Source organism: Specibacter cremeus (genome assembly GCF_003946885.1).
Lineage (GTDB): Bacteria > Actinomycetota > Actinomycetes > Actinomycetales > Micrococcaceae > Specibacter > Specibacter cremeus.
In genome coordinates this window covers 1-57,074 of record NZ_RWKQ01000005.1, presented here as the reverse complement: position 1 = coordinate 57,074, position 57,074 = coordinate 1, and the positions used below count along the sequence as shown (strand labels likewise).

The window sequence follows — 57,074 nt, the reverse complement described above, 5'->3', positions numbered from 1 at the left end:
TGGCGGCCCGGTCCGCGCACCTTTCGCGGATGTTGACGGTGGGCGCCCAGCACGCATTCTGGCCCGATTACCACCCGGCGCACCGGGGCGGCTACTGGTGGCGCTGGCACGCGTTCATGCCCGTCGCGGCCGTGCTGCGCGGGCACTTCCCGGGACGCCGGCTCGGCTGGCTCGAGGACCTGCCCCGCGGCGTGGCCCTGGACTGGGCCCGCAGCCGTCGCGACTTCACCCGTGCGGGCGGCCCGGCCGACCGGGCCGCCATGCGGGCGCACCTGGCCGCGTTCACGGCGCCGGTGCTGGCCATCGCCGCCACCGACGACCCCTACGCCACGAGGACCGCCATGGCCCGGGCGCTGGCCTATTGCCCCAACAGCGCGTCGGAGATCGTCCAGCTCGATCCCGCCGCCTACGGGCTGGCGGAAATAGGCCACTTCAGCCTGTTCCACAGCCGGTTCGAGGGCACGTTCTGGCCGGACACGCTGGCCTGGCTGGTTGACGGCCGCAACCCCTGGGACCGGTGATTTCTACGAGCTCAATCACCGCTGGTCGAGTCTGTCGAGACCGGCTCCAGCCGGATGACGACCGACTTGGACGTCGGCGTGCCGCTGGCGTCCGCGGTGGAATCGAGCGGGACCAGGACGTTCGTCTCCAGATAGTAAGCGGCGACACAGCCGACCGGGGTGGATCGAAGCCCTGGATCAGCTGGTCAGCCATGAGTGTGTCCTTCGGCCATTTGGTAGGGCTGGTGTTGTATCGGGGAAGATGCCGAGTCGAGTCGGATCCCCGACCGCTCTGCCCGCTCCCACAGGCGGTATGTAGCGTCGGCTCCGGCCGAAACGATGTCTTTTTCGTTGATGCCAAGGGGCTTCCCGCCTCGAACGAGCAGGCGTCCGTCGACCATGACAGTTGAGACATCGGATGCCGTGGCATACCAAATCACGTTCTTGATCGGATCCCGAATGGGCTGGAGTGCGGCCCGACCCAGGTCAACCGCTACCAGGTCGGCCTTGGCCCCGACCTGGATTCGGCCTAAATCGTCTCGCCCAAGGGCAGACGCCCCGGACTCGGTGCCGGCCCGCAACAACTGTGCCGCCGGCGCGATATGTGAGAGTTCCATGCGCAGTTTGGATACCAGGCCAGCGGATCGCAGTTCCTCGATGTAGTCGAAGCCGTAGCCGTCCGTGCCAATTCCGGTGCGGATGCCGTGGTCGGAAAACCTTTGGAATGGCGCTGTCAGGCCGCCGCGAGCGAAGGTCATTGGGCAACTGGCAACAGACGTGCCAGTATCCCGCAGGATGTCCAGATCCTGATCGCTCGTGTACACGCAATGGGAAGCGACGACGTCCGGTCCGACAATTCCGGTGGATTGGAGATACTCGATGGGGGTCATGCCATAGCGGGTCTCGATCGCGCTGACCTCGGCTCGGCTTTGGGCGGCGTGGATGGTGATCAGTACCCCCATTTCGTCCGCCGTCGCGCGTACCCTCCTTAGCAGTTCGGCGCTGCACGTGTCGGTTCCATGTGGTCCGAGCACGACCCGGATCCTGCCCTGCGGACCCTCATCGTATTCGTTGAAGATCGACTTGAAGTTGGCGATTGAATCGGAACCGTCGGCGCTTCCATATGTGGGTTGGCCGATTCTGTTGACGCCGGTGGGCGGGGAGGAGAGCACGTATGGCGCACCATAGGCGCGAACGCCAAACTCCCGTGCCACATCGAGGAAGATGCGGTGCCCGGGTCGCCACATGTCGAGCATCGTCGTGGTGCCGCTCTTGAGCATGTCGAGCAACGCAAGCCGGAAGATGGCCCGAATGTCCTGCTCCGGCATATCTGTGGCGGACAGGTCACCGAGGGGCATCAACAGGTTGTAGATCAAACTTCCGGATGTTCCTGTGCGGTCGTAATCGTCGACGATCCCCTTGAGCGTTGGACCGTTCAGCGCGTGATTGTGCAGGTTGACGAATCCGGGGATCAAGACGCCGTCGTCGATCTGAATGAATTCATCCGCACGTGTCACCTCTTCGTGCGTGATTGCGGCTATCTTGTCACCGTCGACGACGACTGTCGCGCCATCAAGAACGGTGAGTTTCGGGGAATCTGAAGTTACGGTCCAGCGTGCTTTGATTGCGGTTCGGTGTGGCTGCATACGTCGCTTTCCTCTTGGCTCGTAGTGCTCTGGATCTGACGGGTGACCACCGTCACATGGATTGCGTGGCTGTCAATGTGAGTAGCATAGCCCCACAAGACATATACGTCTTAACTTGTCTTGGTACACTTCTCGAAATCCGCCCGCTGCCTCGCCTCATTGGTGGAGCACCAGCCGGCACGCTTGGTTCGGTCACTTTCGCAAAGGAGCGCAACGACAATGAACGACAATTTGGACCCGGCAGCCTGGATTGGCCGCCGGGAGGTGGCCGACGATGTCGTTTCACCAATTGCCCGCGACCGGTTCGCGGCGACCATCGGTGGCTCCTCAGCGATATTCGCGGAAACGATGCGGAATCCGCTGGCCTGTTGGCTTTTTTTCCTTCCATGCGCAGCCCAGTCTGATCTTGGCAACGACGGGCATCCGCGCAAAGGGGGGTTCCTCCCCCCACTCAAATTGCCGCGTCGAATGTGGGCTGGCAGCTCGCTTCGGTTTCACGCACCGCTGGAGAACGGACGGAAGATCTCGAGGACATCGACAATCGCCAATGTCCAGAACAAGGAGGGGAGGTCGGGCCGGCTGGCGTTTGTCACCATAGACCATGAAATCCGCGCCAGAACCGGGCTCCTCGTTTCGGAGCAGCAGACCATTGTCTACCGGGACCATCCCAGGACCGAGCCATCCGCGGTCGCTGCCGTCCCACCCACCATCCGCCCCGACCGCCACGACTGGACAGTTCGCATTGTTCCCGATAGTGCATTGTTGATGCGCTATTCAGCCCTGACATTCAACGCCCACAAGATCCACTACGACCGTGGGTATGCGACGGCCGTGGAGGGCTACCCGGGGCTGGTGGTCCATGGTCCGCTGCTTGCAACACTCCTCATGAATCTCTACCTGGTCGAAAACCCGAGTGCGGACGTTGTCGCATTCGACTTCAAGGCGGTGGCGCCTATTTTTGACACGGCACCCTTCGGCCTCTACGGGGCCCGAACGAACGACGGGGCGAAACTCTGGGCTACCGACGCCGCGGGTTCCGTGTGCTTGCGGGCAACCGTGTGGGCGCGATGACGCCGTCGGCGGATGTTCGTGCCCGGTCGCTGCACTCCTGGCTTTTTGTTCCCGCGGACAACGCGCGCCTCCTCTCGAAGAGTGCGACCCGCGGCGCCGATGTCATCATCTGCGACCTCGAAGACGCTGTGCCCGGGCCGGGCAAGCCGGCTGCGCGCCGGGTGTTGTCGGAGTATCTATCCACGCTGCCGGAATCGGGGATCGATATCTGTGTGCGTGTGAACAACTCGCCGGAACTGGGGGATGACCTCGCCGTTGCGGTGCATCCGGCCGTCAGCTTCATCATGCTGCCGAAAGCGGAGTCGCCAGAGACTCTGGTTGAACTCGGCCAGCTGTTGACCGTACTTGAGAGAGAACAAGGGCTCGCCACCGGCGACATCGGCGTCATTGCCCTGGTGGAGACCCCATTGGGCATCCTCAACTTATCAGGGATAGCCCAAGCTCCCAGAGTCCACGGTCTGGCCCTTGGCAGTGAGGACTATTGCCGTGCCATGGGCGTTAGTGCCAGTGGCGATCTCCTCCGGGCGCCCGCGTCGATAATGGCCATCTGCGCGGCCGCGTACCAGGTCATGGCGCTTGGGGTTGCCACGACCGTGCGCAATTTCAACGATCCTGATGGCTTCGAAGCCGCCGCTGCACATGCCAGGGGTGTCGGGATGACGGGTGCACTGTGCATCCATCCGCGGCAGGTGGCGGCAGTCAATGCGGCCTACCGGACAAGCGCGGAGGAGGTCGCCTGGGCTCAGTCCGTTCTGACGCGTTGGCGCGCCGGCGGGGGATGCGGGGTAGTGGCCATGGATGGGGAAATGATCGATAAGCCTGTTGCGGACCGCGCGGCGACCATAATGAGCCGCGCCGGAGGCCGGCACCGGATGGCCGGAGTTGAGCGGGACGATCCCGCCGAAAAACCCATTGACAACGTGATCAAAGTCATGAATCATTCCTTAAGAGGTTATATAACGTCCTAAGTCAATCGCAACGGAGCGAAGTGATGGTTGCTGAAGATTCGATCGGTTGTCGCGAGGCGCAGTATGTCCCGCGTTACTTCGTCGGTCGGTGGCACTTCAGTCCTTGCTGTCGCTCATGGGGCTCCCCGACCAGTCAAGAATTTCCCGCCACGTCGGCAGCCCGGCTCTGACGCGGCTTGACCGGGACCAGTTTTCTGCCCGGTCAGATGCCCTTCCCGCAAACCTGTCGGCTTCACCGGCCCTCATGACAGCCAACCCATGGAGGTTTTTCCTTGTCTCAACTAACCCTTTTGCGCAACGCCGAGGTGTTTGCCCCCGAACGGCTCGGGGCAACAGATGTGCTCCTGGCCGGGCAGACGATTGCGGCCATTGGCGACCTGTCGGCTGCGGCCGCACTCGCCGACGTCACAACCGTTGACGTTTCGGGTCGAACTTTGGTGCCTGGGCTGATCGACGGCCACCTCCACCAAATAGGCGGCTGTGGCTTGCAAGGCTACTCGTCTCGGGCCCCGGAGCTGTGGGCCGGCGAATTGGCCCTCGCCGGAATCACCACATCGGTCGCCACGCCGGGCATCGAGACCTTCACCAAGAATATGGACGCCGTCCTGGCGAAGGCCTATGCCCTTGAACAGGACGGATTGTCCACCTACGCATTCCTGGGAGGCTTCCGGAAACCGTTTCTGACGCTCACAGGGTCCATCCGCCGTGACCTGTACTTGATCGAGAAGCTCATCGGCATCAAGGTGGCCTTGGGCGACGCGGTGGCCAGCCGGTTCTCCAATGAGGAACTGATCGACTTGGCGGCCGAACTTGAATGGTCGTCGCGTGCGACCGGAAAAGCATGCATCATGCACGCCCACCTGGGCAGTCTGCCGGATCCGGCCGCCCAGCTGCTCCACACAATCAAGCACGCAATGGCAGCGCCCGAGCGATTCCAAGCAACTCACGGCAACAACACTGAGGAAACGCTCGCTGCAGCGGTTCAACTGACCAAAGCCGGTTGCGTCGTCGATCTCAACCCGCTGCTGGACCCGCTGCGCGGACAGGTCGGATCGATCGGCACACGGCACGCGGTGCCCAGACTGCTCGCTGCCGGGGTCGAGCTTTCGATGCTGACCATGAGCACGGACGGCAACGCGAACACTCCGGTCCTGCAGCGGGATGGATCCCGGGGCCCTTACATCAAGAATTTGGGCACTCTCTGGGAGGGAACCGTCGAATTGGTGCGCGAGGCTGACTTGAAGCTTGAGGATGCCCTGTCTCTGGTCACCACGAACCCGGCACGGGTGTTGCGGCTCGAAGAGCGCAAGGGCCGCATCGCCGTGGGACTCGACGCGGACCTCCTGGTCCTGGATGACGACCTGCAAATCCAGGACGTCTACTCCAAGGGCCGGTTGTTGGTCCACGGACGCCAGCCACTGGTCGCCTCAATGTACGAACACCACGACGACGAATATTAGGCCCGGCCATGTCGAAAATTTCCCAAGTGGAAGCACTCCCGACGCAGGAACTGACAATCGTGCCCCGGCGAAACCTCGGCAGAATCATCGCCGGCGTTCTGGTGACGGCATTCCTGGTCTGGGTGGCTGTCTCCTTTGCCAACGCACAGATCGATTGGGGTACGGTCCGGCACTACCTCACCGTGCCCGTCCTTATCCGAGGCGCGGGAACCGCCGTCGTATTGACCATTGTGGCGATGCTCCTCGGAGTGGTCCTCGGGATCGTCACAGCGGTCATGCGGTTGTCGACGAACCGGGTCGTCTTCGGTGTCGCCTGGCTGTACCTGTGGATCTTCCGGGGCACTCCGGTTTATGTGCAGCTGCTGGTGTGGTTCAACATCTCACTGATCTTCCCCTATTTTGGGATCCCCGGGGTGTTCGAGGCGCGAACGATCGATTTCCTGACCCCCTTCATCGCCGCCACCATCGCCCTCGGTCTCAATCAGGGCGCCTATGCCTCCGAAATCGTGCGGGCGGGAATCCTCTCCGTCGACGAAGGCCAAATTGAAGCGGCCAAGGCGATCGGTATGTCGCAGATGATGTTGATGAGGCGGATCATCCTGCCGCAAGCAATGCGGGTGATCGTACCGCCCCTGGGCAACGAACTCATCGGCATGTTGAAAACCACCTCGCTTGCGTCGGCTATTGGTGTCACCGAGATTCTCTCGGAGGCCCAACACATCTACTTCGTGAACAGTCGGATCATGGAACTGCTCATCGTCTGTTCCATCTGGTATCTCGCGGTGGTCACAGTGATGACGGCCGGTCAGTTCTATGTGGAACGGCACTTCGCCAAGGGGGCTTCCAGCAAGGTGCTGCCACTCACCCCGATCCAACAGATCAAACAGTTCTTCGGCGCCAAGAGGAGGGCAAGCCTGTGACGACCGAATTCCTCGTACGTGCAGAGAACGTACAAAAGAGCTTTGGGCATCATCAGGTTCTCAAAGGAATCAGCCTTGATGTTTCGCCAGGCGAAGTGGTCTGCCTGCTCGGCGCGTCCGGGTCCGGCAAGAGCACTTTCCTGCGCTGCATCAACCATCTGGAAACCGTGACCGGCGGACGAATCTGGTACCGGGGCCAGGTGATTGGCTACCGGCAGGAGGGCACGAACCTCAAGGAGCTCTCCAACACGGAAGCCGCCTTTCAGCGGCGGTCGATCGGAATGGTTTTCCAGCGTTTCAACCTCTTTCCCCATCTGACCGTCATCGAGAACATTATCGAAGGGCCCATCCAGGTCAAGCGGGAAAAGCCGGCCGAAGCCAGGAATAAGGCGCTCGAATTGCTGGCGCGCGTTGGTCTGACGGGCAAGGGGGATTCCTATCCGCGCCAGTTGTCCGGGGGGCAGCAGCAACGCGTGGCCATAGCCCGGGCCATGGCCATGAAACCGGACCTGATCCTCTTTGATGAACCTACTTCAGCATTGGACCCGGAGCTGGTCGGTGAAGTCCTCGACGTCATGAAGGACCTGGCCAGATCCGGGCTCACCATGATCGTCGTCACGCACGAGATCGGCTTCGCACGGGAGGTCGCCGACCGCGTGGCATTCATCTACGACGGCGAAATCGTCGAGATCGGTCCGCCCGCCCAGGTGCTTATCGCCCCGCAACATGACCGGACCAAAAATTTCCTCATGCGCGTGCTGTGAGCCGATAGCCGCCCACATTCCTGCACGCCAAATCATCCGCAGATAGCCATATAAGTAAGGGAAGCTCATGAAATCGATTCACTTTACTCCGATTGCTGCCGTTGGCACGGCCGCACTGCTTTTGCTTTCTGGATGTGCCATGTCCGGGCCTGCTTCCTCGGGGCCCGCCTCCGGCCAGGTCCCGGCGGCTGGCGCCGCCATTGCCCTGCCGGCTGACCTCAAGTCCAGCGGCACACTGCGGATCGGGGTGGCCCCCGACTTTCCACCGCTGGAGTCCCTGGACCCGAAGACGAACGACGTCGTGGGAATGGACATCGACCTGCAGAAGAAGATTGGCGAGACGCTGGGACTCAAAGTCGAGCTCGTGCAGTCGCCGTTCGACCAGCTCATCAACTCCTTGCAGACCGGACGCGTGGATATCGTGATGTCAGGAATCTCCGACACCGTGGAACGCCAGCAAACGATGGACTTCGTCGACTACTACAACTCGGCCGGCCGGTTGTTCACCCAGGCCGCGAATGCCTCCAAGTACACAACCGAAACGGACATTTGCGGCAAGACGCTTACCGTCAGTGGCAAGACCGACTATTTCGCCCAGGTCCAGGACCTCAGCAAATCGACCTGCGTGAGCGCAGGTAAGCCTGCCATCAACATCTTGCCGACCGACGGCAGCGCGGCCGCACAGCTTCAGGTTGAACAAGGACGCGCAGACCTGGCTGTCATGGGCGCTGAAAACTTGGCCTACAACGAGCAGACAAACCCCGGCAAATTTGCCGCGGTGTTTGCACCCCTGCCAGCGAAGCCGTTCGGTATCGCCATCAAGAAGGGCAATGGAGTCCTCAACCAGGCGTTGCTCGAAGCGCTCAACAAGATGGTCGCCGACGGCAGCTACAAGAGCATCCTGGAGAGTTTCAAACTCGGTGACGGTGCCATGACCCCGGTCATCAATGGCGTGAAGTCGTAGGCGAACACCCTACTCGCTACGCCGGGCCGCAAGGTGGGCGGAGCCAGGGTCAGCCGACGGCCGCGCGTCGCGACCAAATACGAAATTGAATTCTGCTATCGAGCAGGATTGCAATTTAGATGGTCTTAATACGTATTAAGATATATAACCCTCGTAATCGACGCCCGGTCGGTTACTGCACCGCGATGTGCGGTTGCCGGATGAACGGAGTATCAAAATATGAGAATCAAGCGGGTTTTGGCGTCCAAGGGGCTGGGCGGCTACTACTTCGATGACCTCCATGCGATCAAGGCAGGCGCCAAGAAGGACGGCTTCTTCTATCTCGGGGAACCCCAGGTCCCGGGCCAGTACAAGGTGCGCCAGCCGGGTGAGAGCATCTCCATCATTCTGGTGCTGGAGAGCGGGGAAGTCGCCTTCGGTGACGCCGTCGCCATCCAGTATTCGGGCGTCGTCGGCCGGGATCCGGTGTTGAGCGCAGACACATTTGCCCCCCATGTGGAAAAGTACATCGCACCGTGGCTTGTAGGCAGGGAATTGACATCGTTGCGCGAAATGTGCGGCGAGCTCGAGGCACTGCAAGGCCAAGACGGACCGCTTCACACGGGTCTGCGCTATGGCACCAGCCAGGCGATCCTGCAGGCGCTTGCCATGACACAGCGGCGGACTATGGCCGAGGTGGTGGCCGACGAGTACGGGACGACCGTCAGCGAGCAACACATTCCGGTGCTTGCTCAGTCCGGCGACGACCGTCATTCCGGGGCGGACAAGATGATTCTCAAACGGGTTCCCGCCATCACCCAAGGCCTGTTCAACCACGTGGACAAGATCGGAGAGTCTGGTGAGCGGCTCCTGGAATACGTCGAATGGCTTCGCACCAGGGTTGAAACCTTCGGCGACGCGGGCTACGCGCCGGTGTTCCACCTCGATGTCTACGGCATGCCGGGCGAGATATTCAACAATGATCCGGTGCGCACGGCCGAATACCTCTCCACGTTGGGCTGCGCCGCCAAGCCGTTCCAACTGCGCATCGAGGCCCCCGTTGACGGCGGCAGCCGCGACAGGACGATGGATCTCATGATCGCGGTGCGCAAGACGTTGGCCGAGATCGGCTCCGATGTGCAGATCTGCGCGGACGACTGGTGCAACACGTTGGCGGACATAAAGATTTTCGCCCGCTCCGGGGCCGCCGACATGATTCAGATCAAGGCGCCGGACCTCGGCTCGATCACAAATTCGATCGAAGCCGTGCAGTTCTGCCAAGGCAGCGGAGTGCAGGCCTTCCTGGGCGGCACGTGCAACGGAACGGACCAATCTAGCCGGGTCACTGTCCACGCCGCCATGGGTGCGAGGGCTGATCTCATCTACAACAAGCCGGGCATGGGTGTCGATGAGGGACTGATGATCGTCACCAATGAAATGTCGCGAATCTTGGCGCTGACAGGGTCCGGCAGCTAGGCGGCTGCCGAATTGTCCCAGCCGGGCTGCGTGCGGCCGGCGTCGTTCGCAGCCCGGAACCACACAGATTATTGAGGAGAAAATTGTGCTTGACGTAGTCATTACAGGGGCCAGGGTCGTAACACCGGCAGGCGTCGGCGATTTTGACATCGGCATCGAAGGCGAGAAGATCGTCGTCGTCGCCGCCCGTGGCCAGCTGCCGGAGTACAATGCCCGCGTGGTCGACGGCCGCGGCATGATCGCCGTCCCCGGCGGGATCGACCCACATGTGCACACATCCTGGCTGGTGCCGACTGCGGCGCAGGAAGGCATCAATTGTGCCGACGCCGAGCAGGTGAGCCGTGCTGCGGTGTATGGCGGCACAACCACGCTAATCGACTTCGCGATCTGGCGCCCGGGGATCACCTTGGCCAAGGCGTATGAAGAGAAGGCCGCCGACTGGAGCGACAGCTACACCGACTTTGCACTCCATGGGACCTTCAAGGGAGAAATCCCTTTCGAGACCATTGCTGAAATAGGCGACGCCATCCAGGATGGCCACACGAGCTTCAAGGTGTGGATGACCAATGCGACACCCAGCCGTCCGCCGCAGAAAACCGATCTGGGATATATGTGGGGAATCCTGGAGCAGACCCGGGACCACGGGGGCATGCTCGCCGTTCACGCCGAGGATGACGAGATAGTCATGTACTCATACAAGAAGCTCGCCCATGAAGGCCGCTGGGATTTCCCAAACGTACACCTTGCGCACAACACGCTCTCCGAGGCGCTGTCGTTCCGCCGCGTCATCGGGCTTGCCGAACGGGTGGGCGCACCGATCTACCTGATGCATGTCAGTGCCGCTGAAGGCGTTGCCGCCATTGCGGAATCACGCGCCAAGGGATTCCCGATCTATGGCGAAACACTTCAGCACTACCTTTCGTTCAACGCCGAGGCGTACAAAAAGGAAAATGGTCAGATCTACCACACGTACCCCTCGCTCAAGCCGGAAGAGGACAGGCTGGCGCTATGGAAAGGGCTGCAGGACGGGGTGCTCTCGACCGTCGCCACCGACGAAATGTGCACCGATCTGGCCACGAAGGTGCGGGGCAAGACGATTGATGATGTGACGGGCGGTCACGCCGGGGTGGAGGCGCGCATGGGCCTGATGTATTCGGAGATCGTGAACAAGCGCAACGGATCGCTCAATGACTTTGTCGACGCGACAAGTGCCAATGCCGCCAAAATCATGGGTCTCTACCCCCAGAAGGGCGCGATCGCGGTGGGAAGTGACGCCGACATCGTGCTGATGCGTCCCATCGACGAACGCCTGCTCTCCTACAAGGACATGCACGAGACCGACTACTCGGCTTGGGATGGCTACCCCGTGTCATGTTGGCCGCAAATGACGATGCTTCGTGGAAGGGTGCTTGTTGAACACGGAACGTTGGTCGTGACCAGCCCATCCGGACGCCTGCCCAAGCGGTCCATTGCGACGCCGGTGCTCGAGGGTCCGGCATGCTAGACCAGAGGATGCCTACGGAACAGGAACGCGTTGCCTCCTTCGCGGCACGCAGTGCCGGCCCGCTTGCCGGACTGCGAGTCATTGCGGTGGAGCAGTTCGGTGCCGGCCCGTTCGGGACGTTGTATCTGGCCGATCTGGGCGCCGACGTCATCAAGATCGAGGATCCAGGGGCCCGTGGAGACGTTGGCCGGCATGTGCCCCCGCACGCACGGGATGACAACAGCCTGTATTTCGAATCCTTCAATCGGGGCAAGCGAAGCATCGCCCTGGACTTGAAGACGGAAGCCGGGCGGGAGGCCCTCGACGTGCTGATCGGTTCAGCAGACGCGGTGTTCAGCAATCTGCGTGGCGACCTTGCCGAGACCATGGGATTGACCTACGCCCATCTGGGCAGGATCAATCCGGCGATTGTGTGCGTTGCCCTGACCGGCTACGGGCGTGACGGGGACCGGGCAAGCCTGCCCGCCTACGACGCGCTGATCCAGGCGGAGGTCGGCTGGGCGGCCGTGACTGGGGACGCGGACGCCCCTCCGACCAAGAGCGGGTTGTCCCTGGTCGACTACATTGGCGGCCTCACCGGGGCGCTGGGCCTCCTGGCCAAGGTGTTGGAGGCTCGCAGCACCGGGCACGGCGGGGACGTCGACGTCGACCTCTACCGGTCGGCACTCTCAATGTACGCATATCAGGCGACTTGGTTCCTTACCGAGGGAACGGCATCGCCGCGCAAACCCATGTCCGCCCATGCGAGCATCGTGCCGTTTCAGTTTTTTGAGACCTCGGACGGGCACCTCGCCGTCGCCTGTGCCAAGGAGAAGTTCTTCACTGAGCTTGTCGTTGCCATGGGGTTGCCGGAACTGGGCCAGGATGGCCGCTTCATCGACTTCGCGGCTCGCAACAGGAACAGGGAACTAGTCCTTGCCACTCTTGGTGAACGATTCCGCATGAAGACCAACGTCGAGTGGATCGAAACCCTGAACGGTCGAGTTCCAGTCGCCCCCGTGCGCTCGATGGAGGAGGCATTGGACCTGGACGAGCTTGACAGGTTGGGCATGCTGGCCCAATATTCCAGCCCAGTGTTTGGCCCTGTCAGGAGTGTCGGCAGCCCGATCACCGTCGCCGGATTCCAGCCGGAATACCGGGCAGCGCCCGGCTTGGGCGTTGACAGGCACCAGCTCCTTCGCGAAGCAGGCCTTGACGATCAAGCGGTGCATCGGTTGCGTGAGCGCGGAGCATTCGGAGACGACGGGGAGGATGAACGTGGAAATCGCTGAGCTTGGCGACGTGCACGCGCACACGAAATTCCGCGCAGATGTTCCGCCGGCATTGAGCGTTGCGCAGGGCGAAACGTTTGCCTTGGAGGCCTTGAGCATTCTCGGCCCCGGTCGAACAGCCTTGCCGACGAGCTATCAGGACCTGGTCATCCCGGTTACCGGTCCCGTCGCCATCGACGGCGTACTGGCCGGCGACACTGTCCGGATCGACATTGTCGCCATTGACATCGCCGAAGTCGGCGCCATGGTGACGCTGCCGGGCCACGGATTGTTCGGTGCCGAGGTCAAGGTCGACGGGAAGATCCTGCCCATCGAAAATGACCGTGTCGTCTTTGCCCCGGGAGTCGAAATACCTGTGGCCCCGATGCTGGGTAAGATTGGGATGGCCGTTCCTGGGGATGCCCCGGTGAGCAGCACGGTAGGGCATTTTGGGGGAAACATGGATAACAAGCATTTGGGCGCGGGAGCAAGTATCTATCTGCGCGCGCAGGTCGATGGCGGGATGGTCTACGCGGGTGACCTGCACGCGTGCCAGGCCGACGGCGAGTCATCGATGACCGCTGTCGAGGTGGCCGGCCGTGTCACCCTCAGGGCACGGGTGGTGCCGAAGCTACCCGTGGCAGTGCCCGTGGTGGTAACGTCACAGTCGACGATGACGATCGGTGCCGGAGACAGCTTGGAGGGTGCCTTAGTCGAGGCGTCAACGGCCATGTTGACCCTTTTGCGTCAGACCTGGGGCTGGTCAAGGGAAACGGCCGTAATGGCGCTCAGTCTGATCGGAGATGTGGGTGTGTGTCAGCTGGTGAATCCGCGCGTATCGGGCAAGGTGACGGTACCAAGCAAATACATAAGCGACCTGAACAACTGGGTCAAGCCGTGACGGAAGCGGACTCGAACTTGCTCGTGTTTGAAAGCGCCACCCCGTTGTATCGACAGATCGCGGAGCGCCTTTACAGTGAGATTGCCAGTGGACGGCTAGCTCCCGGGGCCGCACTTGGGTCGGAGGCCGACCTGCAGGAACAATTCGGGGTCAGCCGCGTGACGCTGCGCCAAGCAGTGGGACTACTGGTCGAACAGGGCCTCGTGGTGCGCAAACAGGGCAAGGGCACCTTTGTCGAGGCGAGTCCGCTCAAGTTTCCCCTCGACACGCTCGAGGGAACGACGCAGCTTGCGACGACGCTCGGACGCCCCACAACAAGCCAGGTCACCAGAATGCAAGCCATCAAGGGTTCATCGGTGATTCGGCAATTGCTTGATACGAAACCGGACGAGAACCTGATTCAGGTATGCCGCCTGGACTTCGCAGGAGATCAGCCATTGGCGTTCGCCACCATCCATCTGCCGGAGAGGATAGGATCGCGGCTGACCAAGCAAGAGCTGGAGCATGAGGCGCTCTATCCGCTCCTGGAGCGCACCCAGAGTGAGATCGCGACCCAGGCGGACGAAACAATCCAGGCCGCCGGGGCGAGCAAGGAAGTCGCCGAACGGCTCGGAATACCCGTTGGCGCGCCTATTCTCACCGTCGCAAGGACCACACGGAACCAGCACAATGTCCCGATCGAGTACAGCGTCATCGATTTCCGGGCGAACGCACTGCAGTTCTCGATTTCCCTGCGCCGGCGCATGGGGGAATTCAGCGTCCCGTATCGCTTTCAGGAACATCTGCGGTTCGGCGATGCAGAGGAACCGCAGCGCGATGGCGTAGGTCCGGCACATCTGGACCAGGAGTAGCCGTGGCAGCCGTCGAGCCGACCCGGTCCTTGACTTCGGTGGTCAGCGCAGCACCGAGCTGAGCAGCAGGCTCGTCTCGCTGTTCACGATGCCCTCAATGGACCGGATTCTTCCCAGCACGTGATCGAAGTCGGTCAAGTTTTCCGTGCTCAGTTCGGCCACGAGATCCCAGGCGCCATTGGTCGTGTGCAGGGCGCGAATCTGCGGCAGGCCCTTGAGCTGGCGGATCACCTTGTCGGTTGCCCTGCCCTCCACCTCAATGAGCGAGATGGCGCGAATGGCCTGCGGGTCCAGCTCGTCACGGACTCGCACCGAGAAGCCAACAACGGTCCCCGAGGCGACAAGACGCTCCAGCCGGCTGTTCACGGTCGCCCGGGAAACGTCAAGGGTTCGAGCCAGGCTCGCCACGGATTCCCTGCCGTTCTCCCGTAACGCGGACAGGAGGCGTCGGTCAAGATCGTCCAGAGCAGCCATGAGCAAATTGTACAGAGGGATGCGACATTATGCGCAGCTATGAAGCGAAATGTTGGGGTTTCGTCAATTGAACATCTAAATCGCCACTACGTACTGTGAAGGCAACAACACGAAAGGGGGCGCCATGACGCGCTTTGTCGACGTCGGGAACATGATCCGCTGGGCCGCGGACCGCGGGCCGGAGAACATCATCACCGAGATGGTCCGGTACCTTGAAGACGACTTCCGGCGTTGGGAGGAATTTGACAAGACTCCCCGCGTCGCCAGCCACACGCCCTTCGGCGTGATCGAGCTGATGCCCACCAGCGACCACGAAACCTACGGCTTCAAGTACGTGAACGGGCACCCCTCCAACCCGGGGCGCGGCTTCCAGACCGTGACGGCGTTCGGCGTCCTCGCCGATGTCCACAACGGCTATCCCACGTTCATTTCCGAGATGACCATCCTGACGGCCTTGCGGACCGCTGCAACGTCGGCCATGGTGGCCAAGACCCTCGCGCGCCGTGATGCGCGGCGCCTGGCCCTGATCGGCACAGGCAGCCAGTCCGAATTCCAGGCGCTGGCCTTCCGCGGCGTCCTGGGCATCGACAAACTGACCGTCTGGGACACCGACCCGGCCGCCATCGAGAAATTCGTCCGAAACGTGCGGCCGCTCGGTTTCGACGTCACCGTCGCCTCGTCCGCCGCCGACGCGGTACGGGAGGCCGACATCATCACCACCTGCACCGCCGACAAGGCGAAGGCCACCATTCTCACGGCGGACTCGATCGCGCCCGGCGTGCACATCAACGCCATCGGCGGTGACTGTCCCGGAAAGACCGAGTTGGACGCGGAAATCCTGGAACGCGGCGACGTCTTTGTCGAATTCGATCCGCAAACGCGCATCGAAGGGGAAATCCAGCAAATGCCGGCCGACTTCGCCGTGACGGAGTTCTGGCGGGTGCTCTGCGGCAACGCGCCGGGACGAACCTCCGACGACCAAATCACCGTCTTCGACTCGGTCGGCTTCGCCGTGGAAGACTTCTCAGCCCTCCGCTATGCCCGCGACTCCGTCGCCGGCACGGACTTCTTTGAGGAAATCGACCTCGTCGCGAACCCCGACGACCCGAAGGACCTGTTCGGTCTCATCGGCGCGCTGTCCCCGTCTCGGTGATTGAGCCTGTCGAAATCATCCTGGTCTCGACAAGCTCGACCGCCGTCTCGGTGATTGAGCCTGTCGAAATCCGGTCTCGACAGGCTCGACCACCGGGGGTCCCGACGAGCTCGACCACCGGGGTCCCGGTCTCGACAAGCTCGACCACCGGGGGTCTCGACAAGCTCAACCGCCGACCGGCTCCAACCGGACGACGACCGACTTGGACGTCGGCGTGCCGCTGACGTCCGCGGTGGAATCGAGCGGGACCAGGACGTTCGTCTCCGGGTAGTAGGCGGCGGCACAGCCGGCCGGGGTGGAGTAGGCGACCGCGCGGAAGCCCGGCGCACGCCGTTCCACCCCGTCGTGCCACTCGGAGACCAGGTCCACCATCGCATCCTCGGCGATGCCCAGCGATTCAAGGTCGGCCCGGTTGACGAATACGACGCGCCGGCCGCCGCGGATGCCCCGGTAGCGGTCGTCCTTGCCGTAGATGGTCGTGTTGTACTGGTCGTGCGAGCGCAGCGTCTGCAGTAGCAAGCGCCCCTCGGGGATGTGCGGGTATTCCAGCTCGTTGGCCGTGAAGTTCGCCTTGCCGGAATCCGTGGAAAACGAACGCGAATCCCGGGGCCCGTGCGGCAGGATGAACCCGCCCGGGACGTCGATCTTGGCCTCGAAGTCCTCGAAGCCGGGGATGACGCGGGCGATGTGCGCGCGGATGAGCGAGTAGTCGCCCGCCAGCGCCAACCAATCCGCCGCCGGCGCACCCGGGCGCGTGCCGTCGTCGTCCGTGGAAAACAGCAGCGAGGCGAGCCGGCACACGATGGCGACCTCGGAGAGCAGGTTGTCCGAGGCGGGGGCCAGCCGGCCGCGGGAGGCGTGCACGGCGCTCATGGAGTCCTCGACCGTGACGCGCTGGTCGCCGCCGGCCTGCGTGTCCCGCTCGGTGCGCCCCAGCGTGGGCAGGATCAGCGCCTGCCGGCCCGTGTACAGGTGCGACTTGTTCAGCTTCGTGGAGATCTGCACGGTCAACGAAAGCCGGCCCAGCGCCGCCTCCGTCACGGCCGAATCGGGGGTGGCCCGCACGAAGTTGCCGCCCATGCCCACGAACACGCGCGCCTTGCCGTCCCGCATGGCCGAGATGGCGGCGACCGTGTCATAGCCGTGCGCGCGGGGGGACGCGAACGCGAACTCGGCGTCCAGGGCGTCGTGGAAGGACGCCGGCATGCGCTCGAAGATGCCCATGGTCCGGTCGCCCTGCACGTTGGAGTGGCCGCGCACGGGGCACACGCCGGCGCCCGGCTTGCCGATGTTGCCCTGCAGCAGCAGCACGTTCACCACGTCGCGCAGCGTGGACACCGAGTGCTTGTGCTGCGTCAGGCCCATGGCCCAGCACACCACGGTCGCCTTGGACGCGAGCAGCCGCGCGCCGGTGGCGCGGATCTGCTCCAGGGAAAGGCCCGTCGCGGTGACGATCTCATCCCAGGAGACCGCCTCCAGCTGTGCCAGGCAGTCCGCGAGCCCGGCCGTGTGGGCGTCGATGAACGCGGTGTCGAACACCCGGCCCGTGTGCGCCGTGCCCGGGCGGTGGTGTTCCTCGAGCAGGAACTTCCCCAGCCCCTGGAACAGCGCCTGGTCGCCGCCGAGGCGGATCTGCAGGAAGTCGTCGGCCAGGGCGGTGCCGCCGCCGACCAGCCCGCGCACCGTCTGCGGGTTCTCGAAACGCATCAGCCCGGCCTCCGGCAGCGGGTTGACGGCCACGATCACGGCGCCGTTCTTCTTCGCCTTCTCCAGCGCGCTGAGCATGCGCGGGTGGTTGGTGCCCGGATTCTGCCCGGCGACGATGATCAGCTCCGCCTCGTACAGGTCTTCCAGGGACACCGAGCCCTTGCCGATGCCGATGGTCTCGGTCAGCGCCGACCCGGACGACTCGTGGCACATGTTCGAGCAGTCCGGCAGGTTGTTCGTGCCCAGCCCGCGCACCAACAGCTGGTACACGAACGCGGCCTCGTTGGAGGTGCGCCCGGACGTGTAGAAGATCCCCTCATTCGGGTCGTCCAGGGCGAGCAGTTCGTCGGCCAGGATGCCCAGCGCCCGCTCCCACGACACCGGCACGTAGTGGTCGGAGCCCTCCGCCAGGAACATGGGGTCGGTCAGCCGGCCCTGCTGGCCCAGCCAGTAGTCGTCGTGGCCGCGCAGTTCGCTGACGGAGTGTTGGGCGAAGAACGACGGCGGCACGCGCCGTCGCGTCGCCTCCTCGGCCACCGCTTTGGCCCCGTTCTCGCAGAACTCGGCCGCGTGCCGGTCCTTGCCTTCCGGCCAGGCGCAGCCGGGGCAGTCGAAGCCGTCCTTCTGGTTGACCTTGAGCAGGGTCTGCGCGGTACGGAGGGCGCCCATCTGGTCGAGCGAGACCTCCATGGAGTGCAGGATGCCGGGGATGCCGACGGCCTTCCGGGCAATGCCGCCGACCCTGAGTTTGGTCTCGTCAATATCGCTTTCGGGTGCCTTGCCCGCCATCCTGGGACTCCTTCGCCGTTGAAGCTCTAGTCTGATCATAGACGGATATTTTTTGGAGGAATCATGGGACGGCTGATCGAACGCGTGAAGGCCACGAAGGTTTTCGTGGCCGACGGGCGGCAGGTGCGGCGCGAGGAGGCGCTGGCCGTGGAGGAGCCGTTGGAGATCCGGCTCGGGCACGAACCGTTCACGGTCACGATGCGCATGCCCGGGGACGACTTCGACCTGGTGGCCGGGTTCCTCGTGTCGGAGGGCATCATCTCCGTGGCCGAAGAGCTGGTGTCGATGCGTTTCTGCGCCGGCGAGGACGAGTCCGGCCGGCAGACGTTCAACGTGGTCGAGGCGCAGCTGCGCCCGGACGTGGTGTTGCCGGGCGCGGCCGCGCAACGCCATGTGACGACGACGAGCGCGTGCGGGATCTGCGGCACCGCCTCGATCGACGCCGTGCGCAAGCAGTCGAGGTACCCGATCGCCGAATCGTCGGACGGGCCGCTTATCACCGCGACATTGCTGGCGGCGCTGCCCGACGCGCTGCGCGAGCAGCAGAAGGTGTTCGAGAAGACCGGCGGCGTGCACGCGGCCGGGCTGTTCTCCGCCGACGGGGAGCTGCTGTACCTGCGCGAGGACGTGGGCCGGCACAACGCCGTCGACAAGGTGGTGGGGGCCGCGCTGCGGGAGGGGGCACTGCCGCTGGCCGGGACGATCCTGCAGGTGTCCGGGCGGGCATCGTTCGAGCTGGTGCAGAAGGCCGTCATGGCGGGGATCCCGGTGTTGTCGGCCGTGAGCGCACCGTCGTCGCTGGCCGTGGAACTGGCGGCCGCGTCGTCGCTGACGCTGGCCGGGTTCAGCCGCGGCGCCACGCTGAACCTGTACACGCACCCGGGCCGGGTGGCCGTCGACGAGGCGGCGCTGAGCGCGTAGCACGGCGGCGCCGGGGCGTAGGATTGACGTTTGCCCCCACCGACCGTGAAAGAGGACCCCCATGAGCATGGAAGGCGCCGCCTGGAGCTCGCTGTGGAGCAGCATGCGCTCCGACAAGAGCAGCAGCGGCATCGCCAAGGACACGCCGCGGCGGACCCTGGGCTTCGCGAAACCGTACGCCGGCAAGCTGGCCGTGTTCGTGGTGCTGTCCGTGTGCTCGGCCGTGCTGGCCGTCGCCACGCCGGTGTTGGCCGGCCAGGTGGTGAACGCCATCGTCGCCAAGACCGGCGCCCAGGTGGTCATCAACCTGGCCCTGCTGATCGCCGCCGTGGCCGTGCTCGACGCCGGGCTGAGCCTGGTCATCCGGTGGATCTCGGCCAACCTGGGCGAACGCGTCATCCTGGACCTGCGCACGGCCGTGTTCGACCACGTCCAACGCATGCCCATCGCGTTCTTCACCCGGACCCGCACCGGCGCCCTGGTCAGCCGGCTCAACAGTGACGTCATCGGCGCCCAGCAGGCGTTCAGCGGCACGCTCTCCGGCATCGTCTCCAACGTCGTTGCCCTGGTCCTGACGCTCATCGTCATGCTGAACACGTCGTGGCTGGTCACGGTCCTGGCCATCGTGCTGCTGCCCATCTTCCTCATCCCGGCCCGGCGCTTTGGCTCCCGGCTGGCATCCATGCGCCGCGAGTCCGCGAACCTGAACGCGGACATGAGCACGCAGATGACCGAGCGTTTCTCCGCCCCCGGCGCCACCCTGGTGAAGCTGTTCGGCCGGCCCCGCGACGAGTCCCGCGAGTTCGCCGCCCGCGCCAACCGGGTCCGCGACATCGGCGTCCGCACGGCCGTCATGCAATTCGTGTTCTTCACCGCGCTGATGCTCGTCTCCTCGCTGGCGCTCGCGCTCGTCTACGGCTTGGGCGGCTACCTGGCCATCGCCGGCACGCTCAACGCCGGCGACGTCGTCGTGCTTGCCCTGCTGTTGACCCGCCTGTACGCGCCGCTGACCGCGCTGGCCAACGCCCGCGTGGACATCATGAGCGCGCTGGTCAGCTTCGACCGGGTGTTCGAGATCCTCGACCTGAAGCCGCTGATCCAGGAGAAGCCGGAGCCCACCCCGCTGCCGGCCGGGCCGCTGGGCGTCGAGTTCGACGATGTGCGGTTCGCCTACCCGTCGGCGGACAAGGTGTCGCTCGCCTCGCTGGAGGACGTGGCCGTGCTGGACACGCGCGGCGGCGAGCAGGTGCTGCACGGCATCTCGTTCCGGGCCGACCCCGGCCAGACCATTGCGCTGGTGGGATCCTCCGGCGCGGGCAAGTCGACCATCGCCCAGCTGCTGTCGCGGCTGTACGACGTCGACGCCGGGGCGGTGCGGGTGGGCGGGGTGGACGTGCGCGACCTCAGCTTCGACGGACTCCGGGCCGGCATCGGCATGGTCACCCAGGACGGGCACCTGTTCCACGAGTCGATCGGCTCCAACCTGCGCCTGGCCAAGCCGGACGCGACGGATGCGCAGATCTGGGATGTGCTCCAGCGCGCCCGGCTGGAGGAGTTCGCCAGGGCGCTGCCGGACGGGCTGGACACGGTGGTGGGGGAGCGCGGCTACCGGCTCTCCGGCGGCGAGCGGCAGCGGCTCACCATCGCCCGGCTGCTCCTCGTCCAGCCGGCCGTGGTCATCCTGGATGAGGCGACGGCGGCGCTGGACTCCACGAACGAGGCCGCGGTCCAGGCGGCGCTGACCGAGGCGCTCGAGGGGCGCACCGCCATCGTCATCGCGCACCGGCTCTCCACGATCCGCTCCGCCGACGTCATCCTGGTGGTCGAGGGAGGGCGGATCGTGGAACGCGGCACGCACGACGACCTGATAGCCGTCGGCGGGCGCTACGCGGAACTGCACCGGACCCAGTTCGCCCAGGCGGTGGCGGCCGTCACGGAGGCCCGGGACAACTGAGGCGCACGCCGGAGGGATCAGGAGGCGCGCAGGGCGGGAAGTACGTGCTCGGTCAGCAGCGGGGCCAGGTCGTCGTGGGAATGTGCCGCCGCGGGGTCCAGCCAGCGCAGCTCGGCGATCTCCGCCGCAGCGCTCACTGCGGACGGATCCCAGACGCCGGCGGCCGTGAACACGGTCGCCTCGATGTCGGTGTCCACCTCGTTCGCGGCGGCGGCCGTCCACACCCCCAGCAGCTCCAGCTCGTCCACGGACACGGCCAGCCCGGTCTCCTCGAGCAGCTCGCGCGCGGCCGCCGCCACGGCGGATTCGCCCGGTTCCGGCTTCCCGCCGGGGTGCATGAACTTGGAAGTGCCGTTCTTGCGTACGGTGAGCAGTTCCCCGGCCGGGTTGTAGAGGCAGACGGCGGAGACCTTCAGGACGTTTTTCACACCCTCCATGCTACCGGCGGGCCTGGACGAAACCGTCGACGGCGAGCAGCACCAGGGCGCCGGCGATGGGCAGGTAGGTCAGCAGCGCGGACGGCTCCAGGGCCTCCCCGAGGGCGACGGCCACGGCCACCAGCAGCACCGGTTCCACGTAGCCGAGCAGCCCGAACAGCGAGAGCGGCATGAGCCGGCTGGCCAGCAGGTACAGGATCATGGCGAAGGCGCCGAGCACCCCGATCGACCACACCGCCACGTAGCCGCCCGGGCCTGCCGTGCCGTGCACACCGTGCGGCCCGGCCAGGATGAAGTACAACCCCAGCGGCAGCAGCGCGAGAAGCTCGGCGGCGAACGCGCCGAGCGTGTCAAAGCCGATCTTGGCGCGCAGCACGAAGTAGACCGGATAGCCCAGGCACACCACGAGCGTGGGCCACGCCAGCCCGCCGGCGGACAGCGTCTGGTGCAGCACGCCCAAGGCGGCGGCCGCGACGGCGAGCGTGCGCCACAGGCCCAGCTTCTCGCCGAACAGGAACCGTCCCACCAGCACCATGGCCAGCGGCAGCAGGAAGTAGCCGAACGACACGGACAACGCCATGCCGTGCAGCGGGGCCCACATGAACAGCCACAGCTGCACGCCCACCAGGGCGGCAGCGAGCAGGCCCACCGGGACAAGTGCAGGCTTCGTGCGGATGCGGTGCAGGACGCGCGCCAATTCGGCCCGGCCCCACCGGAACCAGGGCAGCACCAGCAGCAGGGTTGGCAGAGTGAGCACCACGCGCCAGCCGAACACCTCCTCCGGCCCCCAGCCGTGCAACAGCCCGGCGATGAGGAAGATGGCCGCGAACAGGGCCGAACAGGTGAGGGAGGCGGCCGCACCGCGGCCCGCGGACCCTGCAGCGACGGCTGCGGGGACCTGAGCGCTCACGTGGTTTCCTTCGGCGCGTGGTCGCGCTGGTGGCGGGTTGTATTGTGCGCGAGGCGGGATTCGAACCCGCGACCTTCCCTTTAGGAGAGGGACGCTCTATCCTGCTGAGCTACTCACGCGTGCACGCGGTGAAACGTGCCGTACCTACTGTACCGGGTCGCCGCCCGTGCGCGGGACCGGACTGGGCTGGACCGGACGGGGCCGCACCGGACGACGACGACGGCGCCCCAAGACCAGCGCCACGACGATTCCCGCGAGCGAGAGCGCCAGCAACACCCAGGACAGCACCACCAGGACGGATGCCAGCGTCACGGCTCCCTCCGTCAATGTGGCCGCCCCGAGCATGGTGTCGATGGCCACGTTCGCCCACAGCTGGACGATGGCGAACAGCATCGGCGGCGCCCACAACGCCCAGCGCAGCGGCTTGCGCGCGACCTGCGTGGCCACGAGTGTCATGGCCGTGAACGCGAAGATCAGCGGGAACAGTGTGCCGGCCGTCTTGTGCACGAACTGCAGCTGGCCCAGGGCGTCGGCGTTCATGGCATGGCGCACCGACTCCACGTACGCCGGATCGAACCCGCCGTACAGTGAATCCGGCATGGCCAGCCCGCCGGACAGCTGCGTCATCTGGTTCAGCGTCAGCAGGTGGAAATAGGCGAACAGGAACGCGGTGGCCACGGACGCGGCGATGAGGATCAGGTTCGCGTTGCCCTGTGCCCGCTGCGGCGTGCGCGCCGTCGCCTGGTTCATGGGCACGGCGGCGGCGCCGTGCTTCCGGGCGCGTTGGGCGGGGGTTTTGGACATGCCGCCATTATCCCATCCACGGTCCGGTGACCAGGGTGGCGGCGCATCATGCGTTCAATCCTCACCAAGTGCGGGTGCGCGCGCCCAACACCCGCACTTGGCGAGGAATCAAGTGTGTACCCGGGAGTGGCACGCGGCACGCACTGTCCATCTAGAGTGGTCGTGTGCCCGCCACCGGAACCGCCCTTGACCCCGCCCTTGATCCCGCCCTCAGCGATGCCGACCTCGCCGCGGCGCTGGTCCGCAACGCCGCCGGGCTCGCCCTGGAGATGCGCGGCCGCGGGCTGAGCGCCGAACGCAAGACGAACGTGGCCGACGTCGTCACGGCCGCCGACCGCGCGGCCGAGGCCTACGTGCTCGGGCAGCTGCGCCGCACCCGCCCCCGGGACGCCATCGTCGGCGAGGAGGGCGCCAACGCGGCGGGCAGCTCCGGCCGGACCTGGGTGGTCGACCCCGTGGACGGCACATTCAACTTCTTCTCCGGATCGTCGTACTGGTGCTCGGCGCTGGCGCTCGTGGACGGCGACCCGGACCTTGATGCGGACGTCATCCTCGGTGCCGTGCACCAGCCGCAGGAGGACAGGCTGTGGCTGGGCGGCCGCGACCTGCCCGCCACGCTCAACGGCGCGCCCGTCGCCGTCGACGACCGCGCGATCGACCAATTGAGCGCCGGCACCTACATCCACCCCGGCTGGCTCGCCCAGGAGCGCGCCGCCGCCCCGTGGCACCGGGCCGCCGTGCTGCCGGCCACCTTGCGCATGCTCGGCTCCGGCTCCTGCGACCTCGGGCGCGTCGCCCAGGGCGAGCTGGGCGCCTGGTTCCAGCACAGCTGCCCGCCCTGGGACTTCCTGCCCGGGAAGGCGATCGTGCGCGCGGCGGGCGGGGACACCGCCGTCGTCCGCGTCAACGAGCTCGACTGGTTCATCGCCGGCCCCGGCGCCGCCGTCCACAGCCTCGCCGCCGCCCTGCGCGGCCGGTAGACGCACGACGACGGCACTCGCCGCGGGCGGGCGCGGACCGGTTGCCGGGGGTCACTAGCGTCCAGTGCCCTCCCCGGGCTCGCTGCGCTCGCCCGGGGCCCCTCGGTCACTAGACTGGTAGGCACCATGGACATGTTGTTTGACCCCTATGCGCGCGCGCCGAAAACCGCCCCCGCTCCCGCCCAACTGGACGCCGGGGCCCTGCTGGCCGGACTGAACCCGGAACAGGAGGCGGCCGTCACCCATGCCGGGTCACCGCTGCTGATCGTCGCCGGCGCCGGGTCGGGCAAGACGCGCGTGCTCACCCACCGGATCGCGTACCTGCTGGCCACCGGGCGGGCGCACCCGGGGCAGATCCTGGCCATCACTTTCACGAACAAGGCCGCGGCGGAGATGCGCGAACGCATCGGCGCGCTGGTGGGCGAGCCGGCGAGGAACATGTGGATCTCCACGTTCCACTCGTCCTGCGTGCGCATCCTGCGGCGTGAGGCCAAAACCATCGGGCTGAACACGAACTTCTCCATCTACGACTCCGCCGATTCGCTGCGGCTCATCACGCTCGTGGCCAAGGGGCTGGACCTGGATCCGAAGAAGACGCCCCCGAAGACGCTCATGCACAAGATCTCGGCGTTGAAGAACGAGCTCATCGACGCCGACGAGTACGCCGGCACGGCCAACCACGCCGACCCCGTCGAGGCGGCCGTCGCCGAGGTGTACAAGGGGTACGACACCCGCCTGCGGCAGGCCAACGCCATGGACTTCGACGACCTGATCGCCCAGACGGTGTTCATGTTCCGCGCGTTCCCGGGCATCGCCGAGTCGTACCGGCGGCGCTTCCGGCACGTGCTCGTCGACGAATACCAGGACACCAACCACGCCCAGTACGCGCTGGTGCGGGAGCTCGTCGGGGGGCCGGTGAGCGAGCCTGTCGGGGGGTCGGTGATCGAGCCCGTCGAGATCCCGACAAGCTCAACCACCGGTGATCGAGCCCATCGAGATCCAGACATCCCGCCGGCCGAGCTGACCGTGGTGGGCGACTCGGACCAGTCGATCTACGCGTTCCGCGGCGCCGACATCCGCAACATCGTGGAGTTCGGGAAGGACTACCCGGACGCGCGCACCATCAAGCTGGAACAGAACTACCGGTCCACCCAGACCATCCTGAACGCCGCCAACGCGGTGATCTCGCGCAACCCGAACCGGCCGTCGAAGCGGCTGTGGACGGCCGAGGGCGACGGCGAGAAGATCATCGGCTACGTGGCCGAATCCGAGCACGAGGAGGCCCGGTTCATCGCCGAGGAGATCGACAGGCTCACCGACGAGACGGACATCCGGCCCGGCGATGTGGCCATCTTCTACCGCACCAACGCGCAGTCGCGCGCCATCGAGGACATCCTGGTCCGGGTGGGGCTGCCGTATCGGGTGGTGGGCGGCACGCGCTTCTACGAGCGCAAGGAGATCAAGGACGCACTCGCCTACCTGCGCGCGCTGGTGAACCCGGACGACGACGTCAACCTGCGCCGGGTGCTCAACGAACCCAAGCGCGGCATCGGGGACCGGGCCGAGGGCGCGGTGGCGGCGCTGGCCGACCGGGACCGGATCTCCTTCTGGGCGGCGCTGCAGCGGGCCGAGGACGCCCCGGCCATGGCCACGCGCTCGCTGAACGCGGTCAACGCGTTCGTGAAGATGATGGGGGACCTGGCCGAGGTGGCGGCGTCCTCCGGCGCGGCGACGTCGCTGGAGGCCGTGCTGGAGCAGACCGGCTACCTGGAGACGCTGCGCAAGAGCTCGGACCCGCAGGACGAGTCCCGGGTGGAGAACCTGGCCGAGCTGGTCGCCGTCGTACGCGAATACGAGCGCGACAACCCTGAGGGGACCCTGGGCGGTTTCCTCGAACAGGTGTCCCTGGTGGCGGACGCCGACCAGATCCCGGACGCGCCCGGCGGGTCGGCCGAGGACGCGGCGGCCGCGGTCGCCGAGGCCAAGCGGCTGGGTGTCGTCACGCTCATGACGCTGCACACGGCCAAGGGGCTCGAGTTCCCGGTGGTGTTCCTGACCGGCATGGAACACGGGATCTTCCCGCACGCCCGCTCGGCTGCGGACCCGTCGGAACTGGCCGAGGAGCGGCGACTGGCCTACGTCGGCCTGACCCGGGCGCGGAAGCGGCTGTACCTGACCCGGTCCGAGGTGCGCAGCCTGTGGGGGCAGAGCCAGTACAACCCGGCCAGCCAGTTCATCGGCGAGGTCCCGGCGGAGCTGATCGACTGGAAGCGGGAGGGCACCGACCGTATCGCCCCCGCCTCTCCCGGGTTCGGGTCCAGCCGGTACTCGGGGTCCTATTGGGGGGCGGGCACCGCCGTGGGTGGCCGCGATTCGGGCCAGTTGCCGGCGAGCCTGTCGTCGCGGAACGTGGCGGGGCGCGTGCAACCGCAGAAGGAGGTCATCTCCGTGGCGATCGGCGACAAGGTCAACCACACGTCGTTCGGCAACGGCACGGTGCTGGCCGTCGAGGGCGCCGGCGACAAGGCCGTGGCCAAGGTGAAATTCGACATCGGCGAGAAGCGGCTGCTGCTCCGCTACGCGCCGCTTACGAAGGTCGACTCGTAGTCAACCTTGCGTGGATGCAAGGTGTGGCGGTGTCAAACAACCGCACGGCCCCAACGCACCGTCACGGGCTCGCCTCACCTTCGTTCGGCCCTGCCATCCTCGCCATGGTGTTTGCCATGGTGCCTGGGCACCCGTTGGCGCCTCAACCCGGTCTCGCGTTGATGGCAACGGATCGAACACCGTCATGGGTGCCAACTACGTTGGGAACATCGGTGCCGGTCGACGGCGGTTCGGTGCCCCCACTCGTTGACGGTCACGAGGGTGCGTCGCCCGCGGGCCTGACACTGGACTCGGCCACCAGGCGGCTCCCGGGCACGCCCACCCCCAGTCCCGGCCGTGCCCGGCTGGCGCCGGTGCGGCCCTGGCCGGTGGGCGTCTTCTTCGGCGTCACCGCAAGAGCAGCCAGGGCGTTTTTCTGGGCGGTGAGGTCGTGGTCGTTGGTGGATACCCGCGCGTATCCGATCAGGAGTCCGGGCAAGGTGCTGAATGTACCGTTTAGCCTCTCCTCGGGCATTTTCGCGGGCGGGTCCTACGGGAATCGGGTGGTCGCGGAAGCGCAGCGATCGCGATCCGACATCCTTCAACGGCACGTGACCCGTTCAGCGACCGTCTTACGGGCGCGACACGTCCGTAAGTTCGCGCGCCACGCGGTAGCGGAGGTAGACGACTNGGTGCGGGTCTCGGCGAGTTCGAGATCCACCCGGCGTTCGTGCCGGGGAAAGAACGGAATGCCACCGCCCACCAGCACCGGGTAGACCATGGCCCGGTACTCGTCGATCAGGCCCAACGCGGCCGCCTCGGCGGCGAGAGTCGCGCCGCCGATCGCGATGTCGCCCTCCCCCGGCTCGGCTCGCAACCGCTCGATCTCCTCCGCCAGGCCGCCGGAGACCAGGCGGGCATTGCCCTGCACCGCGGGCAGCGTGGTGGAGAACACCACCTTTGGGAGCGGCTTCCAGAGCGCGGCCCACTCGAGCTCTGCGTCGTCGAGCAATGGGTCCTGGTCGGCGGTCTCCCAGTACAGCATCGTCTCGTACAGCCGTCGTCCCAACAGGTGGACGCCGACCTCTCGAATCTCGTCGATCCAGAAGCGAAAGACCTCCTCGTCGGGCGCCGTCCAGTCGAAGCCGCCGTCCGGCCCGACAATGTAGCCGTCAAGTGAGACGCCCATCGAATAGGTCACGCTGCGCATCAGAAGTCCTCCTCGGTAACGGGTCCGGCAATACTACCGCCGGACGCCGCAGGGCTCATCGCGGCTCGCGGAATACCCTGGGCTCTGAAGGACCAATGCAGTCTTCGGGCATGAGACCGACCGTTCGTCGGCATCGCATCGAGGATAGAATCGCCGCGTCCGTTGAAGGATCGGCCTACGGGACAGGAGCAATAGCAAGTAAGTCCGCGGAGTGTCGATTGTTCGGCCTGCATGTCCAGAAGGTTATTCTTAGCGTCTGACCGCACCAAAAGCCTTCCTTAGCCACGCGACCGAGGACAAGGAACGATTTGCTGTGCCGTTCGCTGTCGCACTGAGAACCAAGGGAATCGACGTATGGGTTGATCAGTGGGAGATCAAAGCCGGAGATTCCTTGGTCAAGAAGGTCTTTACCGGCGGCATTGACGATGCCTCGATCTTTATCGTCGTTCTATCGCCCATCAGCGTAACCAAACCTTGGGTTTCCGAAGAGCTGGATGCTGCGGTTGTCCGTAAGATCGAGGGTTCCTGCAAGATTATTCCGGTTGTCCTGGATGGTGCGGAAGTGCCGGCACCTTTGAAGCACTTGCTCTGGGTCTCCGAGAGCAAGCAGGGATTTGACGGTGTTGTTAGCGAAGTAGTTCGGTCGGTATTCAACCTGGAAACGAAACCCCCGCTCGGGGCGCCTCCCTCTTACATGTCGATGGACCACCTTGCGGCACTGACGCCGAACGGGATCGACAACATAGTTCTCAATGTCATCGTCGACCACCAACTGGATCCCCGGCATGGCGGGCTCAACAACGAAACGATGGTGGAGAAGGTTGCGCCTTACGATATCTCCCCGGAGGCCCTAACCGAGAGCGTTTCAGTGCTCTCGGAGCGGGGTGATATCAAGCTTCAACGTGTCTCAGGTGGGGCGTGGCTTGTCATGGGGATTCCAGATTGCACGCTCCTTAACGCACTGCAGGCAAGGGGAGTGGATGTTGGCGGCATTGAAAAGCGGCTATTGGCCTCTCTCGTCAATAACCCCGGGCAGCGGGTTTCGGGTTTTGAGGATTGCGATCCAGAACTCGTGTTTGCCCTCTTGAGGTCTTTGGAAGCGAAAGACCTGATCACAGGAACGAAGATCCTTGATGGCTCCGTTATCGTCCACTCCGTGTCTGCCTCAGCATCTCGTTACATCCGTCAGTTGGGATAACCGAGAAAGGGCCCGTTCAGGGTTGGTGATTTGAACGAGGCGATCGAGAATTATCGAGATGGTATCAATTTGCCTCTCGCCACTGGACGGGCTTGCGTATCCCGAGCTCATCGAGGCGGCCAGCCAGGTCGCCCACAGGGCTGGGGCGTCGCAGTGTAGGCTCCTAACCATGACGTTGCCAACCCGAGGAGCATGGTGGCCTGGCTTAAACGCAAGGAGAGGCCGACTGTCACGGTCACGATGAGCACACCCCAGAGCACCTACGTGCCGCCCGAGGACACACGCACGAACATCTGTCCGAACTGCGGCGCCGAGTTGAAGAAGGTGCCCGGGGCGAAGACGAAGTGTCCGGGTTGCGGTAGGTACATTTACGTCCGCACGGATCCGCGTATCAATGCCCGCATCGTCGTCGGTGAGGATCAGCTCGAAGGGGTCGATGACGCCATCGCTGTTGCGAATGGCACTTGGGAGGAACGGAAAGCGCAGAAAGAGCACCGAGCACAGGCGGTCGCAGCTCTCACCAAACAGTTCGGAATGACGCCCAACGATGCGGACGTGAATTGGCGGATGTGGAATGAGGACTTTCTGACTGCGGCCGCCAAGCGAGATACCAACACGATGTTCTCGGTGTCGTGGAAGATGGTGGACCAGTTGGGACGCGAGAAGAAGTACACCGACGCCGTGGTCGTCGCGGCGCGCGGCATCATCATGAACTGGGCCGACTTCGACCATGAAGTCCTCCCCGCATGGACCGACTACATCGAAAAGGCAATCAAGAGCGGCATCTCCCTCACCGAGGCGCACGGCCTTTTCGTGAAGGGCGCAGTCGCGGTCGCCACCATCCCGAAATACAAGGTCGATGTCGACCGGGCCTGGAAGGACGTTGTGAAGGTGCTCGGGAAATAGGCGCCTGAACCCTGTTTCCCTGCACTATGCGGGATGGTTCATTTCGCCTATCCGTGCGCCCTGATTAGCCGCGCGCCGTGCATCTCTTGGCCTCAATCCGCAAGTGGGAACTCGACTGATGCGGATTCGGCTGCGTACCGCATAGCCTTCCTCTTCCGGCACATATTGCGGTGCCGGAGACGATGAGTCTCGTCACTCTTCGTGCCCTCGTTGAACGTCCGGATTGATCGCGATAGGTTGAGCCTTCGCGCGGTCCGCAAGGACGCCAAGCAAGGAGAAGAGCATGGGGAAGGTTCAATGCCTCGCAGGAATGGTGGAATGACATGAGCGAACCGGCGTCAGACGCGGCAACAACTGGGCTCTGGTACGCCCAGCGGGGTGACGGAGAGGCTCTGGTACTTCTCCATCCCGGGGGCGCTGGCGTGGATTCGCGCGCTTTGACGCCGCAATTCGAGGCACTCTCCCATCGGTTCCACGTCTATACCCCGGAGCAGCGCGCCCATGGTCGAACGCCCGACGTCGAGGGCCCCCTCAGCTACGAGCTGATGGCGCAGGACACCATCGCATTCATAGACAGCATTGTCGGCCATCCCGCGCATCTGCTCGGAATTAGCGACGGCGCGGTCGTGGCACTCACCGTGGCCTTGCGCAGGCCAGACCTCGTCCGTCGTCTCGTGCTCGTTGCCGGGGTTTTCCATTACGACGGGTGGCTTGATGGCGTACTCGACGGCGACCCGCCATCCTTTCTTCGACAGAGCTACACCGAACTCACCCCTGATGGAGCGAATCACTATGATGTCGTGGTCGCGAAGCTTGCCGCAATGCATGCGTGCCAGCCCACGTTGACCACTGAAGACTTGCAGAAGGTCCAAAGCCGTACCCTCGTTATGGTCGCCGACGACGACCAGGTCCGCCTCGAGCATGCCCTCGAGCTCTACCGCAATCTGAGAAACGCCGAGTTCGCGGTCATCCCCGGCACATCCCACGGCCTGCTCGTCGAGAAGCCGGATTTGTGTAACCTCATCGTCAGCAACTTCCTCGGTAACGACCCGGTGCCCACCTTCGCGCCGATCCGCCGGGCAACTGATTCGACATCGTGAGCAGCCGACGTTCGAGCACCTAAAAGAACGCGTCCAGGATCAGCAATTCTGCAACTTCACGGCCGCGGCCCGATCTGTTGGCGGCGGATGAGGCCAAGCTCCACCGATCCCTTCCACGACAGTCAGATCGGCGTCACAAGGGGTCCGTCTTGCGGGCAGCTGTTGAACCCGGAGGGCGGAACGGCGGCACTGGTTTTCAGTTCACTACGTCGCTGTGTCGGGCATGTCGGAAAGCCGATGCGGCAAGGAAGACGGTGACGACGACAAACCCCGGCCATGGCGATCCACAACGTTGGCTGGTATCCAATGACGACCGCGAGGAATCCACCGAGGGCGCACCGATGGCGATCATTGCGCGGTTCACGGAGCTCATCGTCGTGTTCATCCAACCGTGTAAGTGGTCCGAAGGCACCTACCACCGACGCCGCAGACAACGTCGACTGGGCACGATGACACTGCTCGAAGACGAGACCATACTGAAGAAGAAGCCCGTCGCCCCGGCGGCATAACGATACGAGTCAACCAGAGCGTCAGCACTCCGGGATAGGTGCGGCACCGACACTCCGGGCAAATCTGATCAAGGAGAGTGACACCGCATGGCTAGCTACACGTTCGATGTCTTCAGCACCCTCGACGGCTACGGCTCGACCGATGAGTGGGGCGGCTATTGGGGCAAGCAAGGCCCCGAGCTGCTCGACCATCGCGCCAGCCTCTACGCCGAGGACCAGCTCATGGTGTTCGGTCCGACCACCTACCGCATGTTCTCCGGCTTCGTCCTCGCGGGAGTGGAGTTCGACCCCTGGGTCGTCCAGATGAGCGAATTGCCAAAGGTCGTCGTTTCGAGGTCGATGACCCCGGACGAACACCTGCCCTGGCCGAATACCACCGTCATGCACGGCGACGCCGTCGACGTCGTCGCCCGACTCAAGGAGGAGTCCAAGGTTCCGCTCCGATCGCACGGAAGCCTGTCGATGAACCACGCTCTCATGGCCGCCGGTCTGGTCGACCGGATCCAGGTGACCATCTTCCCCGTCATCACGGGACTCACCGGTCAGGACCCGATCTTCCGCGGCGCCGCAGAGTTCGACCTCGACCTGATTGAAGCCCGAACCCTGGACGGGCGCACCCAGGAGCTGACCTACGCGCCGACCGTGCACCCGGTGCGGCCGAGATGACCCACGGGTCGGCCCGCACCGACGGCCCGCCATGCGGTAAGCGAGAGACGATGAAGCATCAGCAATTCACCAAGTCGCTCCTGACGGTAGTGGGGTGCCCATAAGCGGTTCCATTACCGGGCGGATCCTTGACGCTGAGTGGCTGCGCGTAGCTGGTCGGGCTCCGGACTGGAGCTCTGGACGCTCGGGCGCTCCCGCCGCGATTGCCACATTGTGACGAACGCGAACACCGATAGGAGGAATGCAACGAAGTTCAGCACGTGTAGGACGAACCACAGCCCCATTTGATGGGGAAGGAGCAGGCTGATGTCTCCTGCCGCATCGGCCCGGTTGACGAAGGAGTCATCGATAGGTGTCCAGAATGCTACCGCAATGACGCTGAGCAAAAACATGAGTAGGGCCAAGGCGAAGACGATGACCGTCCAGACCATCGATCGCCGCCTTGAGGTCTTTGATGGCATCACCGGTCAGCTCCTCGTATTCGATACGTGCGACCCATCATGCCGGAGACGGGATACCTACAGTAGTTGCGTGAGGCAGTTGGGCGAAGCTGATCAGAGTCACCGTTGCCGCCTCCGAAGGCCGTCACAACCGACGGCGCCACAACGGTCTGCAACGCAACAGCGCGGTACGTGAGGCGGATGAAGATGGACACGTACTGATCGTAGGACTACAGCCGCACCAAACGCCCGATTCAGGTTCCGCTTGTGGGCGCCATGCGCGGGTCCAGCGTAGTAGAGTCATGTGGCTTACGGTAGCCGTGCCGCTCTTGAGAGGAACGACATGCGCGCGATTATCCTTGGCGGTACGGGTGCGATCGGCGGGGCCACGGCATCGCGGTTGGCCGCGGCTGGCTGGACCGTAGATGTGGTTGGGAGGGATCCAGCCGCGATGCCAGCGGAGCTGGCATCGATCAATGTGCGCTTCCACGCCGTCGAGCGAAGTGACACGAGAGGGATCCAGCAGCTCGTCGGCGACGGCGTCGACCTTTTGGTCGATCTTCTCGCCTATCGCGGCGCGGATGTTCGGGAACTACTGCCCGTAATGGCGTCCGCGGCAACCGCCGTGCTCGTGTCAAGCAGGGCGGTCTACGTCGATTCTTTCGGGCGTCACGTCAACGGGGGCGCCCCTCCTCGGTTTGACGGTGCGATAAAAGAGGACACGCCGACGCTGCCGCCGGCCGGAAATGATGTGGACCCGTTCAGCCGGGAGGGATACGCCCGGTCGAAAGTCGCGGCCGAGCAAGTGGCCCTGGACAGCGGGCTCCCAGTCACGATCATCCGCCCTTCGAAGGTTCATGGACGCTGGGCAAGGAATGCGCGCACGCGGTCCTTCGTGGAAAGGATGTTACGAGGCGAACGTGCGATCGCGCTTGCCGACCGCGGTACCTCCATCGACCACCTGAGCGCCGCGGTCAATACCGCGGCGCTCATCGAAACCATTGCGGTGCAACCCGCACCACGGATCCTGAACAGCGCCGACCCCGACACCCCTAACGCCGAGCAGATCGTGCGCGCGATTGGCACGCGGCTGGACTGGGGCGGAAGGCTCGAGCTGCTCGATAACGGCGACCCCCATCCGGAACGGGGACAACACCCGTGGCGATCCGCGCATCCCATGGTATTAGACACGACCGCTTCCGAACTCCTCGGCTATGTGCCCGTTGGAAGCGGTCTTGACTTGATCATGGAGGAGGTCGACTGGGTCGCCACGCATCTCAACGCCCGGTAACCGTTCCACTTACGGGCACGACGCTCAGCACCCGCGGACAGCGGTCAGTCGGCTCAAAGTGCGTCCGTTCAACGTCCGGCTTGCGGGGCGACGCGTCCGCAAGTTCGCGCGACAAGACTGGCCGAGTACAGCTAGCGCGCCACGCGGTAGCGGAGGTAGACGACCNGGTGCGGGTCTCGGCGAGTTCGAGATCCACCCGGCGTTCGTGCCGGGGAAAGAACGGAATGCCACCGCCCACCAGCACCGGGTTGACCATGTGCCTATGGTCCAGGCCGAGGACGTCCACGCCGTTGTTGAGGCGCTCGGCATTGGCCCGGTCGAGATGTTTGCCAGCAGTGGCGGGGCGGTGACCGCGCTCGCTCTCGTGGCGGCATACCCCAATGACGTGACTACCCTTGTGGCACACGAGCCGCCGCTCATCTCAGTGCTCCCTGACGCTGAGGCTGCCGAGCGCGCCCGTGCCGGCGTTCGGGACGCTTACCAGGCCAAGGGGGCAAGTGCCGGCATGGCGGCCTTCATCGTCATGACATCGTGGCAAGGCGAGTTCACCGAGGACCACTTCGCCCAGCCCACGCCCGATCCCGCCCGGTTCGGGATGCCGATCGGGGACGACGGCTCCCGTGACGACCCGCTGCTCTCCGACCGGTCGTGGGCGGTCTCCAACTACCGTCCCGACGTCGACGCGCTTGCCGCGGCACGAACACGCGTCGTGATCGCCGTAGGCGAGGAGTCCTTGGGCACCTTCACCGGTCGCACAGCGGTGGCCACCGCCGCGCTGCTCAGTCAGCAGGTGACCGTGTTCCCAAGCCACCACGGCGGCTTCCTGGGCGGCGAGTCCGGATATGCCGGCCAACCCGAGGCCTTCTCCCGCAAACTGCGTGACGTCCTCGACAACTGACGTCGTGCACTTCGCGCTGAGGCGGGAGCCGGTCCCGTTGTGACGCGGGAAGCGGCGGCGGGCATCATGGCGGAGGCTACGCCCAGAATGCGTCAGCCTGTGCTGTGTCGTCGAAGAACTCCCGGCCCTCGGTAATCTTGCCGTCGAGAATCTGGAACGTGAGTGTGCCGTCCGTGTCCAGGATCTTGCCGTTGCTCTCAGCATGGGTGTGCTGCAAGGCGACCGTGTGGTTTTCCCCTCCGACGATCTCCTGGACGGTCACCTTCAAGCTGCCCTCGGAGCGCGCCCCCAACTCACCGAAATATGCCAGGATGGCGTCGCGTCCCTGCTTCGCACCCGATAGCACGCCCCCTCCGGCAGCATGCCAGACTGCGTCCGCTGCGAACAATTCGCCGAGCGTCGCCATATCACCTGCGCTGAAGGCCTCGTATCCGCGCCGGACCAATTCAGCATTTTCCTGAGTTCCCATGTGGGGCACCTCTCCGTCATCGTCGTCGGGTCACTCTCGAATGGCTTAAGGCTATTCCTGGCCACTGTCCTTGTCGATGGATCCTGAGCACCCCCTGCGCTGTGCGGATCGCCTGCCGAAGTATTGGAACGGTTGACGCTCGCCTGCCCACTCAGCGTCCCCCTATCGGCGTCTATTGGCCCGAGCGCCGAACTCGTCAAGAACACGCACGACATCCTTCGCCAGCCAAATGCGGTTGCGCCTTCCGTTCGTGATTTGGATCAGGACGCCGGCATCAACAAGGCGGTTGATAGCGACCTGAGCGTTGACGGCTGAGATGCCAAGTTGAGTTGCGGCGGCGGCGCTGTCAATAACTGGCTGGCGAAGGAGGATATTCACGAGCCGGTGGGCCGCGGAGTCTCGTCTTGCCTTGACACGGTCGCGCCACTCGAGCCGGACGTTTTCCAGGTCGTCGACGAGGATGCGACCGTTGTGCACCGCTGTGAACGATGCCTCGGCGATGGTGCGGACTATCGGGGCGATGTCCCCTGACCGGTAAGCGCCGAGGGCGTCGAAATAACGGCCGGTGTCGTGGAGTAAACCAGCGGAGACCGGAACGGTGACATTGCGAGTCAGCTGCCCTCCGCGCAGCATCGCCTGGATGAGTGCGCGACCGACTCTGCCGTTGCCATCGGGGAATGGATGGATCGTTTCGAATTGGGCATGGGCGATCGCGGTCTGAGCAAGAACAGGAACGTCGACGCGATTGGCGAAGGCGACGAGATCGTCCATGAGCGCGGTGACGCGATCATGATGGGGCGGGACGAACTGTGCGGTGTGGGGTCCGAGGCTCCCTCCGCCGATCCACACCTGCTGGTCGCGCCAATGGCCGACGATGTCGGGATTGCTTTGCTCGAGCAGCGCACGGTGCATTTCCAGGATGGCGTGGCCGTCAATGGATTCGGACAGGGCGAGAGCAGCCTGCATGGCTCTGACGTTGCCCACGATCAGCTGCGCATTCTTCGAGGCGTGCTCACCGAACTCCGCCAAGGCGATCTGGCGCGCGCCGCTGGTCAGGTTCTCAATCTCTGAGCTGGAGGCGCTTTCGGTGCGCAAGAGAATGGATGCGAATGGTGCTGCAATCTGTCCCACTTCGGCATCGAAGCGGGCAAGCTCGCTGGCGGCCTCTTCAGTCAGTGCGTGCAGTTCGCCATCGAGCTGGATTGATAGACCGGAGATGAATGCGGGCACCGCAGCCAGATACGGTCCGGCGACCCGACGCTTCTGTGTTCGTGAACCATACTCGTCCTGAACGTTGTGCCAAGGCCGCTTTTCATAGTCCAGCGCTGGCCAGACCGCGTCCTGCTCAAACATCGGCATGACCCAAGCATACCAATGCTTATCAATTTATCCATGGTTAAGCAGCATCGCTATTCTGATTCATTCCAGCGACGTCTTCCGGCGACCGAGACCGGTTTTCGGTCGCCGGGTCAAGGTTCCCTTGTGACACACCACTGTGCTGGCCGGCGAGCATCGCGTCTGTGACCGACCGCTTACGGCACGTTGTGCACGTAGTGAGGACCAGCCTGCTGGACCGTGGCTTCGCCTGCCGGGTGCAGACTCCTCCTGATACGGGCTCGTGGGACGATGATGCATGGGCGAAGAGAGGGAAGCCGAGGCAGCAAAAGATGCCGGCGCCGCGGCACGAAGGCATGGCCACGCGGACCACGAACACAATCCGCCAAGGCGCGTCGAGCCTGTCTTCGAGAGAGTTCAGCGGATCGTCTATGCCGTGGGCATCCTGTTTCCCGTGCTGGCCTTTGGTGTCGGCAGGGCTTGGGGTCCACCGGTGAAGGACGATGCTGCCGCTCAGATTGCCTACTCCGCCGCCCATCCGGCCCTTCATGTGTTCGAGGTCGTCGTTTTTCCACTAGTCTGCGTGCTCTCATTGCTCGGGGTGATTGGCTTGACCCGACTGGCGATCCATCGTTCACCGTGGTGGGCGGCGACCGGCGGGGTACTCGCCTTGGCCGGATGGGGCACCCTGCCGATCTGGGCCGGTCAGGACAATTTGACGTGGCTCATGGGCCGGACGGGTGCCACCAGCCCCCAGATGGTTGAGTTGTGGAACCAGTTCAATACGAGCGGAACCGGCACGTACTTGTACATCTTCATTCTCGGCCATCTGTTCGGCCCGTTGCTGCTGGGTGTAGCGCTCGTGCGGGCACGCGTGGTCCCCACCTGGGTTCCCATTGCGGTAGCCGTAAGCATTCCGCTGCACGTGCTGGCCTTCGTCACCGGCGCCTCGTATGTGGACCCGATCGCCTATGCCCTGTTGGCCGCCGCCCTGGTCCCCGCGGCCGCCGCCGTACTCAGACCTTCTCGGCCGACCCCCGCGCCAGCCTGACCGGGGAACCCCAATCGGCCGTGATCACGACACGGACGCAACGGGACATCGGCAGGGAAACACCAGCACACCGTTCCTTGTGGAAAGCTCCGCGAAGATGGCGGTTGGCAGGTCCGGCGCAACTGTTCCGGGGTCGGAGGAAGAACCGCACCGCGGCGATTCGTTCGTATCAATGCGCAGGGAATCGAGCACTCAGGACAAGCTGAGCTGATTTCGCATGTGTCCGTAGGCGGTTTCCCTATCGGGCGGCGCGAAGGGGTGGATCGGGCGCGGGGCACGCTTCGATGACGGCCGCAAGGTCCGTGCCGGCCCGAAGCAGCGAAACGGTTCTCGCCGCGATCTGGTCGAGACGTCGGTGCAGGATCAGATCGACATCCCGGATGCCCTCGAGCCGGCGAAGCGCGCTCATAACGTCGCGGATCGAGGCAATGCCGTAGCCGCCGCTGCGCAGCGCCGCGACGATGCGGGCCTCCCGAACCGCGGCGGGCCCGTACCAGCGAACGCGCAGGTAGGTCACCCGCTCCGGCACGGCAAGTCCCTCGGCGTCCCAGTGCCGCAGCGTCGAGGGCCGGACGCCAAGTGCTGACGCGAGCTCGGAGATGGTCATCGCGTCATCGTCGGTGTCCTCGTGACGGCCGGTCGCCTCCGCCCCGATCGTCCGGAGAGCCTCCCGGGCCCGGAGCACGTCACCGCGCTCACGGGCGAGTTCGACGTACAAGGCGCAGATGGTCGCGGCGGCGGCCTCGATGCACCCGGTCCGGAGGTCCGCGAGCAGGCAACGCGCCGGCACCGGACCGACCGCTCTCGCCAGGGCGCGGTAGGCACGGACGGCCTGCACGTGGATCGGGGCATACGACCGATACCCGGTGGCTGTGCGGGTCGCCGGCGGGATGACGCCCAACCGTTCGAGATCGCGGATCTGCTGCACCGAGTACCCCGTTGCGCGGGCGATTTCGACCGTGCGGAGGACACGAGAGTTGAGACCGTTCATCTGCCATCCCGCCCTTCTACGCGGCCAACCCCACATATGCACTTGAATGTCATGGTTGAGGCATGAGTATGGAACAGATCATCGAGATGGTGCAAGGGTTCGACGGGGCGCTCGTGGTGACCCCTGGCCCCGGCGACGGCCTGCCGGAGCTGGCGTGGGGGGACGCGTTCTTCTATTACGCGCCGGACGGTCGGATGCCGCAGCATGTCCAGCCCTACGCGACGATCGTCACCAAGAACTACCCGGACGACACCGCCTCCGACCTCGATCCGGACGGGCGCTGGCGGATCAACATCCACGTCGACCCGGCAACGTTCCGGGACCTGACGGGCGAGGTCGCCCGCGGCCTCACTCGGCCCCGGAGCTACGAGACACCCGACGCGGTCATGCCCCACCCGGTGTACGGGCCCCTCGGGTGGATCGCCGTCGTCAATCCCGGCGACTCGACGATCGACACCGTCACACACCTCCTGCGCGCAGCACACGCGGCGGCCCGCGCGCGCTACGACCGGCGACAAGCCACGAACTAAACGACATCCGGTAGCCGATCGGCCTGCGGGACGGTCCCCATTGCCAATTCTGCGGCACTCATGGTGGGTGCCCGACCCACCTGGTGGATGCGTGCAGTCCGGGCGGCAAGTGTGCCGCCACCATCGCCCCTCACGCGTGGTGCCGCTGCGACCCTCCAGCGCTGTGGAGGAGGGCAGACGAATCTGGCCATCAGGGTCGACGCCCATCCGATGCAGCAGCCTCCCACCATCAACAGGAACGGGTACACGCCCAAAGGTCCGCGGATTGCCAGCACGAGCGTGAGGACAGCCGCCCAGACGATGGGCAAGCCGTGCCCACCGCCGTCGTCGTGCAGAACGCTGCTCCAGCCGTCGATCATCCAGACGTAGCCGCGCGCAGCAAGGGGCCCGGGCAACATGCGGGCCATGGTCCGGCGGACAACCCCGGGACGGTCGCCTTCACCCGCACCCGGGCCAGCAGCCAGGCGTCCTGCAGGGCCTGGTTCGCGGCCTGGGCCTTTGTGTCGGCGGGAACGCCGGCGCCCACGACAACCACCTTCATCGGTCAGTTACCCAACTCGACCCGGATGGCGGCGTTGTCGGGAAGCACCACGACGGTGCCGGAGCGCAGGGTCCAGCCGTCGTGGAGGAAGAAGAACTTGCCGCCGCTGACCACCAGCAGCCGCAGTCCACGGTATTTGTACAACGGCGCCGTTCCGCCGGGGAGGAGCTGTTCAGCGACGTTGGGTGCGCCGATGCCCAGCCTGGTTCCGCTGTAGACGGACGCGCGCGGCATCGTGGATACGCCCTGCTCAATCTGCGCCGCCAGCCCGCGCCCCACGGCCTGGGCGAAGTCGGCCGTGCCCCAAAACAGCAGCAGCGTGACCAGGCTGAAGACGAGGGTCGCTTCGAGCGCCCGGAACCGGGCCCGGGTTGCGGGCGAGGCACCGGCGTCCGGGCCCGTGACGCGAGCAGGGACGGACCTCCGCCGCAGCCGCACGCCCCACGCCGCCACCAGGACGCCGCCGGCCATGACGTACGGCAGGAACAACACACCCCGGCCCGGCAGGATGATCGTGATCAGCAGCCCCACGCCGGCGGCCACAATGCCGGCATAGGTGGCAGCCAATGCCGTCCGGCGCACCAGCGGCCGCCGGCCCCCGGCGTCGTGGGCCGTCAGCCAGCCGTCCGCCGCGAGCCAGCCGATGGCAAGAATCACCAGCAGCACGAGGGGCAGGAACAGCGACCGGATGCTGCGCAGCACATAGTCCTGCACGGTGTAGCCGAAGAGGCTGACGTCCAGCCCCATGGCCCGCGCTTGCGCGTCGGAGCGGGCCCAGCCGAAGTAGACCAGCAGCGCCGTGGCGACGGCGACCGGGGGCCCGAAGGCCGAGACCACGGACAGGGCCTTCGCCAACGGGGATGCTTCGGCATCGGGTGTTGTGTCTGCCATCGCGGCCGCCCTAGGGGCTCGTGGTTTCCGCTGCCGGGGGAGCGCCCGTCGACGAAGGGGCGGGCGACGGCGGTTGGGTTGCCGATGGTGTCACGGTGCCGGTGGGCGGGTCGTAGGTGAATTCGGCGCTGCCGGGGAAGGTGCTCCCGTCCGGTCCCACGGCCTGGACGGTCGCGGGGCCCGGTTGCAGGGCGGGTGGGGCGGTGAAGTCGAAATGATTTTCAGACAGCTTGCTGACGGATACCCGCTGCCCGTTGACGAGCACGGCCGCCACCTCGGTGAAGCGACCCATCAATCGCAGCACCGTGCCGCCCTCCGCCGGAACGTGGGGATGGAAGTCCGTGGCGTCACCGTCCTGGTCTGTGACCCCCGCCAGCAATATCGGGCAGGCCGTTCCGGCGCCGGGTACCGTCTCGACGGGTGCTCCCGGATGGGCGGCATGGTACGTCAGGAGGCTGGCAAGGACCCGGTACGTCGCGGCCTCGAGGCAGTCCGGCGGTGCCGGCTGGGGCAGCGCCCGGTAGCCGGCGTCCGCCCGGGCCCACGCGGACGGCTCGCCCGTGGTGACGGCCGTGCACAGGTCATGCGCGGCCGTCACCAGGGGGTCGCTGCCGGGCATCTGGTCGCACTCCTTGGCGACGAGCCGTGCGTACCAGCCGTTCGGAGGGGGGTCCAGTGGGTCGGCCGGGCCGGGGGGAACCCAGGCCAGCGGGTTGGCGCCGGTGCCGGCCGCGGCGCCGCCCGGCTCGGGCGGACCCGGCGGATTGATTGCGGGGCCCGCGTCCGGGGTGCCGGCAGCGATGGATGACGGCGACTGCGCCGCGGCGGAGGACGGGGAATTGGTGGTTTGAGCCCCGGGGCCGGTGGGCGTCGCGACGCACCCGGCAACCATGGCCAGTGCGAGCGCGGCGAGGCCGACGACCGCTGTTGATCGCCCGTGCAGCAGACTCCGCCTTCGTCCCACTGAGGGCCTCCCCTCGGCGCCGCGCGTTCACGCCCTGCACCGTCGGAACTGGCTGTGGACGCCGGTCAGGTTCAGTATGCGCGCCCCCGACCGTGCTGGCAACGGTTGCTCCGAGCGGCTGAAATACCACCGACACCCGGGGTGTGCAAGGCAAATATGTGCTTCATCACTAAACCGGTAGTCTGTAACCGGGCCGAGGTCCGCTGGACTAAAGTTCCATTTTGGGGCACTGGTCCGCTTTGCCGAAGGGTCGGGCGCATCGGGTGCTCCGTGGTCGCAAGACTGCACCGAACACTACTTCGACGTAGAAGGACACAAACCCGTGGACCTGTTTGAATACCAGGCACGCGACATGTTTGAGGCGCACGGCGTTCCCGTGCTGGCCGGCATCGTGGCGTACACTCCTGAAGAAGCAAAGGCAGCAGCCGAAAAGATCGGCGGCGTGACCGTCGTCAAGGCACAGGTGAAGGTCGGTGGCCGCGGCAAGGCCGGTGGCGTCAAGGTAGCCAAGACCGCCGACGAGGCGTTCGAGCACGCGACCGCCATCCTTGGCATGGACATCAAGGGCCACACGGTCAACAAGGTCATGATCGCCGCGGGTGCGGACATCGCCGAGGAGTTCTACTTCTCCGTCCTGCTGGACCGCGCCAACCGCAACTACCTGGCCATGTGCTCGGTCGAGGGCGGCATGGAGATCGAAGAGCTGGCCGTGGAGCGCCCCGAGGCCCTGGCCAAGGTGGCCGTTGACCCCGCCGTCGGCATCGACGCCGCCAAGGCCGCCGAGATCGTCGCCACCGCCGGCTTCGCCGAGGAACTGCGCGCCGACGTGGCCGCCACCATCATCAAGCTGTGGGACGTCTTCGCCAAGGAAGACGCCACCCTGGTCGAGGTCAACCCGCTGGTGCGCACCGGCGCCGGTGACATCGTGGCCCTGGACGGCAAGGTTTCCCTCGACGAGAACGCCGGCTTCCGCCACCCGCACCACGAGGACCTCGAGGATGCCGCGGCGGCCGACCCGCTGGAGGCCAAGGCCAAGGCGAACGACCTGAACTACGTCAAGCTCGACGGCGAGGTCGGCATCATCGGCAACGGCGCCGGACTCGTCATGTCCACGCTCGACGTCGTCGCCTACGCCGGCCAGAACCACGGTGGCGTCAAGCCCGCCAACTTCCTGGACATCGGCGGCGGTGCGTCCGCCGAGGTCATGGCCGCCGGCCTGGACGTCATCCTCAACGATCCGCAGGTCAAGGCCGTGTTCGTGAACGTCTTCGGCGGCATCACCGCCTGCGACGCCGTCGCCAAGGGCATCGTCGGTGCGCTGGCCGAGCTCGGCTCCGCCGCGAACAAGCCGCTGGTCGTGCGCCTCGACGGCAACAACGTCGAGGAAGGCCGCCGCATCCTCAACGAGGCCAACCACCCGTTGGTCACCCTGGCCGCCACGATGGACGAGGGCGCCGACAAGGCCGCCGAGCTCGCCAACGCCGCTCGCTGATCGTCTAAGGAAAAACACATGTCTATCTTCTTGAACAAGGACTCCAAGGTCATCGTCCAGGGCATCACCGGCGGCGAGGGCACCAAGCACACCGCCCTCATGCTCAAGGCCGGCACCCAGGTTGTCGGCGGCGTGAACGCCCGCAAGGCCGGCACCACCGTCAAGCACGGCCCTGTTGAGCTGCCCGTGTTCGGCACCGTGAAGGAGGCCGTCGCCGAGACCGGCGCCGACGTCTCGATCGTGTTCGTGCCGCCGGCCTTCACGAAGGACGCCGTCGTCGAGGCCATCGAGGCCGAGGTGCCGCTCGTCGTCGTCATCACCGAGGGCGTGCCGGTGCAGGACTCGGCCGAATTCTGGGCCCTGGCCCAGTCCAAGGTCGACGCCGAGGGCAAGCAGGTCACCCGCATCATCGGCCCGAACTGCCCCGGCATCATCACCCCCGGCGAGTCGCTGGTGGGCATCACGCCGAACAACATCACCGGCAAGGGCCCGATCGGGCTCGTCTCCAAGTCCGGCACGCTGACCTACCAGATGATGTACGAGCTGCGCGACCTGGGCTTCTCCACCGCCATCGGCATCGGCGGCGACCCCGTCATCGGCACCACGCACATTGACGCCCTGGCCGCCTTCGAGGCCGACCCGGAGACGAAGGCGATCGTGATGATCGGCGAGATCGGCGGCGACGCCGAGGAACGCGCCGCCGAGTTCATCAAGGCCAACGTCACCAAGCCGGTCGTCGGCTACGTGGCCGGCTTCACCGCCCCGGAGGGCAAGACCATGGGCCACGCAGGCGCCATCGTCTCCGGCTCCGCCGGTACCGCACAGGCCAAGAAGGAGGCCCTCGAGGCCGCCGGCGTGAAGGTCGGCAAGACGCCGTCCGAGACCGCCGCCCTGCTGCGCGAGGTCATCGCCGCCCTATAGCGCCAACGGGAGCGAGACCTTGGTGATTTCGACAAGCTCAATCACCGCTGGTCGAGCTTGTCGAGACCAACGACTGCGGCCCGTGCCCTTTCCCAGCGGGAAGGGCACGGGCCGCAGTCGTGTTTCCGGGGTCAGCCGGCGGCCACGGTCCGGCCGCTGCGAGCCCGGCGTCGGGGAAATCAACAGCACCCCGGCCGAGGCCCGGTCCTACGGGCGAAGGTAGGCCCAGCCCTCGGCTTGGCGGGTGACCAGGTGGGCCACGCCGGAGGCGACGATCCGGGCCTCCGGCAGGACATCGTCGGCAGTGAGGTTTTGGGCGGCGAGGCTGTTTTGGCAGACGCACACCACCACTCCCCGGTCGATCAAGGTCTTCAGTTCAGGGCTCGCTGTTCCGGCGGCCAAGGCGATCCCGGGACCATGGGTCACCAGTTCCACGGCCGTCTCCGGACCCAGGGCGGTGATCAGGTTCAGGGCATTGCGGAGTACCGCCGCGTGTTTCTCCGGTGCCGCCTCGTTGATGTGGATGACCGTTCGGTACGGCATTGCACCGCCTCCTTGGCTTCGTGGGCTGATCGTAGCGTGGTTGGGAAAAGCTTCGCTTTCCATTGTTGAACGCTACGCGGTGCGGGGCCGCATTGCCGACATCCTGACCGGTGTGCCCGAGGGCGCTGCGCGCGGTCGGCCACACCATGCACCGGCCCCCGTTAGGCTGGCGGCATGAATGCACCACGCGTCCCCCGGACGCGCACCGTGGACGTCGACGACCTGGAGCGCTTTGACGCGCTGGTGGCGGCCGGTGCCACGTCCATGCACGGCTGGCACCTGCAGTCCGTGGACCTGCGCGGACGCTCCACCGAACTGGTCCGGCTGCACGCCTCCGGCGCCATTTTCATGGGCTGCACGTTCGCCCCGGGCATGGAAGGGCGGTTGCGCTCGCGCGGGGCCCTGCTGTTCCCGCAGCTGCCGGACATCCCGTTCAACGCCTACCGCGGCCACCTGTACACGGGTGCCGAACTGTATGCCGGGATCGCGGCGGGGGAGTACGAGTCGACGCCGGACGCGCGCATCTACCAATGGTCGCTGCAGGCCGGGGCGGGCCGGATGCTGCACTCCACGCTCGCCACGGCCATGCATGACCACGCCATCTCCGACGCCCTCGACGAGACGCTGGCCGCCCTCGCCGGCGCCGGCGTCGTCGGGGTCATGGGTGGGCACCAGTCGGCGCGGGGGAGCACGGGGTATGCGCAGGCCGCCGGGTTGGGCCGGGCGTTGGCCGCGGCCGGGTTCGTCGTCGCCACCGGCGGCGGGCCGGGCGCCATGGAGGCCGCGAACCTGGGTGCCTACCTGTCGACGTACGACGACGACGCGTTGGCGGGTGCGCTGCGCACGCTGGGTGCCGTCCCCGGCTTCCGGCCCTCGATCACCGGGTGGGCGCGGTCGGCCGCCGCCGTCCTGGCGCAGTTCCCGGCCGGCGCCGACAGCCTGGGCATCCCGACCTGGTTCTACGGGCATGAACCGCCGAACCTGTTCGCCACGCGCATTGCCAAGTACTTCGCCAATGCGATCCGGGAGGCCGTGCTGCTGGCGCGCTCCACCGGCGGCATCGTGTTCCTGCCCGGGGCCGCCGGGACGGTGCAGGAGATTTTCCAGGATGCCTGCGAGAACTACTACGCCGCGGCCGAGGCCGTGGCGCCCATGGTGCTCGTCGGCAGCGCGTACTGGCAGGACGTGCTGCCGGTGCGGCCGTTGCTTGCGTCGCTGGCCGGCGGGCGCGCGATGGCCGCCCACGTGCACGTCGTCGACACGGTGGCGGAGGCCGTTGCCGTCCTCGCCCGGTGACGCGAAACGTGAGGCGGCCGACGGCGCGACTCAGCGGACCGGCGTCGTGCCTCCCAACCGGGTGGTGACGTGTGCCGCGGCGGCCGCACACGCCTCGCCGAGGAGCTGCAGCCGTTCGGGCGAGACCCGGAAGCGCGGCGCCGGGATCAACACGGCGGCCACGGGATTGCCGCGGTGGTCGTGGACCAACGCCGCGACGCCCACCTCGTCGATGGCCGACTCCCCGTAGTTGGTGGCGTAACCGCGGCGGGCCACCTCCGCCAGCCGTGCCAGATAGGCCTCCAGCTCCACGGCGTCCAGGCCGGGATACGTGATGTCGCCCCCGGCCAGCAGCGATTTCACGCGGTCCTCGTCCTCCGCGGCCAGGAAGACCTGCACGGAGGCGCTCATGGCGTCGTGGTAGCGGGCGCCCAGCGGCGTGGTGTGCTTGACCTGCTGCGGGCTGGCGATCTGCTCCACGCACATCGACTCCCGGCCGTTCCAGACCATGAGGGAACTGGTCTCGCCGGTCCGCTCGGTCAGCTGGCGCAGCACCGGGTACGCCACGCGGCGCTCCTCCAGCTCGGCGAGCAACGGGCCCGCCACGGCGATGATGCCCAGGCCCAGGTGGAACCGGCGCGTGTCCGGGTCGCGTTCCACGAGCTCTTCCTGTTCCAAGGTGGCCAGGATGCGCGAGACGGTGCTCTTGTGCAGGCCGATCCGGGTGGCGATGTCGGTCACGCCCAGCATCGGCTCGGCGGCGGAGAAGCTGCGGAGCACGGCCACGGCGTTCTCCAGCACCGACGCGCCGCGGGAATCGGCGGTCTTGTCCCTGGACTCGGATTTGGGCTCGGATTTGGGGTCGGACGCGGGCTTGGCGGGGGGAGTCATCATGCCCTCCATGATTCCGCATGGCGGCGGCCGGCGGCGCCAAGAAGCGCTGCCGGCCGCTCATCCATGATGATGTTCAGGCGCCGATGATGTTGTGCTCCGGGCCGAACGGGAACTTCGTGATGTTCTCCGCACCCTCCTCGCCCACGACGAGGATGTCGTGCTCGCGGTAGCCGCCGGCGCCCGGCTGGCCGTCCAGGACGGTGATCATGGGCTCCATGGAGACGACCATGCCGGGCTCCAGGACGGTGTCGATGTCCTCGCGCAGTTCCAGGCCCGCCTCGCGGCCGTAGTAGTGGGAGAGGACGCCGAAGGAGTGGCCGTAGCCGAACGTGCGGTTGGCCAGCAGGCCCTTGGCCACGTAGATCTCGTTCAATTCGGCGGCGATGTCCTTGCAGACGGCGCCGGGCTTGATCAGTTCCAGGCCGCGCTTGTGCACCTCGACGTTGATGTTCCACAGTTCCAGCGAGCGGGCATCGGGTTCGCCGTAGAAGAGCGTCCGCTCCAGGGCCGTGTAGTAGCCGCTGGTCATCGGGAAGCAGTTCAGCGAGAGGATGTCGTGTTCCTGGATTTTGCGGGTGGTGGCCCAGTTGTGCGCGCCGTCGGTGTTGATGCCGGACTGGAACCAGACCCAGGTGTCGCGGATCTCCGAGTTCGGGAAAGTGCGGGCGATCTCGTGCACCATGGCCTCGGTGCCGATGAGGGCCACCTCGTATTCGGTGATGCCGGCGGTGATGGCGTTGCGGATGGCCTCGCCGCCGAGGTCGCCGATGCGGGCGCCGTGCTTGATCACGGCGATCTCCTCGGCGGATTTGATCATGCGCTGGCGCATGGCGGCCTGGGCCACATCCACCAGCGTGGCGCCCGGGAAGGCGGCCTGGATCTTGTTGCGGTTGTCCGTGGGCAGCGAGTCGTCCTCGACGCCGAGGCGGCGGACGCTGATGCCGCGGGTGCGCAGGGATTCCTGGATGGCGTGGATGTAGTTGTCCCGGCGCCAGTCGGTGTAGACCAGGTTCTCGCCGTAGCTGCGGCGCCACGGCATGCCGGCGTCGATGTTCGCGGTGACGGTGACGGTGTCGTCCTTGGTGACCACCATGGCGTAGGAGCGGCCGAAGTAGGTGAACAGGAAGTCCGAGTAGTACTTGATGGAGTGGTAGCTGGTCAGCACCACGGCGTCGAGGTCCTTCTCCGCCATGATCAGGCGCAACCCGGCCAGGCGGCGCTCGAACTCGGCATCGGAGAACGTCAGGGACACCTTTTCTCCGTTGTGCAGGACTTTCAGGCGCTCCAGCTCGGAGACGGCGGAGGCGGGGGAGGAAGAGGTGACAGTCACGGGTGACTCCTTTTGTTTCTAGCGATTACTGTTTGGATCGGCCCGCTGGGGACAGCGGGAGTCGGTGGGGGCGGCCGGGCGGGAGCCGCCTGGGATCAGTGGGCGCGCAGCGGGTCCTTGGAGGTTTCCCGCGCGAACAGAACGGCGATGAGGGAGATTGCCGCGGCGGCCATGAGGTACCAACCCGGGGCCAGCTTGGACCCGGACAGGGCGATCAGCAGGGTGGCCACGAAGGGTGCGGTGCCGCCGAAGAGTGCATTCGAGAGGTTGAAGCTGACGGCAAAGCCGCTGTAGCGGACCCGGGTGGGGAAGAGTTCGGCCAGGAAGCTGGGCAGGGTGCCGTCGTTGAGCGTGAGCATGCCGCCGAGCAGGATCTGGACCACCAGGATCACCGCGAAGCTTCCGGTGTCCAGCAGCATGAAGGCGGGAACCGTCAGCAGGACGAACAGCACGGAGGCAGAGATCAGCACCTTCTTGCGGCCGAACCGGTCCGAGGCCAGGCCGGTGAGGAAGATGAAACCGATGTACGTCAGCAGGGCGATGGTGGTGGCCAGGAACGACTCCGTGGCCCCGAATCCGAGCTCCTGGCTGAGGTAGGTGGGCATGTAGCTGAGGATCACGTAGAACCCCACGGCATTGAGCAGGACCGCGCCCACGGCCAGCAGCAGCGGCCGCCAGTGGTTCTTGAACAGTGCGGCGACGGGGGTCTTGATGGCCTTGTCCTCCTCCGTCAGGGCGCGGAACGCCGGGGTGTCCTCGAGCTTCGTCCGGATGTACCGTCCGATCAGGCCCATCGGAGCGGCCAGCAGGAACGGCAACCGCCAACCCCACGCGTTCATCTGGTCCGGGGACAAGACCATGGAGAGGACCGCGGCCAGCAGGGAACCGAGCAGCAGTCCCGCCGCGGTGCTGGCGGGCACGACGGCGGCATAGAGTCCACGCCGATTGGCCGGGGCGTACTCCACCAGGAAGGCGGAGGCTCCGGCGTACTCGCCGGCGGCCGAGAATCCCTGGACCACACGGACCAGCAGGAGCATGATCGGCGCCCAGATCCCGATGGTGTTGTAGCCGGGGATCAGGGCGATGGCGAACGTCGCGGCGGACATGATCAGGATGGACAGGGACAGGGCGTTCTTGCGGCCCAGCTTGTCCCCGATCTGTCCCCACACGAAGCCACCGAGGGGGCGGACAAAGAAGGAGATGGCGAAGACGCCGAAGGTCAGCAGCAGCCCGGTCTGCTTGTCCTGCGTCGGGAAGAATGCGCCGGCGATGGTCGCGGCGAGGTAACCGTAGACGGCGTAGTCGAACCATTCCACGAAGTTGCCGATGAAGCTGGCCATGATGACCCTGCGGCGGGTGCCTGCGCCCAGTCCCGCCCCGTCGTTGGGGCGTGGCTGCCCGCTCATCGTCGTCTGCTGCACTGCAGGGGATGTGCGCGTATGGATAGCATCCGAGGGAGTTCCATTAGTCATGAGTACCACCAAAGAGTTATGGGTTGCGTTCAACGCAACGCTGTTGCACCAGAGTATGTGTGACGCGTGACACTGTCAAGACCTTCTCCTGGTTTCAGGTTGGTTTAGGGCATCGGTGAATGAAGAACGGCCCAGGTGTCGCCGTAGGTGGCGATGTCCGATCAGTGTTGCGCTCACTGCATCCGTGTTGACCAAAGTTGCGGCCGCACGGCATCCCTAGGCAGGTACGGCCAGCCCCATGGGCGCCACCCACAGTTCGGTAGCCAGGTCCTCGACCAGGTCCCCGACCACCTGCTCGTACAGCAACCGTCCCTTGGCGGCGTCGGACCCGGCGGCGGAGGACAGGCAGCCGGACGGCGGCGTCCGCCCCGGCACCACCGGGAGCCGGTCGAAGCGCGGAAGCGCGGCGGCGGGTCCGTCGATGACCCGCTCCATCGCCACGCGCTCCGGGGCGAGGTGCAACATGAGGGAGGTCTCCAGGACGCCGCCGTGCTCGATGTCCCAGCCGGGGAATCCCGCCGGATACACCCGGGCGAGCGTGTCGGCGCTGACAAAGTCCCAGTACGAGAGCAGCAGGACGCTGGTGTCCGATCCGCTCCCCAGGCCCAGTTCTTCCAGGGCCAGGTCGATTCCCTCGTACAGGAACTGGTAGTTCTCGTAGTGGCCGTTGATGAACACCACGTGCCGGACGCCCTGGCCCAGGAATGACTTGACCAGGTTCCGGGTGACGCCGACGAGTGAGGCGCCGTCCAGGCTCGTGGTCCCCGGCAGGTGGTTGCCGCCGCCGGACTTCTGCTGCGACTTGTAGCCATAGGCGATGGGCTGGGCGACCAGCGCCCCCAGCCGGGTCGCCACGCCGACGGCGATGCGGGAGGCCAGCGCCGTGTCCGTCCCCAGTGGAAGATGCGGGCCGTGCTGTTCAAGCGACCCGACCGGGATGAGCACGACGGCCTCCCCGGAGGCCAGGGCCTCACGGTACGCGAACGCGTCCAGATCCTCGAGCAGTACGGTGTTGTCCATGATGGAAGCCTCCATTGGCGGGGTGGTGTCGGGTGTCGGTGCGGGGCTGTCAGGGGACCGCGGCGGGCTCGGGGCTCTTGGTCTCGCAGGCGTCGCCGTGCATGGCCAGCACCGCATCCTCGTGCAGGTCGGTGCGGATGCCCAGGGGCACGCCGGCCTTGATGCGCTTGCGGAATCGCGGGTAGCCGAGGGCGAAGTAGACGGCGGATGAGGTGACCGTTCCGGCCAGCCAGGAGAAGTCGATGCCGCCCATTGCCGTGGCTATGGGGCCCTGCAGGGCCGGGACCCCGCCGTACATGCACATCCACGTCATGACGATGCCGGCGAAGAAGGCGATGAACGCGGCCGGGTTGATGGACTTCAGCATCGTGGACTTGGGGCTCAGGAACAGGTACGAGAAGTCCTTGTGGCGGCGTTCGAAGACGAAGTAATGCACGGCCATGATGCCGCCCCACGTGGCCACCCAGGCCACGATCGCGCCCAGCCACGAGTCGAGGAGCATGGCGAAGTCCTCCGCGAACATGAAGCCGATGACGGCGAACATCGACAGGATGCCGACGATGATGGAGAGTTTGCGGCGGGAGATCTTGATGTCCAGGGCCTGGAAGGCGACGCCGAACGTGTAGAGGTTGATGATGTTGGTGGCGATGGGGCCGTGGATGACGAGCAGGATCACCGGGACGGCCAGGACGCCGAAGCTGGAGACGATCAATTCTCCGGGGTCGGCCGAGCCGTTCTTCGTGGCCAGGCTGGCACCCAGGATGCCCAGCCAGACCACCGGCACGAATTGGCCCAGGACGCTGACGAGGTAGAGCTTGGCCGGCTTGATCTTGCGGCTGACGAAGCGCGAGTAGTCCGGGGCGTACGTGAACCAGCCGATGCCCCAGCCGATGCCGATGACGGTCATGATCGACGACATGGCCGCAATGCGCGGCAGGCCCTCGAGGATGGCCCCGGGGGGACCCTGGTAGCCCCAGTTGATGTTCAGGTGGGTCCATGCGATGACCGACATGGCGACCAGCACGATCACCGTGGGCGGCATGGTGATGCGTTCGAACTTGGAGATGGCGTGGTAGCCGCGGTAGCAGATGGCGACCTGGACGGACATGATCACGGCGGCCACGATGATGCGCACCCCGATGTTGCGGTGGTGCGGGTCCACCCAGCCGATCTGGCCGAACAGGGCCAACACCAGGTCCAGGATGACCCACGTGTTCACGGCCGACCAGCCGATGGCGATGGTCGCCTGGATGGCCGCCGGCAGGTAGGCGCCGCGGCGGCCGAAGGCCCCGCGCGCCAGGAGCATGCCGGTGGCGCCCGTCTTCTGGCCCAGGAGCACGAAGAACCCGAAGCCCATCATGCCGATCATATTGCCGCCGATGAGCACGATGAGCGTGTCCTGCAGGCCAAGGCCGAGCTGGATGCCGAGTGCGCCGAGGATCCAGTTGATCGGTGCCACGTTGGCGCCGGCCCAAATCCAGAATTGCCCGGAAAGCTTCGTCGTGCGCGCCGATTCGGGGATGGGTTGGAGGACATCCTCAAGTTCGACCGTCGCGCTCTCCGGCGACGGTGATGTGGTCCGATTCATGCTGATCTCGATTCACTACTCTGTGATGGGGAGAGGGGGTCAACCCAGTTTAGAAGTGATCTGCGGCACAACCTATGGACGTTTCGATTATACTTAAGCTCCAAATCGGGACATATTGTCGCCCAATACTTGGAGGTTGCCCATGATCACGCTGGCGGACATCCTCGCCTCCCCGCCGATGGCGGCCGCCGACCCCATGCTGCGCACGGACGTGTCCGGGACGGCGCAGCGCGCCGTTCGCTGGGTGCATTCGAGCGAGGTGCTGGAGATCGCGCCCCTGCTGCGGGGCGGCGAGCTGCTCTTGTCCGGCGGGCAGGCGCTGCTCGCGTTGCCCGCGGATGAGCAGACCGCGTACGTTCGCAGCCTCGGGGCGCGCGGCATCGCCGCCCTGGCGCTCGAGACGGCAGGGGTCCCGGACGGTCTCTCCGCCGGGATCATCGCGGCGGCGGAGGCCGCCGGCGTGCCCCTGATCGAACTGCGGCGGGTTGCCCCGTTCGTGGACATCGCCGAGGAGGTGAACCGGCTCATCGTGAACGAGCAGGCCAGGGCCCACCTGCTCGCCGACGACCTCTCGCACCGGATCGCCCGCCAGATCACTGACCTGGGCCCGCACCTTCCGACCATCCTTGACCTGATAGCGGCCCGATTATCGGCCGAGGTGTTGTTGACGACGACGGACGGACTGTACGTGGAGCACGCAGGGGACGTGGCGGATCCCGCGGCCGAACCGGTCGTGTCCGGCATTATCGTGGGCGGACGGCTCGCCGCCGAACTCACGCTCAGGTCGACGGTGACGGACCTGGTCGGGCTGGAGGTGGCGGCCGACCGCCTCTCGGGGATCCTGGCGGTGGCCCTGGCCCAAACCTTCCAGCCGTCCCCCGCGCAGGTCGCGGACACCAGGTTGGTGCAGGCGATCATCGAGGACGCGGCGCCGGCCGCGGTGGAGGAGTTGTGGGAGGCGGCCGGACTGCCGCGGGGGCGGCCGGCGGTCGTGGCGATTTTCCGGGCCAGGGGCCGGGACGGGGACTTCTCCGGCGTCGAACGGGCGCTGCGCGGCGTGGGTGCGGGCATCAAGACGCATCGTTGGGACGGCGATCTGGCCGTGTTGTTCGCCTTGACGGCCGGTCACGCCCGGGCAGGGCGTGCGGCGCTGCTCCGCGCCGCTCACGATGGGGTGCGGGGCTCCACCGTGTGCGCGGCCTTCGGGCCGTTCGTGGTGGACGGCCTGCTGGCGCACGGATCGTTCGTGGAGGCCCGCGAGGTCATGCGGATCGGCGCACCGGCGGCCGGCCAGGTCCTCGACGCCATGGAGTTCCTGGGCCGGCGGATACTGGACGAGTTGCCCGACGGCGGGTTCGTGGAATCGTATATCCAGGCGACCGTCGGCGATGTGCTCCAGTGGGACCGGAAGCATCGGACCTCGCTGGCACAGACGCTGCTGCGCTGGCTGGAATCCGGGTGCAACACGACGGCGACGGCCGCCGCGCTGCACATCGAACGGCAAACGATGCACAAGCGGCTGAACAAGATCCACGACCTGTTGGGGGAGGACCCGCGGGAGTCCGGGAACATTTTTACCATCCACCTGGCCGTCAAGGCGGCCCTGTCCGAGGACCGGCGCCGCTAGGACCGGTGATTGAGCTTGTCATCGAAACCCGAGCCTGCGGTGATCGAGCCCGTCGAGATCTCGACAAGCTCGACCACCGCTCGCTCGACCACCGACCACGGCGGCTCCCAGCGCCGATGGCGAGCAGAGTTGCCCGGTGCGTGGGCGGCTGTCCCAGCCCTACGCGTCCACGGACGCCGCCGACAGGTCGGCCGTGCCGTGGCGCTCGGGCTCCGCTTCGCCGCCGGCCTGTGCCAGGGTCATTCCCTTGGTTTCCTCGGCCATGAAGAGGCAGACCAGGAACCCGACGGCCGTCATGACGGCGGCAACGATCATGGTGGGGCCGATGCCCCAGTACGCCAGTCCGAACGGCACTGCGAAGGTCCCCAGCGCCGCGCTGATCCGGCTGACAGCGGTGGTGATTCCGACGGCGCTGGCGCGAATGTGCGTCGGGAACAGTTCGCTGGGGTACGCCCACTCCAGGATGCTGGGTCCGCCCGAGAACAGGGCGTAGGCCATGAAGCAGCCAACGATGATCGCCACGGGTGCGGACGGGAAGAAACCCAGGACGAACAGGGGGATGGACATGAGCGCGAAGCACCAGATGATGAGCGGCCGGCGGCCCCACGTCTCGATCAGTTTCAGCGCCGGGATGCAGCCGGCGAGGAAGACGAGGTCGATCACGACCGAACCGATGTTGGCCAGATTGCCACCGCCGAGTCCGAACGACGACAGTATGGTGGGCCCAAAAGTGTAGATCGCGAAAAGCGGTCCCACCTGAAGCGCATAGAAGCTGCTGCAGAAAATGATGCGCTTGAGGTACGGCTTGCGCCGCAGTATGCGCAGATCGACCTTGGGCTTGTCCTTGACGGTGGCGTCGGCGGCCTCGAAGACGACGTGGTCGACGTTGAGCTGGTCGGACAGGGCGGCGCGGAGGGCCTGCTTGGCGTCGTTCGTGCGTCCCTGGTGAAGCAGCCACCGCGGCGACTCGGGGGTGCCGAGCCGCACGAGCATCACGATGGCTCCGAGCACGGCCGACGAGAGCAGCATCCAACGCCAGGAACCCGCACCGAACAGCTCAAAGATGGCGAATCCCACCAGGGCCGCCAATGCCGCGCCAATGAACCAGCCCACCTGGAGGACGCCGAGCATCTGGCCGCGACGCTTGCGCGGAAGCCACTCAGCCAGCAGCGAATTGGCGATGGGGTAGTCGGCGCCAATGGCCAGGCCGGCGACCAGGCGAAGGACGATCAGCTGCATGGAATCCTGGACGAAGAATTGCAGCACTGAGGCGATGACCAGCGCCCACAGGTCAATGGTGTACATCAGCTGGCGGCCGATGCGGTCGGTCAGCGGGCCCAGCAGGACGGCTCCGAGGAAGATGCCGACCAGTGCCGAGGCGCCGATGAGGCTGGTCTCGAGTTCAGTGGTGTGGAACTCCGCCGATATGCCCACCAGCGCAATGGCGATGATGCTCAGGATGTAGCCGTCCAGGATCGGGCCGCCCATGCAGGCGGCAACGAGTTTCTTGTGGAAGCGCGTGAAGCGCGCTTCATCTATGGCGACGTGTATGTTCATCAAATCCTTCTCACCTTGCGTGGGGAACGGGCTCAGAGCCTGTTGGCAAGACCGCGTTCGGTCCAGCGTGACTTCATTGTCGACATGCTGGCAACAGTTGATATATCAAGAGCGTAAAGTGCCCTGCGTCACGTGTCAAGATGTTGCGTCGAGGGCCGTGGCAGCCGGGGACAACCGACTGTCCGGCTGCTTCGCCGGCAGGTCAGAGGGTGCCGGTGACGAATGCGTTGAAGCTGCGGACGTGGTTGGCCATCAGCTCCGCGGCCCGCTCGGCATCCTTCGCCAAGATGGCGCCGATCAGGCCGTCCAATTCCAGGATGTGCTTGATGACCAGCGGACGGCGCTCCAGGATGAGGCACCAGATGCGGGTGGATAGGTTGGCGTACCGGACCAGGATCTCCTCCAGGTGTCGATTGCCGGCCGCGCGGTAGATGAGCTGGTGGACCGCCAAGTCCAATCGCATCAGGTCGCCCTGGTCGACGGTGGCGGTCTCCAGCGTCCTAATCAGGCCCGAGTAGTGTTCAAAGGTGCGCGCGGCTTCCGCGCCCGCCGCTTTCGCGGCCATGCCCGCTGCGACCGGTTCAAGGGACTGGCGCACCTGGGCGATCTCCATGAGATCCGTAATGTCGATCGGGGCCGCGAAGGCACCCTTGCGTGGGTGGGAGACGATCAGGTGGTCGCTTTCGAGGCGCCGCAACGCTTCCCGGATGGGTGTGCGTCCCATCTGCATTTCCTTGGACAGCTGTGACTCATTCACCGATTCGTTGGGCCGGATGCCCAACATGATCACCCGGTCCGCAATGACGCGGTAGGCCACGTCGGCCAGTGACTCATGCGCCCCTCCGGCCCTCCCGACCAGCGGTATGTCAAGCATCGCACCCCAAACCCTTCCGTTGATGTGCCGGGCGGTATCAGCACCATCCCCTTGTCTGGCCGAGCCTATATTCGATCCGGGCCATACGCTGACGGCTTGGTTCCCTGCCGTGGATCATCCTAGAGCACGGCGCGGACCGTCCGCTCGAAACTGGTCACATGCTCCAGGGCCAGGGATACCGCGTGGTCGGCAACCATTCCGACCACCAGGGCCGCGACCGCGGCCCCGGCGTTCGCGCCCTTGTCCGTGGGAGCCGACAACCGGTGATCGGTCAACTCGCACAACCTCGCGTCCCGACCATGGTCATCTGAGGCCAAGGCAACATGATGGCGTCTCGGTTGACGCGTGCGATCCATTCCTGAATAGGTCCGGCCTCGAGCGCAAAGCTGGCCGGGATCCCACGCCTTGTTCAGTGGGATCCCGGCCATTTCAGTATGCTCTAACGCGGATTTCCGCACAGCCGGTTCGCCGCAATCCTCGTGATGTGCTGAGCTCAGCGGTGGTCTGAATGTCCTTGCATCT

Annotated in this window: 53 protein-coding genes and 1 tRNA gene (1 of these 54 running past the window's edge); 30 read left to right on the top strand and 24 right to left on the bottom strand. The window is 65.7% G+C overall.

The genetic code is table 11. From position 1 onward, the window contains the following. Positions 1-521: the 3' portion of an alpha/beta hydrolase family protein gene (locus EJC77_RS02895; RefSeq protein ID WP_240629700.1), read on the top strand. It extends 355 nt beyond the left edge of the window; the window shows 521 of its 876 coding nt (coding positions 356-876); its start codon lies off the left edge, out of view; the stop codon is at positions 519-521. A gap of 185 nt (positions 522-706) precedes the next feature. On the opposite strand, the gene EJC77_RS02890 is transcribed toward EJC77_RS02895, so the two are convergent. Then, positions 707-2,146, bottom strand: coding sequence for an amidohydrolase family protein (locus tag EJC77_RS02890; protein ID WP_125610075.1), 1,440 nt, complete (start codon positions 2,144-2,146; stop codon positions 707-709). Positions 2,147-2,365: 219 nt separating this feature from the next. Between EJC77_RS02890 and EJC77_RS02885 the strand changes: the two genes are divergently transcribed. The 11 genes from EJC77_RS02885 to EJC77_RS02835 all read left to right on the top strand — a co-directional run bounded on the left by EJC77_RS02885 (position 2,366) and on the right by EJC77_RS02835 (position 14,254). After that, complete coding sequence (locus EJC77_RS02885) at positions 2,366-3,217, top strand: HTD2 family dehydratase (protein ID WP_125610074.1); 852 nt, start codon at positions 2,366-2,368, stop codon at positions 3,215-3,217. Then, positions 3,214-4,185 (top strand): HpcH/HpaI aldolase/citrate lyase family protein, encoded by a 972-nt coding sequence (locus EJC77_RS02880; protein WP_240629715.1) that lies wholly within the window; start codon positions 3,214-3,216, stop codon positions 4,183-4,185. The genes EJC77_RS02885 and EJC77_RS02880 overlap by 4 nt, the downstream gene beginning before the upstream one ends. A gap of 290 nt (positions 4,186-4,475) precedes the next feature. After that, entirely contained in the window at positions 4,476-5,645 is a 1,170-nt protein-coding gene (locus EJC77_RS02875) for an amidohydrolase family protein (RefSeq protein WP_164520298.1), read from the top strand. Between the two features lie 8 nt (positions 5,646-5,653). Further along, positions 5,654-6,565 (top strand): amino acid ABC transporter permease, encoded by a 912-nt coding sequence (locus EJC77_RS02870; protein ID WP_125610071.1) that lies wholly within the window; start codon positions 5,654-5,656, stop codon positions 6,563-6,565. Further along, entirely contained in the window at positions 6,562-7,329 is a 768-nt protein-coding gene (locus EJC77_RS02865) for an amino acid ABC transporter ATP-binding protein (protein WP_125610070.1), read from the top strand. Before EJC77_RS02870 ends, EJC77_RS02865 begins: the two co-directional genes overlap by 4 nt. Before the next feature lie 67 nt (positions 7,330-7,396). Continuing rightward, a complete protein-coding gene (locus tag EJC77_RS02860; RefSeq protein ID WP_125610069.1) occupies positions 7,397-8,293 on the top strand; it encodes an ABC transporter substrate-binding protein in 897 nt (298 codons plus the stop codon). Positions 8,294-8,512: 219 nt separating this feature from the next. After that, a complete protein-coding gene (locus EJC77_RS02855; protein ID WP_125610068.1) occupies positions 8,513-9,748 on the top strand; it encodes a methylaspartate ammonia-lyase in 1,236 nt (411 codons plus the stop codon). Positions 9,749-9,833: 85 nt separating this feature from the next. After that, positions 9,834-11,252, top strand: coding sequence for a dihydroorotase (locus tag EJC77_RS02850; RefSeq protein ID WP_164520297.1), 1,419 nt, complete (start codon positions 9,834-9,836; stop codon positions 11,250-11,252). An 8-nt stretch (positions 11,253-11,260) separates the two neighbouring features. Continuing rightward, positions 11,261-12,523, top strand: a complete 1,263-nt coding sequence (locus EJC77_RS02845) for a CaiB/BaiF CoA transferase family protein (RefSeq protein ID WP_164520296.1) — start codon at positions 11,261-11,263, stop codon at positions 12,521-12,523. Beyond that, a complete protein-coding gene (locus tag EJC77_RS02840; RefSeq protein WP_164520295.1) occupies positions 12,510-13,403 on the top strand; it encodes an acetamidase/formamidase family protein in 894 nt (297 codons plus the stop codon). The genes EJC77_RS02845 and EJC77_RS02840 overlap by 14 nt, the downstream gene beginning before the upstream one ends. Further along, the gene (locus EJC77_RS02835; RefSeq protein ID WP_164520294.1) at positions 13,400-14,254 is read left to right on the top strand and encodes a GntR family transcriptional regulator; all 855 of its coding nucleotides are present in this window, start codon (positions 13,400-13,402) and stop codon (positions 14,252-14,254) included. Before EJC77_RS02840 ends, EJC77_RS02835 begins: the two co-directional genes overlap by 4 nt. A 42-nt stretch (positions 14,255-14,296) precedes the next feature. On the opposite strand, the gene EJC77_RS02830 is transcribed toward EJC77_RS02835, so the two are convergent. Continuing rightward, a complete protein-coding gene (locus EJC77_RS02830) occupies positions 14,297-14,728 on the bottom strand; it encodes an Lrp/AsnC family transcriptional regulator (RefSeq protein WP_125610063.1) in 432 nt (143 codons plus the stop codon). A gap of 124 nt (positions 14,729-14,852) precedes the next feature. Between EJC77_RS02830 and EJC77_RS02825 the strand changes: the two genes are divergently transcribed. Then, positions 14,853-15,881 (top strand): ornithine cyclodeaminase, encoded by a 1,029-nt coding sequence (locus EJC77_RS02825; protein WP_125610062.1) that lies wholly within the window; start codon positions 14,853-14,855, stop codon positions 15,879-15,881. A 165-nt stretch (positions 15,882-16,046) separates the two neighbouring features. Here the strand turns inward: EJC77_RS02825 and EJC77_RS02820 are convergent, their stop codons facing one another. After that, a complete protein-coding gene (locus tag EJC77_RS02820; protein WP_125610061.1) occupies positions 16,047-18,377 on the bottom strand; it encodes an FdhF/YdeP family oxidoreductase in 2,331 nt (776 codons plus the stop codon). A gap of 63 nt (positions 18,378-18,440) precedes the next feature. Here EJC77_RS02820 and fdhD point away from each other — a divergent pair, with 63 nt between their 5' ends. Together fdhD and EJC77_RS02810 are read left to right on the top strand one after the other, a co-directional pair. Next, positions 18,441-19,298 carry a formate dehydrogenase accessory sulfurtransferase FdhD gene (gene fdhD / locus EJC77_RS02815; RefSeq protein WP_125610060.1) on the top strand — a complete coding sequence of 286 codons (858 nt, stop codon included), beginning with the start codon at positions 18,441-18,443 and terminating at the stop codon, positions 19,296-19,298. A 61-nt stretch (positions 19,299-19,359) separates the two neighbouring features. After that, positions 19,360-21,252, top strand: a complete 1,893-nt coding sequence (locus EJC77_RS02810) for an ABC transporter ATP-binding protein (RefSeq protein WP_125610059.1) — start codon at positions 19,360-19,362, stop codon at positions 21,250-21,252. A gap of 17 nt (positions 21,253-21,269) precedes the next feature. On the opposite strand, the gene EJC77_RS02805 is transcribed toward EJC77_RS02810, so the two are convergent. The 4 genes from EJC77_RS02805 to EJC77_RS02790 all read right to left on the bottom strand — a co-directional run bounded on the left by EJC77_RS02805 (position 21,270) and on the right by EJC77_RS02790 (position 23,403). Continuing rightward, positions 21,270-21,680, bottom strand: a complete 411-nt coding sequence (locus EJC77_RS02805) for an NUDIX hydrolase (protein WP_240629698.1) — start codon at positions 21,678-21,680, stop codon at positions 21,270-21,272. 10 nt (positions 21,681-21,690) lie between these two features. Next, on the bottom strand, positions 21,691-22,599 hold the full coding sequence (gene rarD, locus EJC77_RS02800) for an EamA family transporter RarD (protein ID WP_125610057.1): 909 nt from the start codon (positions 22,597-22,599) through the stop codon (positions 21,691-21,693). A gap of 45 nt (positions 22,600-22,644) precedes the next feature. Next, positions 22,645-22,718, bottom strand: a tRNA-Arg gene (locus EJC77_RS02795). 25 nt (positions 22,719-22,743) lie between these two features. Next, complete coding sequence (locus EJC77_RS02790) at positions 22,744-23,403, bottom strand: hypothetical protein (RefSeq protein WP_240629696.1); 660 nt, start codon at positions 23,401-23,403, stop codon at positions 22,744-22,746. Positions 23,404-23,567: 164 nt separating this feature from the next. Between EJC77_RS02790 and EJC77_RS02785 the strand changes: the two genes are divergently transcribed. Further along, on the top strand, positions 23,568-24,383 hold the full coding sequence (locus tag EJC77_RS02785; RefSeq protein ID WP_240629694.1) for an inositol monophosphatase family protein: 816 nt from the start codon (positions 23,568-23,570) through the stop codon (positions 24,381-24,383). A gap of 126 nt (positions 24,384-24,509) precedes the next feature. Beyond that, positions 24,510-26,990 (top strand): DNA helicase PcrA, encoded by a 2,481-nt coding sequence (gene pcrA, locus EJC77_RS02780; protein ID WP_476712877.1) that lies wholly within the window; start codon positions 24,510-24,512, stop codon positions 26,988-26,990. A 253-nt stretch (positions 26,991-27,243) separates the two neighbouring features. On the opposite strand, the gene EJC77_RS02775 is transcribed toward pcrA, so the two are convergent. Continuing rightward, positions 27,244-27,468 (bottom strand): recombinase family protein, encoded by a 225-nt coding sequence (locus tag EJC77_RS02775; RefSeq protein ID WP_338069454.1) that lies wholly within the window; start codon positions 27,466-27,468, stop codon positions 27,244-27,246. 102 nt (positions 27,469-27,570) lie between these two features. Beyond that, positions 27,571-28,179, bottom strand: a complete 609-nt coding sequence (locus EJC77_RS02770; protein WP_205786803.1) for a dihydrofolate reductase family protein — start codon at positions 28,177-28,179, stop codon at positions 27,571-27,573. A 256-nt stretch (positions 28,180-28,435) separates the two neighbouring features. Between EJC77_RS02770 and EJC77_RS02765 the strand changes: the two genes are divergently transcribed. The 5 genes from EJC77_RS02765 to EJC77_RS02745 all read left to right on the top strand — a co-directional run bounded on the left by EJC77_RS02765 (position 28,436) and on the right by EJC77_RS02745 (position 32,558). Next, a complete protein-coding gene (locus EJC77_RS02765; RefSeq protein ID WP_125610056.1) occupies positions 28,436-29,377 on the top strand; it encodes a toll/interleukin-1 receptor domain-containing protein in 942 nt (313 codons plus the stop codon). A 192-nt stretch (positions 29,378-29,569) separates the two neighbouring features. Further along, positions 29,570-30,283, top strand: coding sequence for a zinc ribbon domain-containing protein (locus EJC77_RS02760; protein WP_125610055.1), 714 nt, complete (start codon positions 29,570-29,572; stop codon positions 30,281-30,283). Between the two features lie 323 nt (positions 30,284-30,606). Further along, positions 30,607-31,383 carry an alpha/beta fold hydrolase gene (locus EJC77_RS02755; RefSeq protein ID WP_125610054.1) on the top strand — a complete coding sequence of 259 codons (777 nt, stop codon included), beginning with the start codon at positions 30,607-30,609 and terminating at the stop codon, positions 31,381-31,383. A 254-nt stretch (positions 31,384-31,637) separates the two neighbouring features. Further along, on the top strand, positions 31,638-31,892 hold the full coding sequence (locus tag EJC77_RS02750) for a hypothetical protein (protein WP_125610053.1): 255 nt from the start codon (positions 31,638-31,640) through the stop codon (positions 31,890-31,892). An 87-nt stretch (positions 31,893-31,979) separates the two neighbouring features. Further along, positions 31,980-32,558, top strand: coding sequence for a dihydrofolate reductase family protein (locus EJC77_RS02745; RefSeq protein WP_125610052.1), 579 nt, complete (start codon positions 31,980-31,982; stop codon positions 32,556-32,558). Positions 32,559-32,671: 113 nt separating this feature from the next. Here the strand turns inward: EJC77_RS02745 and EJC77_RS02740 are convergent, their stop codons facing one another. Beyond that, a complete protein-coding gene (locus EJC77_RS02740) occupies positions 32,672-32,989 on the bottom strand; it encodes a hypothetical protein (RefSeq protein ID WP_125610051.1) in 318 nt (105 codons plus the stop codon). Positions 32,990-33,341: 352 nt separating this feature from the next. On the opposite strand from EJC77_RS02740, the gene EJC77_RS02735 reads away from it, so the two are divergent. Then, positions 33,342-34,289, top strand: coding sequence for an NAD-dependent epimerase/dehydratase family protein (locus tag EJC77_RS02735; RefSeq protein ID WP_125610050.1), 948 nt, complete (start codon positions 33,342-33,344; stop codon positions 34,287-34,289). Positions 34,290-34,551: 262 nt separating this feature from the next. Next, positions 34,552-35,187 carry an alpha/beta hydrolase gene (locus EJC77_RS02725; protein ID WP_205786801.1) on the top strand — a complete coding sequence of 212 codons (636 nt, stop codon included), beginning with the start codon at positions 34,552-34,554 and terminating at the stop codon, positions 35,185-35,187. A 76-nt stretch (positions 35,188-35,263) separates the two neighbouring features. Here the strand turns inward: EJC77_RS02725 and EJC77_RS02720 are convergent, their stop codons facing one another. Continuing rightward, complete coding sequence (locus EJC77_RS02720) at positions 35,264-35,656, bottom strand: nuclear transport factor 2 family protein (protein ID WP_125610049.1); 393 nt, start codon at positions 35,654-35,656, stop codon at positions 35,264-35,266. Positions 35,657-35,818: 162 nt separating this feature from the next. After that, positions 35,819-37,015 carry a Fic family protein gene (locus EJC77_RS02715; RefSeq protein WP_125610048.1) on the bottom strand — a complete coding sequence of 399 codons (1,197 nt, stop codon included), beginning with the start codon at positions 37,013-37,015 and terminating at the stop codon, positions 35,819-35,821. Between the two features lie 274 nt (positions 37,016-37,289). On the opposite strand from EJC77_RS02715, the gene EJC77_RS02710 reads away from it, so the two are divergent. Then, entirely contained in the window at positions 37,290-38,042 is a 753-nt protein-coding gene (locus tag EJC77_RS02710; protein WP_125610047.1) for a hypothetical protein, read from the top strand. Positions 38,043-38,280: 238 nt separating this feature from the next. On the opposite strand, the gene EJC77_RS02705 is transcribed toward EJC77_RS02710, so the two are convergent. Continuing rightward, entirely contained in the window at positions 38,281-39,033 is a 753-nt protein-coding gene (locus EJC77_RS02705) for a MerR family transcriptional regulator (RefSeq protein ID WP_125610046.1), read from the bottom strand. Between the two features lie 62 nt (positions 39,034-39,095). Between EJC77_RS02705 and EJC77_RS02700 the strand changes: the two genes are divergently transcribed. After that, positions 39,096-39,563 carry a DUF6194 family protein gene (locus tag EJC77_RS02700; protein ID WP_205786799.1) on the top strand — a complete coding sequence of 156 codons (468 nt, stop codon included), beginning with the start codon at positions 39,096-39,098 and terminating at the stop codon, positions 39,561-39,563. Positions 39,564-40,107: 544 nt separating this feature from the next. Here the strand turns inward: EJC77_RS02700 and EJC77_RS02695 are convergent. Then, positions 40,108-40,995, bottom strand: coding sequence for a hypothetical protein (locus EJC77_RS02695; protein WP_125610045.1), 888 nt, complete (start codon positions 40,993-40,995; stop codon positions 40,108-40,110). A gap of 10 nt (positions 40,996-41,005) precedes the next feature. Then, on the bottom strand, positions 41,006-41,959 hold the full coding sequence (locus EJC77_RS02690; RefSeq protein ID WP_125610044.1) for a hypothetical protein: 954 nt from the start codon (positions 41,957-41,959) through the stop codon (positions 41,006-41,008). A gap of 322 nt (positions 41,960-42,281) precedes the next feature. Here EJC77_RS02690 and sucC point away from each other — a divergent pair, with 322 nt between their 5' ends. Continuing rightward, on the top strand, positions 42,282-43,451 hold the full coding sequence (gene sucC / locus EJC77_RS02685; protein ID WP_125610043.1) for an ADP-forming succinate--CoA ligase subunit beta: 1,170 nt from the start codon (positions 42,282-42,284) through the stop codon (positions 43,449-43,451). 18 nt (positions 43,452-43,469) lie between these two features. Further along, positions 43,470-44,372 (top strand): succinate--CoA ligase subunit alpha, encoded by a 903-nt coding sequence (gene sucD / locus EJC77_RS02680; protein ID WP_125610042.1) that lies wholly within the window; start codon positions 43,470-43,472, stop codon positions 44,370-44,372. Between the two features lie 207 nt (positions 44,373-44,579). Here the strand turns inward: sucD and EJC77_RS02675 are convergent, their stop codons facing one another. Further along, positions 44,580-44,915, bottom strand: coding sequence for a DsrE family protein (locus EJC77_RS02675; RefSeq protein WP_164520292.1), 336 nt, complete (start codon positions 44,913-44,915; stop codon positions 44,580-44,582). Between the two features lie 174 nt (positions 44,916-45,089). Between EJC77_RS02675 and EJC77_RS02670 the strand changes: the two genes are divergently transcribed. After that, complete coding sequence (locus EJC77_RS02670) at positions 45,090-46,211, top strand: LOG family protein (RefSeq protein WP_125610040.1); 1,122 nt, start codon at positions 45,090-45,092, stop codon at positions 46,209-46,211. Between the two features lie 30 nt (positions 46,212-46,241). Here the strand turns inward: EJC77_RS02670 and EJC77_RS02665 are convergent, their stop codons facing one another. The 5 genes from EJC77_RS02665 to EJC77_RS02645 all read right to left on the bottom strand — a co-directional run bounded on the left by EJC77_RS02665 (position 46,242) and on the right by EJC77_RS02645 (position 52,494). Beyond that, the gene (locus EJC77_RS02665; protein WP_125610039.1) at positions 46,242-47,081 is read right to left on the bottom strand and encodes an IclR family transcriptional regulator; all 840 of its coding nucleotides are present in this window, start codon (positions 47,079-47,081) and stop codon (positions 46,242-46,244) included. 76 nt (positions 47,082-47,157) lie between these two features. Then, the gene (locus EJC77_RS02660) at positions 47,158-48,414 is read right to left on the bottom strand and encodes an aminopeptidase P family protein (protein WP_125610038.1); all 1,257 of its coding nucleotides are present in this window, start codon (positions 48,412-48,414) and stop codon (positions 47,158-47,160) included. Between the two features lie 95 nt (positions 48,415-48,509). Continuing rightward, positions 48,510-49,820 carry an MFS transporter gene (locus tag EJC77_RS02655; RefSeq protein WP_125610037.1) on the bottom strand — a complete coding sequence of 437 codons (1,311 nt, stop codon included), beginning with the start codon at positions 49,818-49,820 and terminating at the stop codon, positions 48,510-48,512. Positions 49,821-50,102: 282 nt separating this feature from the next. Beyond that, a complete protein-coding gene (locus tag EJC77_RS02650; protein ID WP_125610036.1) occupies positions 50,103-50,906 on the bottom strand; it encodes a creatininase in 804 nt (267 codons plus the stop codon). Between the two features lie 49 nt (positions 50,907-50,955). Further along, the gene (locus EJC77_RS02645) at positions 50,956-52,494 is read right to left on the bottom strand and encodes a purine-cytosine permease family protein (protein WP_125610035.1); all 1,539 of its coding nucleotides are present in this window, start codon (positions 52,492-52,494) and stop codon (positions 50,956-50,958) included. 142 nt (positions 52,495-52,636) lie between these two features. Between EJC77_RS02645 and EJC77_RS21305 the strand changes: the two genes are divergently transcribed. Next, positions 52,637-54,121, top strand: a complete 1,485-nt coding sequence (locus tag EJC77_RS21305; protein WP_125610034.1) for a PucR family transcriptional regulator — start codon at positions 52,637-52,639, stop codon at positions 54,119-54,121. Between the two features lie 159 nt (positions 54,122-54,280). Here EJC77_RS21305 and EJC77_RS02635 read toward each other — a convergent pair whose 3' ends face one another. From EJC77_RS02635 to EJC77_RS20275, 3 genes are all read right to left on the bottom strand, one after another. Beyond that, entirely contained in the window at positions 54,281-55,678 is a 1,398-nt protein-coding gene (locus EJC77_RS02635) for an MFS transporter (RefSeq protein WP_125610033.1), read from the bottom strand. A gap of 202 nt (positions 55,679-55,880) precedes the next feature. Further along, entirely contained in the window at positions 55,881-56,552 is a 672-nt protein-coding gene (locus EJC77_RS02630) for a GntR family transcriptional regulator (RefSeq protein WP_125610032.1), read from the bottom strand. A 119-nt stretch (positions 56,553-56,671) separates the two neighbouring features. Beyond that, positions 56,672-56,827 carry a hypothetical protein gene (locus EJC77_RS20275; RefSeq protein ID WP_164520291.1) on the bottom strand — a complete coding sequence of 52 codons (156 nt, stop codon included), beginning with the start codon at positions 56,825-56,827 and terminating at the stop codon, positions 56,672-56,674. Positions 56,828-57,074: the final 247 nt, after the last annotated feature.

Excerpts from the sequence above, each read along its gene's own strand:
- EJC77_RS02860 (WP_125610069.1), top strand. The coding sequence starts at position 7,397 with ATGAAATCGATTCACTTTACTCCGATTGCTGCCGTTGGCACGGCCGCA.
- EJC77_RS02700 (WP_205786799.1), top strand. The coding sequence starts at position 39,096 with ATGAGTATGGAACAGATCATCGAGATGGTGCAAGGGTTCGACGGGGCG.
- EJC77_RS21305 (WP_125610034.1), top strand. The coding sequence starts at position 52,637 with ATGATCACGCTGGCGGACATCCTCGCCTCCCCGCCGATGGCGGCCGCC.
- EJC77_RS02710 (WP_125610047.1), top strand. The coding sequence starts at position 37,290 with ATGGGCGAAGAGAGGGAAGCCGAGGCAGCAAAAGATGCCGGCGCCGCG.
- EJC77_RS02630 (WP_125610032.1), bottom strand. The coding sequence starts at position 56,552 with ATGCTTGACATACCGCTGGTCGGGAGGGCCGGAGGGGCGCATGAGTCA.
- EJC77_RS02880 (WP_240629715.1), top strand. The coding sequence starts at position 3,214 with ATGACGCCGTCGGCGGATGTTCGTGCCCGGTCGCTGCACTCCTGGCTT.
- EJC77_RS02870 (WP_125610071.1), top strand. The coding sequence starts at position 5,654 with ATGTCGAAAATTTCCCAAGTGGAAGCACTCCCGACGCAGGAACTGACA.
- EJC77_RS02650 (WP_125610036.1), bottom strand. The coding sequence starts at position 50,906 with ATGGACAACACCGTACTGCTCGAGGATCTGGACGCGTTCGCGTACCGT.
- EJC77_RS02885 (WP_125610074.1), top strand. The coding sequence starts at position 2,366 with ATGAACGACAATTTGGACCCGGCAGCCTGGATTGGCCGCCGGGAGGTG.
- EJC77_RS02715 (WP_125610048.1), bottom strand. The coding sequence starts at position 37,015 with ATGCCGATGTTTGAGCAGGACGCGGTCTGGCCAGCGCTGGACTATGAA.
- EJC77_RS02665 (WP_125610039.1), bottom strand. The coding sequence starts at position 47,081 with ATGACTCCCCCCGCCAAGCCCGCGTCCGACCCCAAATCCGAGCCCAAA.
- EJC77_RS02670 (WP_125610040.1), top strand. The coding sequence starts at position 45,090 with ATGAATGCACCACGCGTCCCCCGGACGCGCACCGTGGACGTCGACGAC.
- EJC77_RS02825 (WP_125610062.1), top strand. The coding sequence starts at position 14,853 with ATGACGCGCTTTGTCGACGTCGGGAACATGATCCGCTGGGCCGCGGAC.
- EJC77_RS02735 (WP_125610050.1), top strand. The coding sequence starts at position 33,342 with ATGCGCGCGATTATCCTTGGCGGTACGGGTGCGATCGGCGGGGCCACG.
- EJC77_RS02695 (WP_125610045.1), bottom strand. The coding sequence starts at position 40,995 with ATGGCAGACACAACACCCGATGCCGAAGCATCCCCGTTGGCGAAGGCC.
- EJC77_RS02675 (WP_164520292.1), bottom strand. The coding sequence starts at position 44,915 with ATGCCGTACCGAACGGTCATCCACATCAACGAGGCGGCACCGGAGAAA.
- EJC77_RS02635 (WP_125610033.1), bottom strand. The coding sequence starts at position 55,678 with ATGAACATACACGTCGCCATAGATGAAGCGCGCTTCACGCGCTTCCAC.
- pcrA (WP_476712877.1), top strand. The coding sequence starts at position 24,510 with ATGGACATGTTGTTTGACCCCTATGCGCGCGCGCCGAAAACCGCCCCC.
- EJC77_RS02790 (WP_240629696.1), bottom strand. The coding sequence starts at position 23,403 with ATGTCCAAAACCCCCGCCCAACGCGCCCGGAAGCACGGCGCCGCCGCC.
- EJC77_RS02810 (WP_125610059.1), top strand. The coding sequence starts at position 19,360 with ATGAGCATGGAAGGCGCCGCCTGGAGCTCGCTGTGGAGCAGCATGCGC.
- EJC77_RS02725 (WP_205786801.1), top strand. The coding sequence starts at position 34,552 with ATGGTCCAGGCCGAGGACGTCCACGCCGTTGTTGAGGCGCTCGGCATT.
- EJC77_RS02760 (WP_125610055.1), top strand. The coding sequence starts at position 29,570 with ATGGTGGCCTGGCTTAAACGCAAGGAGAGGCCGACTGTCACGGTCACG.
- EJC77_RS02655 (WP_125610037.1), bottom strand. The coding sequence starts at position 49,820 with ATGAGCGGGCAGCCACGCCCCAACGACGGGGCGGGACTGGGCGCAGGC.
- EJC77_RS02740 (WP_125610051.1), bottom strand. The coding sequence starts at position 32,989 with ATGGTCTGGACGGTCATCGTCTTCGCCTTGGCCCTACTCATGTTTTTG.
- EJC77_RS02745 (WP_125610052.1), top strand. The coding sequence starts at position 31,980 with ATGGCTAGCTACACGTTCGATGTCTTCAGCACCCTCGACGGCTACGGC.
- EJC77_RS02845 (WP_164520296.1), top strand. The coding sequence starts at position 11,261 with ATGCCTACGGAACAGGAACGCGTTGCCTCCTTCGCGGCACGCAGTGCC.
- sucD (WP_125610042.1), top strand. The coding sequence starts at position 43,470 with ATGTCTATCTTCTTGAACAAGGACTCCAAGGTCATCGTCCAGGGCATC.
- fdhD (WP_125610060.1), top strand. The coding sequence starts at position 18,441 with ATGGGACGGCTGATCGAACGCGTGAAGGCCACGAAGGTTTTCGTGGCC.
- EJC77_RS02645 (WP_125610035.1), bottom strand. The coding sequence starts at position 52,494 with ATGAATCGGACCACATCACCGTCGCCGGAGAGCGCGACGGTCGAACTT.
- EJC77_RS02755 (WP_125610054.1), top strand. The coding sequence starts at position 30,607 with ATGAGCGAACCGGCGTCAGACGCGGCAACAACTGGGCTCTGGTACGCC.
- EJC77_RS02855 (WP_125610068.1), top strand. The coding sequence starts at position 8,513 with ATGAGAATCAAGCGGGTTTTGGCGTCCAAGGGGCTGGGCGGCTACTAC.
- EJC77_RS02820 (WP_125610061.1), bottom strand. The coding sequence starts at position 18,377 with ATGGCGGGCAAGGCACCCGAAAGCGATATTGACGAGACCAAACTCAGG.
- EJC77_RS02705 (WP_125610046.1), bottom strand. The coding sequence starts at position 39,033 with ATGAACGGTCTCAACTCTCGTGTCCTCCGCACGGTCGAAATCGCCCGC.
- EJC77_RS02890 (WP_125610075.1), bottom strand. The coding sequence starts at position 2,146 with ATGCAGCCACACCGAACCGCAATCAAAGCACGCTGGACCGTAACTTCA.
- EJC77_RS02720 (WP_125610049.1), bottom strand. The coding sequence starts at position 35,656 with ATGGGAACTCAGGAAAATGCTGAATTGGTCCGGCGCGGATACGAGGCC.
- EJC77_RS02830 (WP_125610063.1), bottom strand. The coding sequence starts at position 14,728 with ATGGCTGCTCTGGACGATCTTGACCGACGCCTCCTGTCCGCGTTACGG.